This is a genomic window from Polaromonas sp. Polasp52, from assembly GCF_059491565.1.
The window spans coordinates 1686219-1740034 of record NZ_CP168513.1; the positions used below are offsets into that span (position 1 = coordinate 1686219).

The window sequence follows — 53816 nt, forward strand, 5'->3', positions numbered from 1 at the left end:
ATTGGTCTATAAATGCTATTTTTCAGGATAAACCCGAATAAAAGGTGGATTTCTGAAAATATTTTTCATCTTTAGCGACAAACTGAACTTAAAAAGGAGTTTTTCATGCCTCTGGAATATTTAGGAAATCCACCCCTGGCCTCCGACCACCAGCCCCGCCCGTTCTCGCCCGCCGTGCGTGCCGGCGATTTTGTGTATGTCTCGGGCCAGGTGCCGGGTGACGAAAAAGGTGAGATCGTGCAGGGAGGCATCGAGGTGCAGACCCGCCAGGTCATGAAAAACCTCCAGGCCGCGCTGGCTTTGGCCGGCTGCACACTGGACGACGTCTGCAAGACCACGGTCTGGCTGCAGGACGCGCGCGACTTCGGCAGCTTTAACCGGGTCTACATGAGTTACTTCACGGGCGGCAAGCCGGCCCGGTCTACCACCGAGGCTCGCTTGATGGTCGATGCGAAGGTGGAGATTGATGTGGTGGCTTATAAGCCCAAGGGTTGAGGCCGGTCTTGCTCCGGCGGGGCGCGCTCTCCTCCTTCTACCTTCTCCTTCCTCTTCTTAGTCCTGCTGGCCGGGTCTCGCCCCGGCGGGCGACCTACTTTCTTTTGCTTCGCCAAAAGAAAGTGAGTTGCCGCCGGGCAACCCCGGCCAGCCGCTCTCAGCAGAGAAAAGAGAAGGATGAAGAGGATGAGCGCGCAAGGCCGGAGCAAGACCCGGCCAAATCAAACCGGCCAAACCACCCCTTTGTCATTGAGGATGGCGTCCAGCGGGATGTCGTGCGGCTCCGGCTCCATGTCCGGCAGCCAGCCCTGCGCATAGCCCAGCCCCACGGTAAAGGGGCGCGGCTGCAGGGTGGCCAGGGTGCGGTCGTAAAAACCGCCGCCATAACCCAGCCGGTAGCCGCCGGGCCCGTAGCCCACGCAGGGCACGAACAGCAGGGTGGGAATAATCACCTCTGTATCTTTTGGTTTCGGGATGCCGTAGGCGTCTTCTTCCATCGGGCAGCCGGGGTACCAGGCGTGGAAAGTCAGGGTTTTGTGCAGCTTGTTGACCACCGGCAGGCCTATCTTGCGCGGCGACCGGGCCGCAATGCTTTCGGTGGCGAGCTGGGCGGTTTCCACTTCGGCGAGTGCCGGGTTTGACGAAGAATCCTGACTCAGGATTGCGTCTTCCTGCCAGCGGTACAGCGCGGGCAGCGGGTCAAACTCGCCTTTGATGGGCCAATAGGCCCCAATCACCTCATGGGTGGAACCGACCAGCCAGATGCGCATCACACGCTGCAGCAGGTCGGCACGCTCCAGGCGGTCCGGCATGTTCAAACGGGCTTCAACCAGCGCTTTGCGAGTGCTTAATTTGTCCATAATGTCCCAGATGCTATACAAATTTCTTACCAGCCCCCTGCGGACGGCGGCCCTGGCGCCGGTTTTAGGCGCGATGGCCTGCTTCGCGCTGCTTGCCCCGGCCGCGGCCCAGGCGCCCGCCAGCGCGGCCGACAACGTGATCATCGAGATGAACAAGGCCTTCAAGCGCGGCGACAGGGCCCGGCTGGCGCAGCTGCTGCCGCAGGCCAGGGGCCACGCGCTGGAGCCCTGGGCCGCCTACTGGGATCTCAAGCTGCGCCTGGGCGAAGCCGGCGCGCAGGAGGTGCAGGACTTTTTGAGCCGCTACGCCGGCACCTACCAGGAAGACCGGCTGCGCAACGACTGGCTGCTGCTGCTGGGCCAGCGCCGTGACTGGGCCGGCTTTGCCGCCGAGTATCCCAACTACCGCATGAACGACGACAAGGAAGTGCGCTGCTATGCGCTGCTGGTCGAGCACCTGAAGAACCCGGCGCCCGATGCGCGCCTGGCCGAGGAGGTCAAAAAGAACTGGTACGCGCAGCGCGAGGCCGACGACGGCTGCAACTCGGCCGCCGAGCGTCTGGTGGGCACCAAAAACCTCACGCCGCAGGACGCCTGGGTCAAGGCCCGGCTGGCCACCGAGGCGAATCGCCCGCGCTCGGCATTGGCCGCCGTGCAGATCGTCGCCCCCGACGCCGCGGGCATGGTCAACGACCTCAACGCCAGCCCCATCAAGTTCCTGGCCGGCAAACACATCGCGCTGAGCAAGGCGCGGCGCGAGATCATCACGCTGGCGCTGATCAAGATGGCGATCAGCGACATCGAGGGCGCGGCCTTCCAGCTTGAAAACAAATGGGGCATGCAGCTCAACACCGAAGAGCGCAACTGGGTCTGGGGCGTGATAGGCCGGCAGACCGCCACGCGGCTGGGCGCGGCCCCGGCCGGCGACGCGCTGGAGTATTTCGCGAAAGTCACCAAGGACAGCGACCTCAGCGACGACATGCTCGGCTGGAAAGTGCGGGCCGCGCTGCGCGCCGGCAACCAGCCCAACTGGCCGCTGGTGCTGGCGGCCGTCAACGCCATGAGCGAGGACGCGCGCAAGGACCCGACATGGAGTTACTGGAAGGCGCGCGCGCTGCTGGCCACCGCGCCGCCCGACGCGCCGCCCAAGCCCGCCGTCGTGGCCACCACGCCCGGCGTGGTCCAGACCATTCCCACCGGCATCACGATTTCGCCGCAGCGCGCCGAAGCCCTGGCCTTGCTGCAGTCCTTCGCGTCGGTGCGCGGTTTTTACGAGCAGCTCGCGCTCGAGGAGCTCGGCCAGAAAATCACCGCGCCGGCCAAACCCGCGCCGCTGACGCCCGAGGAAAAAGAAGCCGCGCGGATCAACCCGGGCCTGAACCGGGCCGCCTACGCCATCGCCATAGGCCTGCGCCCCGAAGGCGCGCGCGAGTGGAACTACAGCACCAACCTGCACCAGCGCGGCGGCATGGCCGACCGCGAGCTGCTGGCGGCCGCCCAGTTCGCCTGCGACCGCCAGATCTGGGACCGCTGCATCAACACCAGCGACCGCACCAAGGGCGAAATCGATTTTGAGCAGCGTTATCCCATGCCTTTTCGCGAAACCGTGACCAAGCGCGCCCAGTCCATCAACCTGGACCCGGCCTATGTCTACGGCCTGATCCGCCAGGAAAGCCGTTTCATCATGGACGCGCGCTCCGGCGTGGGTGCCTCGGGCCTGATGCAGGTCATGCCCGCCACGGCGCGCTGGACCGCCAAAAAGATAGGCCTGGAAGGCTTCTCGCAGGACCAGCTCAACGACCGCGACACCAATATCGCGATCGGCACGGCCTACCTCAAGTTCGCGCTGGACGACTTCAACGGCTCCATGCCCATGGCCGCGGCCGCCTACAACGCCGGCCCCGGCCGGCCGCGCACCTGGCGCAACGGCCCGGTGCTGGACGCCGCGATCTGGGCCGAGAGCATTCCCTTCAGCGAGACGCGCGACTACGTGAAAAAAGTGCTGTCCAACACCACCAACTACGCGGCCCTCCTGACCGGGCGGCCGCAATCGCTGAAAGCCAGGCTGAGCACCGTGGGGCCGCGCGATGCGGCGCAACCCGAGCCTTACAAGGACTTGCCTTAGACCTCAGGCGGGGTAGACCGCGCCCAGCACCCTCAGGCCGCGCGCGCCCGTCACGCTGGGCAGGTTGCCCGGTTTGCCCAGCACCAGTTGCCGCGCCAGCCAGGCGAAAGCCGCGGCCTCCACCTGCAGCGGCGGCAAGCCGTGCTGGTCGGAGGTGCTGACGCGCAGCGCCGGCAAACCGGCCTGCAGGCGTGCCAGCAGGTAACTGTTAAAGGCACCGCCGCCGCACACGATTAACGAATCGCTGCCCTGCCCATAGCTGTTCACGCCCATGATGCAGGCCCTGGCAGTGAACTCCGTCAAAGTGTTCTGGATGTCCTGAGGCCGCTCGCCGGCAAAAGGCTGGAGTTTGCCGGCCAGCCAGGCCTCGCTGAACAGGTCGCGGCCCGTGCTTTTGGGAATCGGCTGCGAGAAATAAGGTTCATCGAGCAGGCTGTCCAGCAACGCGGGCAGCAGCGTGCCGCTCGCCGCCCATGCGCCGCCGGCGTCGTACGCCTGGCCGGTGTGCTGCCGGCACCAGGCATCCATCAGCGCATTGCCGGGCCCGCAGTCGAAACCCAGCACCGGCGAGGCGCCCGCCTTGGGCAGCACGCTGAGGTTGGAAATGCCGCCCAGGTTGAGCACACAGACCGTGGCATCCTCGCGGCCGAAGACACCCTGGTGAAAAGCCGGCACCAGCGGTGCGCCCTGCCCGCCCGCGGCCACGTCGCGGCTGCGGAAATCGGCCGCCACGCGGATGCCCGTGAGTTCGGCCAGCAAGGCCGGGTTGTTCAACTGCAGTGTGTAGCCCGCGCCCGCGGGTTCGCTTGATGTTCTTTGCGGCTGGTGCCGCACGGTCTGGCCATGCGCGCCTATGGCCTGGATGTCCAGCGGCGAGATGTCTTGCGCCGCGGCCTGGGCCAGCAGCGCGGCCACGACCCTGGCATACACCGCGGCAATCTGGTTGCCGGCCAGGGCGGCGCGGTGCAGTTCGTTGTGAGACGGCGCGTTCAGCGCCAGCAGTTCGGCGTGGAAGGCCGCGCTGAAAGCTTCGGTCGCGGCGGCAAGGACCTTCGGCTTATCGCCCTCAAACGCCACCAGAACGCCGTCGGCACCGTCGAGCGAGGTGCCTGACATCAGGCCTATGTAGTAATCCAGCATGCGGCTATTCTGCCGCAAGCCGGTTATTCAGCGCGCGTTTGGGTGATGCTGGCTGCCGCGAGGAGCTGAGTCCTCACGCCCACCGCAAGCTGCTTGAACAGCGGCATGGAAGCCGCGGCGACCGGGATGGCCTCGCTTTGTTTGGCGATCATCATCGGGTCCTGGTGCACGCCGTTGACGCGGAATTCGAAATGCAGGTGCGGGCCGGTGGCCCAGCCGGTGCTGCCGACCAGGCCTATGGTCTGGCCCTGGCTCACGTTCTGGCCTTTTTGCACCATGAGCTTGCTCAGGTGGGCATAGACGGTTTCATGGCCGTTGCGGTGGCGGACGAAGACTACGTTGCCGTAGCCGTTCTGCACGCCGGAGAACTCGACCACGCCGTCGCCCACGGTACGCGCGGGCGTGCCGGTGGGTGACGCGAAGTCGGTGCCCAGGTGGGCGCGCCACTTTTGCAGGATGGGGTGAAAGCGCATCGAAAAGCCGCTGCTGATGCGCGAGAACTCGACCGGCGAGCTCAGGTAGGCGCGGCGCAGGCTCTGGCCGTCAAGCGTGTAATAGCCGCCTTTCTGGGCGGCGCCGTTGGCGTCCAGGCCCGGGGGCTGGAACCACATGGCCTGGTAAGGCTTGCCGGCGTTGACGAATTCGGCCGACAGCACGCGGCCGGTGCGCAGCGGCTCGCCGTCGGCTTCCAGGGATTCATAGACCACGTTGAAGCGGTCGCCCTTGCGCAGCGCGCGGCGGAAATCGATGTCACTGGAGAAAATTTCGGCGATCTGCACGGCCACGCCGTCGGGGATGCGAGCATCGTCGGTGGCGGCGAACAGCGAGGTCTGGATGCTGCCGCTGGACAGGCGGGCGGTGGCGACGTACGGCGCGGTTTCAACGCGGGAAGTAAAGCCGGTGGCGCCCCGCTCGATGACCAGGCGCTTGAAGGTCGTTTCGTCGTCGGTAGGCCAGCGCATGCTGAGCTTGAGCAACTGCTGGCTGTCGCTGGCTTCGGCCGTCACGTTCTTGCCGGCGCGGCCCGACAGCAGCAGGCGCGCATTGGCGTCGCTGCGCAGGAAGGCGGCGGCCGCGCTGTCGTCGATGTTCAGGCGTTTGAGCAAGGAGTCGGCGGTGTCGCTGCTGCGCGTGCTTTCAGTGCGGAACAGCTTGAAGCGGAAATCGGTCAGGGAATCGGTCTGGGCCTGCGTGGGCAGGGACTCCACCGCTTCGAGCACCTGGCGCACCGGCAGGTCGGCGGCATCGGGCGCCATGGGCGCCACACCGAAGGCCGTGACACCGGTACCCAGCAGCAGGACTGCGAGGCTGGCGGCAACACGTTTGGGGTGGCGGCGAAGGCTGTGGGCGACGGGAAGCAGTATCTGGGAAGGGATTGGCAGTTTCAAGACAAAATTCCCAACAAAAATGCATCGGACGCTGCGAAGCGCCGGACTGCTGTATAAAACATGGAGAGCTTTGATGGCCAGCCCTGGATAAAGGGGTGGGGCCTGAGCCATCCAGACGATGTGGTTCCTGATCAGCAATTTGCAGGCCAACTAAAATGGCGCGCTGGATGCAGGAGAGCCGCCAGTATATCTGTCGGACAATCCCCCGACATGTGAAAAACCCTTATGAATCAAGCGCTTGTTACAAAATACCCCATCACCGACCGTGTAAAGATGGGCCTCGCGACCACCCTGAGAGGCTGCGAAGAACTGATCCCGGAAAACGATTGGATACAAAAACTGGCCAAATCCGAGGCCACCGGGGTTCCGCTGCGCATCAAGCTGGGCCTGGATCCGACCGCGCCTGACATTCATGTCGGCCACACCGTGGTGCTGAACAAAATGCGTCAGCTCCAGGATTTGGGCCATACAGTCATTTTTCTTATAGGCGATTTCACCAGCCTGATCGGCGACCCTTCGGGCCGCAACAGCACGCGCCCGCCGCTCACGCCCGAGCAGATCAAGGCCAATGCCGAGACTTACTACCGCCAGGCCAGCCTGGTGCTGGATCCGGCCAAAACCGAAATCCGCTACAACAGCGAATGGAGCGAGCCGCTGGGCGCCACCGGCATGATCCAGCTGGCCTCGCGCTACACCGTGGCCCGCATGATGGAGCGCAACGACTTCCACGACCGCTTCAAGGCCGGCACGCCCATCAGCGTGCACGAGTTTTTGTACCCGCTGATGCAGGGCTACGACTCGGTGGCGCTCAAGAGCGACCTCGAGCTCGGCGGTACCGACCAGAAGTTCAACCTCCTGATGGGCCGCCACCTGCAGCAGGAATATGGCCAGGAGCCGCAGTGCATCCTGACCATGCCGCTGCTCGAGGGCCTGGACGGCATTGAAAAAATGTCCAAGAGCAAGAACAACTACATCGGCATCAGCGAGGACGCCAACACCATGTTCGCCAAGGTGCTGTCAATCTCCGACGTGCTGATGTGGAAGTGGTACACGCTGCTGTCCTTCAGGAGCGAAGCCGACATCGCGGCCCTGAAGGCCGAAGTGGAAGGCGGGCGCAACCCCAAGGACGCCAAGGTGGCGCTGGCCAAGGAAATCACCGCGCGCTTTCACTCGGCCGCCGCGGCCGACGCCGCCGAGCAGGACTTCATCAACCGCAGCAAGGGCGGCGTGCCCGACGAGATTCCCGAGGTGTCGCTGACCGGCGCGCCGATGGGCATAGGCGCGCTGCTCAAGGCTGCCGGCCTGGCACCTTCGGGCAGCGAAGCCACGCGCCTGATCGACGGCGGCGGCGTGCGCGTGGACTCCAGCGTGGTCAGCGACAAGGCGCTCAAGCTGGCGGCCGGCACCTATGTGCTGCAGGTCGGCAAGCGCAAGTTCGCGCGCGTGACGCTGGGTTAAGCCGCGCGCTCCTGATTTCTTAACGAACCTCGATGGTGACGCGCCGGTTGCGCGGCTCGTCGACCTCATCGGCCGTCGGCACGGCAAGCTCGCGCTCGCCCCGGCCCGCGGCTTCGATGCGGGCTGCCGGGAACTGGCGTTCGGCCAGCATCTGGCGCACCTGCTGCGCGCGCTGGGCCGAGAGGGCGTCGTTGCTGGCGCCCGAGCCCACGGTGTCAGTGTGGCCGGTGATCACCATGTCGCCGCCGCTGCGGGCCAGCGCCGCGGCCAGCACCTGCTCCAGCACCGCTTGCGATTCGGCCGTGAGCACCGTGCCGCCGGCATCGAAATACAGCGTGTAGCGCTGCGGCTTGGGCGGCGCCATCTCGAACAGCGAGCGGTGCTCGGCCTGCACCTTGGCCGGGTCGGCCTGGTCCAGCCGCGGCGCATCGCCGGCACCCGATGCCGCGGTGGCGCGCTGGTAGGGCTGGGACACGGTGGTCTCGGCGCCGGCACCGGCCCTGGCGCGCACCACCACGGCGGACGGCGCACCGCCTTCCTGCGGCAGCAGCACCACGCGGGTACTGGGGACCGAACAGGCCGCCAGCAGCCAGGCCAGCATGACGGGGACCAAAAGGCATGGACGGCAGCTCATGGCTGCTCGTCCGCCTGCACGATGAAGTCCGTCCCGCGCACGCCGACAAAAGCAAATTGCGTTTCGATGCGCACCGCTTCCGGGTGCGACTTGCCGAGCAGGCCGGTGATCATGCGCAGCGAGCCCTTGAGCAGCGAGGCCAGCAAATTGCCTTCATGGGTGGTGGCGTCAAAGCTGAAGGCCTTGAGCTCCATTTGTGAGGACGGCCCGAGCACCAGCGTGCTGCCGTCGCGCAGCACCAGGCTGGCGGCGGAGTCGGGGCCTGTCGTGATGCGCCCGCCGGGCAGCAGCGCATCGCCGGCCTGCGCCGCTCGCGTCGCGGCGCCTGGTGCTTCCTGCAACTGAACGCCGCCTTTGAGGGTCTTGAGGAAGCCGGCTTGCCGGGTGGCGGCTTCAACAGGGGCGGCCGGCGCGGCCGCAATGCCTGGGGCTTCGGGGACGGGAGGTGGGGTGTTGGTCGACGGGGCCTGCGCGTGCGCGCCGGCCGCAGCCAGCGCCAGCGCGGTGGCTGCGATCAGATGCGGATAGGACATTGTTGTTTTTACTCCGGCGGCTATTGTCGCATCGGCGACCGGAGCTTGCAGCGCGCAGGCGGCGCGGCCTGCCGCGCGGGTTCAGGGTGCCGGCGAGGCCAGCGGCTTGCCTTTTTCGACAACGTAAACGCCGACCAGTTTGATGGGCGCATTGGTGGTGTTGTGGGCATCGTGCACCACGCCGGCCGGAATGACGAAGGACTCGCCCGCCTTGACCTGGCGCGGCGGCTGGCCGTCGATCAGCAAGGTGGCCTCGCCTTCGAGCACATAGCTGATTTCATCGCCGGGATGGGTGTGGCGGCCGGCCTTGGCGCCGGGCGCCACGTCGACGCGGGCCACCACGGCCTCGCGCCCGGGCACGGACACGTCCGCCTTGCCGACAAGCGTGCGCGTCAGGCCCGAGGCCTGCGCGAACAGGGCGCCGGCCGACACGGCCAGCACGGTGCCCAGCACCAGGGCGACTTTGCGTTTCTGGAGTTTCATGGGTGTTTCCTCAGGAGCGGTTGATTGTGTTTGTGATCACGCGCAGCGATTGCGGCGCGCACCCATGCTAGCGGCCGCGCCGGGCGCCGGCCTTGGGAACAACCCTTGGCGCCATCACCGTCGTACACAATAGCGCCATGAACGCAACCACCTTCCAGGCCCTGACGCCGCAGCGCATGCTGCTGGCCTCGGTGGCCGTCGCGGTGCTCACCATCGCGCTGAAGACCACGGCCTGGTACATCACCGGCTCGGTGGGGCTGCTGTCGGATGCGATGGAGTCTTTCGTCAACCTGGCCAGCGCGCTGTTCGGCCTGGCCATGGTCACCATCGCGCAGCGGCCCGCCGACGACGACCACCCCTACGGCCACCACAAGGCCGAGTATTTTTCCTCCGGCTTTGAAGGCGCGCTGATCATAGGCGCGGCGGCGGCCATCATCTGGGCCGCGGCCCATCGCATCCTGAACCCGCAGCCGCTCGAAAAAATGGGCTGGGGCCTGGCGCTGGCGGTGGGCAGCTCGGCCCTCAACGGCCTGCTGGCCTGGGTCATGTTCCGCGTGGCCAGGGCGCACCGCTCGATCGCGCTGGAGGCCGACGCCAAACACCTGGTGACCGACGTCTGGACCTCGGCGGGCGTGGTGGTCGGCATAGGCGCGGTGATCGCGACGGGCTGGCTCTGGCTGGACGCCGTGGTGGCCATAGGGGTAGCCCTCAACATCCTGTGGGAAGGCTGCCAGCTGGTGTGGCGCTCCTCGCAAGGCCTGATGGACGAGGCCGTGGAGCCTGAGGTGATGGCCGAGATCCAGAAAGTGCTGCAAGACTTCGGCCATCCCACCATCCGCTTTGACCACCTCAGCACGCGCCGCGCCGGCCAGCGGCGCTTTGTCGACCTGCACATGCACATGCCGGCCAGCTGGTCGCTGGGGCGGGCCGCGGCGGTGCGCGCCAGCGTCGAGCAGGCCCTGATGAGCGCCGTGCCCGGCCTGCGCGCCAGCATCCAGCTGCTGCCCAGCGACGTGGAAGCCCACTTTGACGACGAGGCCGACCTCATCTGAAGGCCGACCTCTTTTTTCGATACTCCCCCGATAATTTCCCAGCCCTTTTTCGCCCAGGAGCTTCCATGAAACGCATCTTGCTTCCCGTCCAGGCCCTTGCCTCCACACTGTTGGCCTTCACGGCGCATGCGGCGGACATCGCGGTCCTCAGCGCCGGCGCCATCGAGCCGGGCCTGAAGGCCGCGGCCGCGGCGTTTGAAAAACAGACCGGCCACGGCGTGAAAATCAGCTTCAACACCGCGCCCGAGCTGAAAAAGCGCATGGAGTCCAACCCGGCTTTCGACGTGGTGATCGCGCCGCCCGCCGTGATCGGCGAATTCGCGTCGGCCAGCAAGCTGGCCGAAACACGCGCCAACGTCGGCCGTGTCGGCATGGGCGTGGCCGTGCGTGAAGGCGCGGCCGCGCCTGACATCAGCAGCGCCGAGGCGCTCAAGCGCTCGGTGCTGGCCGCCGACTCGCTGGTGTTCAACCGCGCCTCCACCGGCCTGTACCTTGAAGGCCTGCTCAAGAAGATGGACGTCTATGCGCAGGTAGAGGGCAAAACCACGCGCTACCCCGACGGCGCCGCCGTGATGGAACACGTCATCAAGGGCAAGGGCCAGGAAATCGGCTTCGGCGCGATCACCGAAATCCTGCTCTACCGGGGCAAGGGCCTGAAATTCGTCGGTCCGGTGCCGGCCGAGGTGCAGAACTACACCGCTTACACCGCCGCGCCGCTGGCCTCCGGCAAGCAGCAGGAACTGGCCCAGCAGTTCGTGAGTTTTCTCGCGGGGCCGGTGGGCAAGCCGCTGTTCGTCGCCGCCGGCGTGACCGACTGATGAAGGCGCTGCTGCAGCGTGTGGCCGAGGCCCGCGTGGTGATCGAGGGCGAGACCGCCGGGCAGATCGGGCCCGGGCTGCTGGTGCTGGTGTGCGCCGAGCGCGGCGATAGCGAAGCGCAGGCCGACAAGCTGCTGGCCAAGATACTCAAGCTGCGCATCTTTTCCGACGAGGCGGGCAAGATGAACCTGTCGGTGCAGGACGTCCAGGGCGGCCTGCTCGTCGTCAGCCAGTTCACGCTGGCCGCCGATACCTCGGGCGGCAACCGGCCCAGCTTCACCGGCGCGGCGGCGCCCGACGAAGGCCGCCGGCTCTACGACTATTTTGTGGCCCAGGCGCGAGCACTGCATCCGCAGGTGCAAACCGGGCGGTTTGCCGCCGACATGAAGGTGCATCTGGTCAATGACGGGCCGGTGACCATCCCGCTACGTATTGACCCGCCAGCCTGACCAGGACAGGCTGGGGTATAAATCGCAGATAAATGGGCGGCAAGCGCTTCCCCGCAGCCGGCCCAACACCGCAAATTCTTTAGGTTGCCCATGATCCGTTTTGTCGTTGCCACTCGTAGCAGTTTTGAAAATTTTTTCACCGATACGGCCACAGGCCGGACACTGGCTTTGTACTATCGCCTGGGCGGCATGCAAGTACGTGTGTTTGAAAAAAATACCGCCGGCCTTCCTTCGGTGTACAACCAGGCCATTGAAGAGTCGCGGGAAAAACCGGCACTGCTGGTTTTTTGCCATGACGACATATGTCTGAGCGACTTTTTCTGGGCCGACCGTCTGCGTGAAGGTATCCAGCACTATGACATCGTGGGCCTGGTTGGCAACCAGCGCCGCGTACCGCGCCAGCCGAGCTGGGCCTTTGTCGATGACCAGAACACCTGGGACGCCCCCGAAAACCTGAGCGGTGTGGTGGGCCACGGCAATAGCTTTCCGCCGCGCAAACTACACATCTTTGGCCCGTCGGGCGTACCTGTCAAGCTGCTGGACGGCATGCTGATGGCCTGTGACAGCGAGCTGTTGATCAAAAACAACCTGCGCTTTGACGAGCGCTTTGATTTCCATTTTTACGATCTCGATTTTTGCCGCCAGGCTGAACAACTGGGTCTCAGCATGGGCACCTGGCCGATTTCCGCGATGCACGAAAGCGCCGGCAACTATGGGCCCTCCTGGGAAGCTGCTTATGCGGTTTATCTGGAGAAATGGCAATCTTGAAGAGTTTCAGGCCTCAAGACCTGAAATTCAGCGATAGGGATTAGCGAATCCCAGATCCGCCAGGATGCGGACCTCTTCCGCCTCCATGGCTTCAGCGTCCTGCTCGCCGGTTTCATGGTCCCAGCCCTGGGCATGCAAGGTGCCGTGCACCAGCATATGGGCGTAGTGGGCCTGCAGCGTCTTTTTGTTGTCTTTGGCTTCCTGGGCCACCACGGGCGCGCACAGCACCAGGTCGGCAGTGACCACAGGCTCCTGCGTGTAGTCGAAGGTCAGCACATTGGTGGCGTAGTCGCGCCGGCGGTAGTCGCGGTTCAGCGCCCGGCCTTCCTCGGCATCGACGATGCGCACGGTGATCTCGCCGTCATGCGCGAGCGCGTGGCGTATCCAGCGGGCCACGCTGTGGCGCGGCAGGGCCGCGCGGTGGCGCGCGGCGTTCTGCAGGTCGCCAAACTGCAGCGACAGGCTGAGTTGCTTAAGAGCCATTGCGGCTCCTTGCGCTGGCGCGGCGGGCCGGCGCGGCGGCCGGTTCGGCGGCCTCCTCAACCGGTGCAACCAGGCTGGGGGATTTGTCATACGCGTCAACGATGCGCGCCACCAACGGGTGGCGTACCACGTCGGAACTGGTCAAGCGGGTAATGGCAATGCCCTTGACGCGCTTGAGCACGCGCTCGGCGTCCACCAGGCCGCTGAGCTGCGTGCGCGGCAAGTCCACCTGGCTCACGTCGCCCGTCACCACCGCTTTGCTGCCGAAGCCTATGCGTGTGAGGAACATCTTCATCTGCTCGGGCGTGGTGTTTTGCGCCTCGTCGAGAATGACAAAGGCGTGGTTCAGCGTGCGGCCGCGCATGAAGGCCAGCGGCGCGATCTCGATCTGCTGGCGCTCAAAAGCCTTTTGCACGCGCTCAAAACCCATCAGCTCGTGCAGCGCGTCGTACAGCGGGCGCAGGTAAGGGTCCACCTTCTGGCTCAGGTCGCCCGGCAAGAACCCCAGTCGCTCGCCGGCTTCAACCGCGGGACGCGTCAGCACGATGCGCTGCACGGTGCTGCGCTCCAGCGCATCGACCGCACAGGCCACGGCCAGGTAGGTCTTGCCGGTGCCGGCCGGTCCTATGCCGAAGGTGATGTCGTGCGTGGCGATGTTTTCCAGGTAGGTGCCCTGGTTGTTGGTGCGGGCGCGCAGGTCGGCGCGCCGGGTCGACAGCGTGATGCCGCCGTCGGGCGCGGTGCTCAGGGCCGTGTCGCCGGCCAGCATCAGCTGCACGGTTTCGGGTTCTATGGGCCGCTGGGCGATTTCGTACAGGGCCTGCAGCACTTCCAGGGCCAAGGTCGCCTTGACCTTGGTGCCGTCGATCTTGAACTGCTCAAAGCGGTGCGCGATCGTGACGTCCAGCGCCGCCTCTATGGTGCGGATATGGCTGTCCATGGGCCCGCACAAATGGCCCATGCGGGTGTTGTTGGGCGGCGTGAAGGTGTGGCGAAGGATCAAGGGCGGGCTTTCCGGGAGGGTTGCACCTAGCCTGGCCGGCTGGATACAGGCAGATGGGTGATTGTCTCTCCAATATCAAGGCCGCGGGGCCCGCCGGGTTTGCCCCCCGGACGGGCGGCGCGGGGCTGCCTTTACGGCACCCACCAATAGCGCAGCGCGTGGAAGTAGATGGGCGCCGCGAACACCACCGAATCCAGCCTGTCCAGCATGCCGCCATGGCCTTCGATCATGGTGCCCCAGTCTTTCACGCCGCGGTCGCGTTTGATGGCCGACATCACCAGGCCGCCGAAAAATCCCATCATGCAGATGGTGAGCGCCATCAGCGCCGCCTGCCCGGGGTTAAAAGGCGTCGTCCAGTAAAGCGCCGCCCCCAGGGCGGTGGCGCTGGCAACACCTCCGACCAGGCCCTCCCAGGTTTTTGACGGCGACAGCTCGGGCGCCACCTTGCGCTTGCCGAAAAGTTTGCCCCAGACGTACTGCAGCACGTCGCTGCCCTGGACCACGATCACCAGAAAGGCGATCAGGAGCAGGTTGCGCCCTTCAAACCCCGGGATTTGCAGCGTGAGCAGCGCCGGCACATGGCTGATGCAGAACACGCAGACCATCAGGCCCCACTGCACTTTCGAGGTGCGTTCCAGAAAACGCTTGGTGTCGCCACCCACCGCGGCAAGAATGGGCAGCACCAGGAAGGCATAGACCGGGATGAAGATGGAGTACAGCCCGTACCAGTCGATCCAGATCAGGAAGTACTGCACGGGCAGCGCGATGAAGAACGCGACCGCGATCGCATGGTGGTCGCCGCGCCGCGTGTAGGCCAGGCTCATGAATTCGCGCAGCGCGTAGAAGGAGATCAGGTAGAACAGCACGATCACGCCGTTCCTGCCGCAGGCGAAAGACAGGCCGATGACACCTATCATCACCCACCAGGCGTTCACGCGCGAGTTGAGGTTGTCGATCACCGGGTGCGGCTGGCCGCGCGCGACGCGCCACTTGAGCAGCGCGCCTATGCCGGAAGCCAGCAGCAGCACGCCGAAGACACCGCCGAAAAGCATCAGCGTGGTTTGGGTAGAGGGGGAGATGTTCATGGCGCCGCGTCCTCCGCCCGGTCGTATTCCGGCCGCAGGTCCAGCATGGCCTTGCGCGCACGCGCGATAAAGGTATTTTTATCCTCACCCTCGGCGAGCGCTATGGGCGCGCCGTAGCGCACGGTGCAAGCCAGCGGAATGGGCACCAGGGTGCCCTTGGGCAGCACGCGCTTCAAGTTTTCTATCCAGACCGGCACCAGCCGCACCTGCGGGCAGGCGCGCGTCAGGTGGTAGAGCCCGCTTTTGAGCGGCAGCAGCACATCGTCACCGGTGTTGCGCGTGCCTTCGGGAAACATGATCAGCGAGTCCCCGGCGAGCAGCGCTTCGGTCATCTGCCCGACGGGGTCGGAGCCGGGCTGGCCGGCGGCGCCATCGCGCCGGATCATCAGCGCGTTGAACACGTCATTGCCGATAAAGCGCCGCAGCGACGAGGCCTCCCAGTAATCCTGGCCCGCCACCGGCCGCGTGATGGCGCGCAGGTCCGCCGGAAGCGTGGCCCACAGCAGCACGAAGTCGCCATGGCTGGTGTGGTTGGCAAAATAAAGCGTCTGTTCAGCCTTGGGCGTCGTGCCGCTCCAGATGCCGCGCACGCCGGTCAGCAGCCGGGCAGCCAGCACAATCAGCCAGGCGGATGCGGCCGCTGCCAGGCCCAGGCCGCTTTGAGGGGATCTACTCATGAAAACAAGTCCTTTCAAAGGAGATGCGCGTTCAGCGCAGGTCCTGCGTCAGCAACGCCAGCAGGAACAGGCCGCTCTGGCAGGCCACGGCGATGCCGTGGCTTCGCAGCAGCCGGCGCGCGCCCGCCACACGGCTCTCCAGCGCACGCGGCTGGCCGGTGGCCGGGCGCAAGCCCAGCCGTTGCAGCGCGCCGTCCAGATCGCCCAGCGAGGCAACGGCGCCGCCGGCCAGGTCTTTGAACAAACCCGCGTCGAAATGCAGGCGGAAAGCGAAATAACGTTCCAGCACGCCGGCCATGGCCACAGCGCCAAAGGCCAGCGCGGACAGCATGGGCAGGGAGCGCCCGGTGAGGGCCAGAACGGCGATCGCCACCACGCTCAGGGCCAGCCCCCATGCGGCCGGCACGCGGGCGGCCTGCAGCAGCCTGGCCGTGGCGGCGCAAAGGGCGCGGTCGATATCGTTCATGGCGCCCTCCGGCGGGTGGCGTGGTCGAGTGCCTGCTGCCATGCCGCGCCCAGCACGATTTGCGGCCGCGCCTGGCGCACCAAGCCTTCGGCCTGGACCAGGCTTGCGGCCGTGCCGTGCAGGCGCAGCCAGGTGATGACCGCGGCGGCGCTGCGCGAGAACCCGAGCGCGCAGCACACCCACACCGCCTTGCCGGTGCGGCGCTGGCCGTCTATCACGCCGGCCGCGCGTCGCAGGGCCGGCGGCGCCGGCACAGCCAGGTCCAGCAAGGGCACGCAGCGCGCGCCCTCCACGAGCGGCAGCTGCAATTCGGCGCTGAGGCTGACCAGCCGGGGCCGCCCCGCGGCCTCCCATTCGGCGAGGGTCGGAATGCGCCCCAAGCGCAAGCCCGGCGCGACCTCGACCGATGCCGGCAGCCGGCGCGTCCACAGCCGCGCATTGACCGCGGCGCCCAGCCGGTAGGGCGCCAGCAGCCAGCGCGCGGCCCAGCGCATGCGCCCGCGCCTGTCCATCTGGAAGCCGCGTGCGCCCAGGCCCGCATAGTTCAATGCCACCAGCGCCAGCGACGTGGCCGGCCAGGTGAGCCACAAGCCCATGCCGCCAAGGGCAAGCGCCGCAGCCAGGAAAGCCAGCGCCCCCACGGCATAAAGCCCCACCAGCTTCCAGCGCCGCCCCTCGCGCGCCAGGCGCCAGCCCTGCGGCACCGACGCCACCCGTTCAAGCGGCCACAGCCACACGCAGACCAGCCCGAGCAGCGCGCCGGTCGGAATGTCGATGAAATGGTGCTGCCAGGTCGTGAGCACCGACGCGCAGATCGCAAAGGCCCACAGGTGCAGCACGGCGCGCGCCCAGGCAGCAGTTATCAGGCGGCGGTACCAGTCCCACAGGATGACGGCCAGCGCAATGTGCAGCGAAGGGGCCTGGTTAAAAGGCTGGTCGAAACTGCGCAGCGCATTGAACAGAAAGGCCGGCGCGCCGCTGACCTCCGGCTGGCCGAAGCTGAAACGCAGCGGCCACAACACAAAACAGGCCACCGCCAGGCAGGTCGCGGTCAGCAGCCGCGCGCCGTGCCGGTCCAGGGTGTGGCGATCGCGCGCCAGGAACGGCGACAGCGCGTAAAAGACGTTGATCGTCCAGTAGGGAAAAATGGTCCACGGCCAGAACGGCAGCGAGCGCTCCCAGTCGAAGGCCAGCGTCGGCACCACCGCGCGGGAGGCGGCCCACCAGTTGGCAAAACCGTAGGCGGCGTAAAACAGCGGCCCCAGCAGCGCCAGCCACGCGGCCGCGCGCTTCCAGGGCCGTCGCGCGAACCAGCTTGTCATGCGCCGCGACGTACCGCGAGGGAAACCGTGAAGATGCCCCATTCGTCGATGCGCTGGGCGATCTTGCGAAAACCCGCCTCTTCCACCAGCTGGTCCATCTCGGCCTGGGTGCGGCGGCGCATGACCCAGGCTTCGCCCTGGCGGTGGCTGGTGAGCGCGCGCGCGATCATTTCCAGCTGCGGATGCCAGGGCTGGCCCGTGTAGACCAGGTAACCCCCCTCTTGCACCGCGTCGCCGACACCGGCGAGCGAGCGGCGCACCATGGCGTTGTCGGGAAAGAGCTCATAAAGCCCGGAAACCACCGCCAGCGTCGGCCGCGGCACGACGCCCGCCAGGCTGTCGCGGTCGAAGGCGTCGGCCTGCACGAACTGCGCGACGCCGGCAAGTCCTTTTTCCGCGATCAGGGCGCGGCCGTCGCGCACGTTGATGTCGCTGTAATCGCGCAGCAGGATGGAAGCCGGCTTTACCGGGCTGGACAACACGGCATCCAGCACATAACGGCCGTGGCCTGCGGCGATGTCCATCAGCCGCACCTCGCGGTGCTGCGCGGCCAGGCGCTCCATGGCCTCGCGCAGCAACTCCTCGACATGAATCTTGCGCTGGCGGATGCCGCGCCAGCCTATTGAATTGAGGTAGGTCTTGTCGATGTTGCGGCCCAGCGGGCCCGCGCCTTCGGGCTGGTTGCGGTAGACATAGTCCAGCGTGCTGCCGGAATCAAAACCCGTGTCATGGCCCAGCTTGACGCCGCGCGAAAGCAGGCCGCCCAGACGCAGGCCGGCGCGGGTCAGTGCCCAGTAAGCGCCGCGCGGCGACAAGGGTGAGAGCGGCTCTGCCAGCGCGCGCGATTCGTCGGCCGTTTCACCGCGCAGGTGGGCTTCGCGCAGGTCGACAGCCGGTGTGGGGGCGCCAAAGCGCTCCAGGATGAAGCTGCGTATGCCCAGCACCGCCGGTGCGCGGTCCTTTTCGCCGAGCGTGTCGTGAAAAAACCCGGGCAACTCGGTCCTGGTCTTCACAGCGCTGCCCAGGCGCTCGAAGAAGCGGTGCTGGGGCTTGTGGTGCACGACCCAGTCGGCGCCGGAGATCAGCAGCTGCACCGGCTGCGTGATGGCGTTGGCGTCCGCCACGATGCGGTCCGAGGTGGCGTACAGGTCCAGCAGGATGTTGACCGCGATGGGGCGCGAAATCAGGGGGTCGCTTTCGTAGCTCGCGATGCGCGCGGGATCGTGCGTGAGGAACTTCGCCTTGACGTAGCTGTTGACAAAAAACAGGCCGCGCAGCTTGTGCATCAATGCCAGCCCGGCGCGCGCGAAAGGCACGTACAGCTTGACCTTGAAAGCCGGCGAAGCCAGCGTCAGGCCGCGAACCTTGGGCGCGTAATCGTGCGCCCAGGTCGCGATCAGCACCGCCCCCACGCTTTGGGCGATGACGTGGATATCGCGCTCCGGCACGCCGTGCGCCTCGCCGATGTGGTCGATAAAGGTCTGCACGTCGCGCACCGAGGTCGCGAAGCTGGGGCTGTAGCCGCGCTGGCCCGGTGAGCGGCCGTGGCCGCGCGCATCCCAGGCGAAAAAGTCGAAATCGGGCAGATTGAGTTCATCCACCAGGTGCGCCATGCGCGCCCCATGCTCGTGGCCGCGGTGGAACAGCACAACGGCGCCGCGCCTCGGGCCTTGCATGGCGGGCCAGTGCCGGTAAAACAGGGATTGCCCGTCGTACGTGCTGAAGTGGCGTTCGTCGGGGGTGCGGGAAATGCTCATTCAGTCCTTGGAGGTGTTGTGGGTGTGAATTGCAGGCGCCTTGGCCTCGGCCACGGCCAGGCGCGCCCGGTTGACGATGGTCCATGCGATGAGGGCCGCAAGCAGCGGCATCAGCCAGGCGGCCCATGCGGGCAAGGGCCAGCCCGCCGCGACATACAGCGCCAGCGCGCCGAAGACAAAAGCCCGGTCGCTTTTGCCAAGGGGACCGTCATAGCGGCGCGATGCGCCTATGGTGGGCCCGAGCGCACCCGCAAATTCGCTGAGGCCGGCCAGCACGATCACCGCGCCAAGCCAGAAAGGACTGAAGGGCGCCACCAGGGAAAAAGGCAGGTACAGCGCGGCATCCGACACCACGTCGGTCAGTTCGTTGAGAAAAGCGCCCAGGGGGCTTTGCTGGCCGTGCTCGCGCGCCAGCATGCCGTCAATGGCATTGAAGCCCATGCGCACAAGCATCCACAGGGCAATCAGGGCGAAAGCGGCTGCTGAAGGCTGCGCGAAGAACAGCCACAGGCCCAGGGCCGTTGAGATCACGCAAGCGGCCAGCGTGACCTGGTTCGCCGTCACGCCCAAGGCGTACAGCCGGCCCACCAGCGGCCTGAGCAGGGCCTGGAAACGCGGCTTCAATCGATAGATCGACATTTCTTTTGACTCCCCCTCTTTCGTCGGATTCTATAGAGGGCCGCGTTTTCACGGGAATCCTGAAATTCCGGCCCGATCCTGGGCCCTCTGCCTTCGCCTACTCGCTGGTGAAGCGCCGCCTGGTACGGCGCCAGGCTCGACTGATAAGATTTGCCCATGATTGGAAGACTCTCAGGCCAGCTGGCCGAAAAAAATCCCCCGGAAATCCTGGTGGACTGCAACGGCGTCGGCTATGAGGTGCTGGTGCCCATGAGCACCTTCTACAACCTGCCCGGCCTGGGCGAAAAAGTCAGCCTGCTGACGCACTTCGTGGTGCGCGAAGACGCGCAAATCCTCTACGGTTTCGGCAGCGCCACCGAGCGCGCGGCCTTTCGCCAGCTCATCAAGATTTCCGGCGTGGGCCCGCGCACCGCACTCAGCGTGCTCAGCGGCATGAGCGTCGAGGAACTCTCGCAGGCGGTGACCCAGCAGGAGGCCGGCCGCATCATCAAGGTGCCCGGCATCGGCAAAAAAACCGCCGAACGCCTGCTGCTCGAATTGAAAGGCAAGCTGGGCGCCGACATCGGCGTGCAGGTCAGCGTCGCCAACGACGCCCAGTCCGACATCCTGCAGGCCCTGGTGGCGCTGGGCTACAGCGACCGTGACGCGGCGCTGGCGCTCAAAGCCCTGCCTAAGGACATAGGCGTAAGCGACGGCATCAAGCTGGCGCTGAAGGCATTGGCGAAATGATGCGGTTCTTGTCGACTCTTGGTTCGACGTTGCTGGCAGCGAATTTGTTTTTATCGTCGACCGGGGTTTTTGCTCAATCGCCCGATGGCATCCTTCTTCGTGAAATTGCCTCCTGTCAGGTGCTTCTTGGTGGATACACCTCACCGCCTGAGGCAGAGCATGAACAACCTTGCAGACAGCCTGCAATCAACCAGTTGTTGATTCGAAGGTTTGGCGATCAAACCTATGGCGTATCTCTGGAATACACGGACTATTCGCGGTCTTGGGCGCGACTTCTGGAATGTGGCTTTACCGGCATGGGTGTTCGAAAAGGTTCAGCAATCGTTGTATCCCCGGTGGAAGGGGAAAGCGCAAAAGCGCCGCCGGGCAAGGCATGTCAAATATTGGTAAAGACAATGCCCCCACTTGACGCCAAAAATGAAGCCTATACGCTGGAAATTGGTCCTGATTGCAGTACTGTTTGCAGTCACCCCGAGGATATCAATTCAGTTTCGATAGAGTCGCGCAAAGGAAAACCGTTCTCGCCATCCTTCGATTGTCGAAAAGCATCTACGCTCGTTGAAAAATCCATATGCCTGGATTGGAACTTGTCGGAGCTTGATTTCAAGGTGGCTGAACTTTGGTACGAGAAATATGGGGCGGGAGAAGACATTCCAGGCGAGGCCAGGTCGACCCATGCTAAATGGCTGTTGAGCAGAAACCAATGCCGGTCCGACGTCTCCTGCATTCGAGAGAAGTATCAGCAAAGAGTTAAAGCGTTATGCAATGCGTTAAGTCGAAAAATTGACAAGAGCGGCTCTTGCCCAATTTAAAACCATGAGCATTCAAACTGACGACTTCTCCCCCGGCGACTTCCCGCCCGCCAAGCGCGTGATGTCCGCCGCGCCGGCCTCGCCCGGCGAGGAGGCCATTGAACGCGCCCTGCGCCCCAAGCTGTTTGACGAGTACGTGGGCCAGACCAAGGTGCGCGACCAGCTCGAAATCTTCATAGGCGCGGCCAAGAAGCGCCAGGAAGCGCTGGACCACGTATTGCTGTTCGGCCCGCCCGGCCTGGGCAAGACCACGCTGTCCCACATCATCGCGCACGAGCTCGGCGTGAACCTGCGGCAGACCTCGGGCCCGGTGCTTGAAAAACCCAAGGACCTCGCGGCGCTGCTGACCAACCTCGAAAAAAACGACGTCCTGTTCATCGACGAAATCCACCGCCTGAGCCCGGTGGTGGAGGAAATCCTCTATCCCGCGCTCGAGGACTACCAGATCGACATCATGATCGGCGAAGGCCCGGCGGCGCGCAGCATCAAGCTGGACCTGCAGCCCTTCACCCTGGTGGGCGCCACCACGCGCGCCGGCATGCTGACCAACCCGCTGCGCGACCGCTTCGGCATCGTCGCGCGGCTGGAGTTTTACACGCCCGACGAACTGGCCCGCATCGTGCGGCGCAGCGCCAAGCTGCTCAACGCCCCCATCGACGAGGACGGCGGCTTTGAGATCGCCCGCCGCTCGCGCGGCACGCCGCGTATCGCCAACCGCCTGCTGCGCCGCGTGCGCGACTATGCCGACGTCAAGGGCAGCGGCCACATATCGCTGGACATCGCCAACAAGGCGCTGGCCATGCTGGACGTGGACCCGCAGGGTTTTGACGTGATGGACAGAAAACTGCTCGAAGCCGTGATCCACCGCTTCGACGGCGGGCCTGTGGGCCTGGACAACATCGCCGCCAGCATAGGCGAGGAGCGCGACACGATTGAAGACGTGATCGAGCCCTATTTGATCCAGCAGGGCTATCTGCAGCGCACACCGCGCGGGCGCATCGCCACGCTGGCCGCCTACCGCCACCTGGGCGTGGCGCCACCGGCCAGCGGCAACGACATGTTTAACGCCTGAACATGGGGCGGTGGGTGGCCTTGTCGGCGGCGGCGGACCCCAAGGCGGCCTGGACGAAGGCCAGCGTCCAGCAGCGCTTCTTCAATTCAACGGGGCTGGGCGTGACAGTGGCGGTCCTGCTGGCCTATGCCTTGAGCGGCGTGGTGTTCGGCTACCTGCCGGTGTTTGTGCTGGAGGGCTTCGCCATGCTGCGGGGAGCGGCCGCATGGCTGGGCGCGGTCGGGACCACTCTCCTGGCACTGGGATGGGCTACGCACCTGGTGCAGCGCCACTGGTCGAGCGCCTCGGCGGCCGCCTGCAAGACGTTTCGCCATGTCTGCTACGTTGCCGTGGCCACCTGCTTGTGCCTCATTGTCCTGGCGGAGGTGTCCGGCGGCGCCCTCGCCAGGCTGCGATGGAGCGGGCTGGCGCCCACGTCCGAATGGCTGTTCGCGCCCCTGCCCTGGATATGGCAACAACTGCTGCCGCTGGGATCGCCCAAGGTGACGGGAAAGCTTTTTTTCGCGGGTGGCGTAAGTCTTGCGCTGGTATTTTTCTTCCTCAAAATCGAGTGGCGAAGGGCCTTTATATTTTTCCTTGGCGTGGTCGCCTGCATTGCGGGGTTTTACTTTCTGGGCGATGCCGCGCTTGACTACAGCGCGGCACGTGGCCTGCCCGGCGCGTCACCGGACTATGCCAAAGAGCTGAAAACCAATCCGGGCCACTACAACGCCTGGAATTTTTTGTCCTGGCTGGGGGCGCTTGCCTGCCTGGCCTATGGAGTACTCATGGTGTCTACATCCCTGGTCATCCACGAACATGACACTGAAGCAATGGCCGCGAGATCATGACGCAACGGTTTAACTTCAGGCTTTTTTCTGCATTTGCGGGCCGGATGTCTGCCGTCCCCCTGGGCCTGACCTGCATGCTGGCGGCTTGCGCGGCCACCGGCAACCCGCCCACGCCGCGCACACCCAACCCGGTCGTGCCGCTGGCGGCCAGTTCCAGCCTGCCGGAATTCCCCGAGCTGTTCAAGCAAATGGGCAAGCTCTACGCCGACCACCCGCAGGCACCGAAGATGCAGGACGGCGACGGCATGGGGCAGAAGATTTCCATCGCGCGCGTGCGCAAGCCCGGCGCGCTGGACGCGCTGCAGGCGTATCGCGCGCAGGGTATTCACGGCCGCGTTGTAGTAATCGCGCTGCTGGATGCCGAAGGCAAGCTGCTCGATGCGCGCGTGCTGTCGTCCACGCATGCCGAGCTCAATGAGGCGGTGCTGCAGTCGGCGCGCGAGGCCGAGTACCGCGGCGGGCGCATCAACGGCGCGGCTGCGCCCATGTATGCCGTTTACGGCGTGAACTTCTAGCGCCCGGCGGGCGGCTCAGGTCAGCGCGCCGCGCGCGTCGACCCGGAAGATGCGCTGCACGGTGCCGCTGCGCAGGCCGCCCGTCACGCCAATCATGAAGTCGTGCAGGTTCACGGTCGGGTCGCAGTGCCCCGGGATCAGCCACAGCATGCGGCCCAGGCCGGGCAGGCGCTTGCTCTCGCCGGCGGGCCGCAGGATCCCGTGCTCGTCGCCGCCGTTGAAAAACTCAAGCTCGCTTTCGGTGTCGAAGGCATGCACCAGCGGCAGGCCTGAATCGATCGCATGGCTCTTGTGGCCGGCGTCGCACACCGCGTGGCCGCCGTGCGTGCTGATGACCTGGGTCTTGATGAAAAGCGCGTGCTCGAACTGCGGCTGGGCCGGGTCGCGCTCGTTTTTGGCGTAGTCGGCGTCCATGAACATGAAGGAGCCGGCCTGCAGCTCGCCGTAGACGCCGCTGGCCGCCTCCAGCATCAGGCTGCCGGTGCCGGCGCCGGTCACCAGGTCCACCGTGATGCCCTGGGCCTCGACCAGCTTGCGCGTGAGCACCACGGCCTCGACGGCCTTGGCGATGGCGTCGCGCCTTTCATGGGCGCTGCGCATGTGCTGGGCCTTGCCATGGTAGGCCTGCAGGCCGGCAAAACGCAGGGCCGGGTGCTTGCGGATTTCCAGCACCAGCGTGACGGCGGCGGCGCCGGGCTCGACACCGCAGCGGCCCTGGCCGACGTCGATTTCGACAAACACGTCGATCACGGTGGCCACGCCGGTGGCGCTGCGCGCCTCGGTCATGGCCTGCGCCAGCCGGATCACGCCCTCGGTGCTGTCGACCGCGATGGCCAGGTGGCCTCCCTGGGCCGCGAGTTTTTGCGCGAGCGCGGCCACGCGCGCCAGCTTGGCCGGGGCGATGACTTCATTGCTGATGTAGATGTCGGTGACGCCGCCGGCCGCCATGATTTCGGCCTCGGAGGTCTTCTGCACGCAGACGCCGACCGCGCCGGCGCGCACCTGCATCTTGGCCAGCGAGGCGCTTTTGTGCAGCTTGGCATGCGGGCGCCAGCGGACGTTGTGTTTTTTCGCGAATTCGGCCATGCGCGCGAGATTGCGTTTCATCGCGTCCATGTCGATGACCAGGGCGGGAGTGTCGATATCGTTGACCGGCTTGCCTATCAGTTCGGCCAGGCGGGAAGGCATGGTACTCATGAGGTGCGTCTTATCTCTTCTGGTATTTGTGATGGCGCACCCAGCGGGTCTGGCGAGCCGCCGGAAATTGCGCTGTCGTCCAGTGTGCCATCGTCCAGGTGCTGGGTGTCGGCCCAGCCGACGAGCGTAAAGCCTTCGGGCGTCCAAAGGAGGCGGTTGATGGCCGCATTGCCGAGTTCCCAGGTGCGCGGCGCCTGGATGTCCAGCCGCGTCGCGGCGCGGTAGAGCACGTCCATCACGCCGCCGTGGCCGACCAGCGCGATCAGCTCGCCCGGATGCGCGGCCGCCAGGCGTTCGGCCGTGGCGACCACGCGGCTGCGCAGGGCGATCAGCGATTCACCGCCGGCCGGCGCGAATTCGGGATCGCGCTTGCGCCAGCGCATGGACTGGTCGGGCAGCAAGGCCTCGATCTCCGCGAAAGTCTTGCCTTCGAAATCGCCAAAGCCGCGCTCGCGCAGGCCTTCCTCGCGCGTCACTTCAATGCACTGGACGCGGGCCAGGTACTGCGCGGTTTCCCATGCGCGGGTCAGGTCGCTCGCGTAGATGGCGCTGATGGGCTCGTCGGCCAGCGCCCGCGCCATGCGCTCGGCCTGCCTGCGACCGGTTTCGTTGAGCGGGATGTCCAGGTGGCCCTGGATGCGGGTATCGACGTTCCAGGTGGTCTCGCCATGGCGAATGGCAATGATGCGCGTTGGTTCCATACTCACCTGGGTATTTCCACGTTGATGCGGCGTGTGCCGGCGGGCGGTTGCGGGAAACCGCGCAGGGCCGAGTCCAGCATGGCGGGCAGCACGGCCAGCGTGTCGCCCCAGACGCCGTCGTGCAGGGCGCGTGTTTCAAAGCTGACCTGGTTGGTGCGCAAATCGCGCATCACGATGCTCAGCTCGCGCTTGAAATAAGGCGGCTCGGCAATCCCGCCGCCAATCGGAAACGACAGGCCGACCGAGGCGCCGCGGCTGCCGCCGCCCACAAACACGCCGCTTCCGAAGCCAAAGCCACCGTAGGGGCTGTAGCCATAAGGCCCGCGGTCGATGATCTGGGTGTTGGCCGTGATTTGCACGCTGTAGCGCGCGGCGGGCGGGTTGAGCTCCATCCCCACTTTGGCCAGGGCGGTGCGCGCCAGGCCTTCCACATGGTCCTGCTGGCTGCCCGCGGCCTGCTGCGAGGGCAGGCGTTCAAAACGATAAGGCGTGGCCGGCGCGGGGGGCGGGCCGTTCCAGTTGTAGAAGGCGGTGACGTCGCTGTCGACCACGCGCACGGTGGAGCAGCCCGCCATCAGCAAGGCCATGGCGGCGACGGAAAGAATCACTGCGAATGCGCGTTTCATAAGCTCCCCGGAGTCAGCTGTTGAAGAAAGGCTTCCTCAGCGCGAAGTGATGTCCACGACGGACAGCCCCGGCAGCGCCGGCTCGCGGAACTCCTCGGGGTCGAAGGCCTTGTCGCCGTCGGCATCGGCCACGCCAGTGGCCTTGATGGCCTTGAAGTCGTGGCGTTTGTTGTCCATCAGGTGCGAGGGCACGATGTTCTGCAGCGAGGCGAACATGTTCTCGAGCCGGCCGGGGAATTTTTTCTCCCATTCGCGCAGCATGTTGCCGACCTGCTTGCGCTGCAGGTTTTCCTGGCTGCCGCACAGCGTGCACGGGATGATCGGAAATTCGCGCACCTGGGCCCAGCGCGTGAGGTCTTTTTCGGTGACGTAGGCCATGGGGCGTATCACCACGTTCTTGCCGTCGTCGCTGACCAGCTTGGGCGGCATGCCCTTGAGCTTGGCCGCGAAGAACATGTTGAGGAAAAAAGTCTGCAGCATGTCGTCGCGGTGGTGGCCCAGCGCGACCTTGGTGCAACCGAGCTCGCCGGCCACGCGGTACAGGATGCCGCGGCGCAGGCGCGAGCACAGCGAACACAGCGTCTTGCCTTCGGGGATCACGCGCTTGACGATGCTGTAGGTGTCCTGGTTTTCGATGTGGAAGGGCACACCCAGCTTGCTCAGATACTCGGGCAGCACATGCTCGGGGAAACCGGGCTGCTTCTGGTCGAGGTTGACGGCCACCAGCTCGAAGTTGATGGGCGCGCGCTTTTGCAGCTTGAGCAGGATGTCGAGCATGGCATAGCTGTCCTTGCCGCCCGAAACGCAGACCATGACCTTGTCGCCCTCTTCAATCATGTTGAAGTCGACAATCGCGCGGCCGACTTCGCGGCACAGGCGTTTTTCGAGCTTGTGGTCTTCCCGCTCTATCTTCATGCTGTTTTGCACGCGCGCCGAGCTTTCCTGCTGCTCGTACTGCGCCACGGCTTCTTCCCAGACTGCGCTCATATCATTCGCTCCCATAGCTTCACCACTGCCCCGTCTCGATGCGAATGGCCACTTCGCAGTCGTCAAAAATTTCAAGTTTCGCGATCTTCACGCGCACGCCCAGCACGCCGGGCAGCTGCATCAACCGGTGCGCCAGCTTGCCGATTAGGCTTTCCAGCAGGTTCATGTGCTCGGCCGTGCACTCGCTGATGATGATCTGGCGCACCTTGCGGTAGTCCAGCACATGGTGGATGTCGTCGTCGTGCGGCAGCAGCGGCTGCGTGCCCAGGTTCAGCTCGGCATCGACCTGGATGGGCTGCGGCGCGGTTTTTTCATGGTCCAGAATGCCCAGGTTGGCGTCAAAACGCAAGCCGCTGAGGTTCAGGGTCTGGGTTCCGCGGGTGTTGTACATGGCGCCAGTCTGTGGTGTGTGGGTGGGGGCAAGCGGCGGTTGCGGCTTACATCAGCGAAAAATCGCGCTCGAACTTCATCAGGTGCTGGCCGCCGTCCACCAGCAGCGTGGTGCCGGTGATGGAGCGGTTTTCCAGCGCAAATTTGACCGTGGCCGCGACGTCGGCGGGCGTGGAGGAACGGCCCAGCGGCGACAGCTTGTGCCGGGCCTGGAACTGCTCGTCGCTCAGCAAATGGCTGGTCAGTGTCAGGCCTGGCGCCACGCCGACAACGCGCACCCGGGGCGCGAGCGCCAGCGCCAGCATGGTGCCGGCCGCTTCGAGCGCGGCTTTGGAGAGGGTGTAGCTGAAAAAATCGGGGTTCTGGTTCCACAGCTTCTGGTCCAGCAGGTTGACCACGACGCCTTGGGCGCCCTGCTCACCTTCCGCGCCCTCGCCACGCGCCACGATGTGGGCGTGCAGCGCCTGCGCCAGCAGCACGGCGGCGCCGGTGTTGCTGTGCAGGTGCTTGTCCAGGGCCGCAAAACCGAAGCTGGCGGCACTGTCCTCCTCAAAGGTGGAGGCGTTGTTGACCACCGCATCGACCCGGCCCATGCGCGCCACCACGGCCGGCAGCAGGCCGCGCACCGCGGCCTCGTCGCCCAGCTCGGCCTGGAAAGCCGCCGAGACGCCCGCCAGCCTGGCGCAGTCGGCAACGGTTGCCATGGCCTCGGCTTCGGAGGCGCGGTAATGCACCGCCACCTGCCAGCCGCCGGCCGCCAGCGCCAGCGCGATCTCGCGCCCCAGCCGCCGCGAGGCGCCGGTCACGAGGACCACGGGTGGGGAGGACGGAGTTGGGTTCATGGGCGGGCGTTGAGGCTCAAAAAGGGGGCAAAAAAGGTGGCGGGGCGCGGGCTGAAGAGGCCGTGGGGATCGCCGACAATGGCGGGTGGTGACCCCATGACCCCGACGACCGATACCCCCATTTTAACGACCGGCCTTGCTGCCCACATTGCCAAGGCCATTGAGGCCGCTGGCGGTTGGCTGGGTTTTGACGAATTCATGGCCCTGGCCCTCTACACCCCAGGCCTGGGTTATTACGCCAACGATTCACGCAAATTCGGCCTGATGCCGGGCGCCGGCAGCGATTTTGTCACCGCGCCCGAGCTCTCGCCGCGTTTTGGCCAGGCCCTGGCGCGCCAGGCGGCCCAGGCGCTTGAGGCCACCGGCACGGCCGAGGTCTGGGAATTCGGCGCGGGCTCGGGGGCGCTGGCGCAGCAGGTGCTGCAGGCGCTGGGGCCCAAGCTGGAGCGCTACACCATCGTGGATCTTTCGGGCAGCCTGCAGGCGCGCCAGCGCGAACGGCTGGCCGCCTATGGCGACAAGGTGCAGTGGGCGGCGGAACTGCCGCCCAGGATGCGCGGCGTGGTGCTGGGCAACGAGGTGCTGGACGCCATGCCGGTCAAGCTGCTGGCGCGCCTGCAGGGTGTCTGGCATGAACGCGGCGTGGTGCTGCACGGGGGCGGCTTTGCCTATGCCGACCAGCGCACGGACTTGCGGCCGCCTTTCGACGTGGAAGGTGCGCATGACTACCTCACCGAGATCCATCCCCAGGCAGAGGGTTTTGTCGCCACCCTGGCCGATCGGCTGGAGGCCGGCGCAGTTTTCCTGCTCGACTACGGCTTTCCGGAGCACGAGTACTACCATCCGCAGCGCAGCATGGGCACGGTGATGTGCCATCGCGGCCACCTGGCGGACGCCGATGCGCTGGCCGATGTGGGCGGCAAGGACATCACAGCGCATGTCAACTTCACCGGCATCGCGCTGGCCGGCCAGGAGGCCGGGCTGCAAGTGCTGGGCTACACCAGCCAGGGGCGCTTTTTGCTGAACTGCGGCCTGGTCGACGGCATGGAGGGCGCGCCGCTGGAGCAGCGCGCCATGGTGCAAAAACTGGTCGCCGAGCACGAGATGGGCGAGTTGTTCAAGGTGATCGCCTTTGGGGCCAAAGGCCGTCCGGTCTGGGAGCCTATGGGCTTTGCCGCCGGCGACCGCATGCATACGCTCTAAACTGGCCACCATGATCCGCTGGTTTATCGTCATCTTCCTGGCCCTGATGCTGATCAGCTGGTTCAGCCCGCTGCTGCAGAAGCTGGGTTTCGGCAAGCTGCCCGGGGATTTGCGTTTTCGCCTGTTCGGGCGCGAATGGTTCATCCCGCTGACCACCACCATCCTGCTGAGTTTTATCGCCAGCCTGCTTGCCAAAATTCTTTAAGGAAAACATCTCGCCATGAAAGCCTGCGTCGACCTGGGAGGTACCAAGATCGCGGTCAGCCTGATAGAAGCCGGGCAGGAGCTCAGCCTGGCCCAGGCCTCCCGGGTCCTGCAGTCCCGCCGCGTGGAGCCCACCGAAAAATCCGGCCCGACGGACGCCGTGGCACGCCAGGTGCTGCGCATGCTGGGCCAGGCCTGCGAGGCCGCCGGCATCGCCGAGCAGGACATCACGGCCGTCGGCGTGTCGTCCTGCGGCCCTTTTGTGATGGCGGGCGGCATGCTGGAGATCTCCAATCCCAATATCTGCGGCGGCATGGCCGGCCCGGCGCGCGGCCTGCCCAACGACTGGGTCAGCGTGCCGCTGGAAGCCCCGTTGCGGGCCCGTTTTGGCGAAAAACTCCAACTGGAGAACGACGGTGTGGGCGCCCTGCAGGCCGAGCGCCGCTGGGGTGCGCTACAGGGTTACAGCCACTGCGCCTACGTGACCTGGAGCACCGGCATAGGCTTCGGCCTCTGCGTGGACGGCCGCATCCTGCGCGGCAAACACGGCAACGCCGGCCACGCGGGCCACACCTTTGTCAGCGACCACAGCGACGCGCTGTGCGGCTGCGGCAACAGGGGTGACCTCGAAGGCGTGGTCGCCGGCAACGCGATCGCAAGGCGCTTCGCCGGCGCGGGCTATCCCGGCGCCTCCGCGCTTTTTAGCGCCGCACAGTCCGGCGACGCGGCCGCCCAGGCCATCGTCGACGAACTGTGCCGCGTCATGGGACGCGGCCTCTACAACATGGTCGCCACCCTGGACCTGGAACGCATCAGCCTGGGCGGCGGCGTATTCTGGAACCACCGCGAGTACCTGCTGCCCCGCCTGAGCGCAGAGATCCACGGCAAGCTGCCCGCGTTGACGGATGCGTTTGAGCTGGTGGAGGCGGGTTTGGGGGAGAGGGTTGGGGATTTTGGGGCTTTGGCGCTAGTTAGTTGAGTTGGCCGGGTCTTGCTCCGGCCTTGCGCGCTCTTCCTCCTCACCCTCCTCCTTCCTCTTCTTGGTTCAGCTGGCCGGGTCTCGCCCCGGCGGGCGAGGCACTTTTCTTTGCTTCGCCAAAGAAAAGTACCCAAAAGAAAGGCGACCCGCAGTCTGGGTCCCTCCGCTTCGCTACGGGCAACCTGCGGTGCTCGAGCCAAGCGGGGTCCGGCTAAACTCGCTTCGCTCAGACAACGCCGGCCCTGATCCGCTTGTCTCTGCGCTCCTCGGCCCAGCCAGGACGGGGCAATCGGGAGCGGGGACAGAAGACAAATACCAAAGAAAAAATCAATCCCACAAGGACTCGCCATGGCGAGTCCTTGTGGTTTTCGGTATTGGTATTTTTTTCCCCACCCCCTTGTGTATGCGCCGAGGAGCGGAGGGCCAGACGGATAAGGGCTGGCGTTGTCTGAGCGAAGCGCAGCGTAGCGAGTTTAGCCAGACCCCGGCTGGACCGAGCACCGCAGGTTGCCCGTAGCGAAGCGAAGGGACGCAGACACCAGGGTCGCCCTTTCTTTTGCTTACTTTTCTTTTGGCGAAGCAAAAGAAAAGTGAGTTGCCGCCGGGCAACCCCCGGCCAGCAGCTCTCAGTAGAGGAAAGAGGAGGAAGAGCGCGCAAGGCCGGAGCAAGACCCGGCCAACCTACCCCTGACCCGAAGCCTCGGAAGCTTCAGCCTTCTTCACCACCCTCACCTCCGGCGAGAGCTGCCAGAAGATTCCCGCCGAGGCCAGCGTGATCAGCCCCATCGCGGCAAAGGTCGCCTGGAAGGCGTGCAGGGTTTGCTGCGCTTCGCCGGTGCCGAAAAAGCCCGTGAAAGCGGCCAGCACCGCGCCGGCGGCGGCCACGCCCATGCTCATGGCCAGCATCTGCACCATGGACAGCAGGCTGTTGCCGCTGCTGGCCATGGTGGTGTCGAGGTCGCGCAGGGTCACGGTGTTCATCGCGGTGAACTGCATGGAGTTGACCGCGCCGAAGCAGGCCAGCTGCATGATGTGCAGCCACAGCGGCTGGGCCGGCGTGACGAGCGCGAAACTCGCCATGGTGAAACCCACCAGCGCGGTGTTGGTCACCAGTACCCGGCGGTAGCCGTAGCGCGTGATCAGCGGCGTGGTGACGCGCTTGACCAGCATGCTGGCCACGGCGACGGGCACCATCATCATGCCGGCCTGCAGCGGCGAATAGTCGAGGCTGACCTGCAGCAGCAGCGGCACCAAAAAGGGCATGCATGAGCTGCCCAGGCGCGAGAACAGATTGCCCAGCAGGCCTATGCTGAGCGTGGGGACGGAAAACAGCTTGGGCGAAAACAGCGGGTCGGGGCGCCTGGCGGCGTGCAGCCAGTAGGCGGTGAGGCTGGCCAGGCCGAACACCAGCAGCACCAGCACACCGGCCTGCTTCAGGCCCAGGCCCGACAGCCCGTCGACCGCGAGCGAGACGGCAACCATGCCGAAGGCCAGGAACAGGTAACCCGGCAGGTCAAAGCGCGGCACCTGCGGCCGCGGGTTGTCCTGCATATAGAACACCGTCGCCACCGCGCCCAGCAGCCCCACCGGGATATTGATCAGGAACACCCAGTGCCAGGTGGCCACCTCGACCAGCCAGCCGCCCAGGGTGGGGCCTATCAGCGGGCCGACCAAGCCGGGTATCGCGATAAAACTCATGGCCTGCAAAAAACGCTCGCGCGGAAAAGCGCGCAGCACGGCCAGCCGGCCCACCGGCAGCAGCAGCGCCCCGCCCATGCCCTGCACCACACGCGCCGCCACCAGCTGCACCAGGTTGCCTGACATTGCGCAGGCAATGGAGCCGATGACGAACAAGGAAATCGCGCCTACGTACACACGCCGCGTGCCGAAGCGGTCGGCGATCCAGCCCGAAGCGGGAATCAGCATGGCCATGGTGAGGGAATAAGCCACCACCACCGACTGCATGCGCAAGGGGCTTTCGCCAAAGCCGCGGGCCATGGCCGGCAGGGTGGTGTTGACGATGGTGGCGTCCAGCGTCTGCATGAAGAAGCCTATGGCCACCAGCCAGAGCAGCACACGCAATGATTTTTCTTCTGCTTGCATGGATGAGAGAGGGGAAATAGCGGACTTGGTTCACCGCCTTGAACAGAGGAAGGAAATCGCCGGGCAGCAAAAAGCCGCCTCAAGGGCGGCTTTGAAAGCGGGAGCGTTGGGGAGCGCCTCAGGCCGAGAAGCTGGAGCCGCAGCCGCAGGTGCTGGTGGCGTTGGGGTTCTTGATGACGAACTGGGCGCCTTCAAGGTCGTCCTTGTAGTCGATCTCTGCGCCCACCAGGTACTGGTAGCTCATGGCGTCGATCAGCAGGGACACACCGTTCTTGGTCATGGTGGTGTCGTCTTCGTTGGTGATTTCATCGAAGGTGAAACCGTACTGGAAACCGGAGCAGCCGCCGCCCTGCACAAACACACGCAGCTTCAGGTCGGGATTGCCTTCCTCGGCGATCAGCTCGGCCACCTTGGACGCGGCGCTGTCGGTGAAGACAAAAGGCGCGGGCATGTCGGTCTGGATATTTTCGGCTACGGCACTCATGGGGAACTCCAATTGATCATCAAGGCGAACAGCGTCCGCGATTCAGGGCTCAGGCTCTGGCGGCGCTGATGGGCAAATAGTACAGCAATTCAATCAACCATAACGCCCATGCGTGTTAGGCCGCGTCGCCCTACTTGTGAGCGCTTACTCGCCAAATTGAGCCCGTTAGCTCAGATATTGTTGGCCGCCAGCTTGAGCGTGGGTTTTTCTTCCAGCTCGGGGTGCGTGGTGGGGCGCAACTGTCCAAAGATGACGGCGCCCTGGTGCATTTCAAGCGCCTTGTAGGAAACGTCGCCCTCTATCTTGGCCTTGGGCTGCAGCTCCAGCAGCTCGGAAGCATGCACCGGCCCCATGACACGGCCGTTGATGATGACATGGTCGGCGTGGATGTAGCCGGTCACGGTGGCGGATTCGCTGATCACCAGGATGCTGGAGCCGCCTTCGGCAGCACGGATGTCGCCTATGACCTCGCCGTCTATGCGCAGGCCGTCGGTGAATTTGAGGTTGCCTTCAATACAGCTGCCCTGGGCAATCAGGCTTTTGATGGGCGGCTGTTTCTTTTTTCCAAACATACAAGATTCCTGTGCTGGGTCGGTGTGGCGGTGGGCGGGATGGCGGGGGGAATTCAAAGCTTAAAGGTCTGGGCGGATCTGACCGTTGTTCCTTCAATGACCTTAGCTGTAACAGTTTGTACCACGGCTTGGGGGGGCAAGTCGAGGACACCTTCCACACGCCGGTACTGTTTGAACTGTAAAGTTTGCGGACCTCCGGGCAAAGTCATGCTCCAGGGCTTGCCGGCCTGGGTCCCATGGACGGTCAGGTCCAGTTTCCCGTTGAAATTCGGGGCGGCTTTTTCGGCCTGGATGACCAGCACCTGCCACCTGAGCTGGGTGTCGGACAGTTTTTCGGCCTGCAGGCTGCGAATGGTGGCGACTTCGGCGCTGCCGGCCGGCAGCAGTTTTTCGAAAAAGCCGAGGTCGTCGCGCAAGCCGCGGTTGTCGGCCTCCAGTTGCCGGATCTGGCTCATCATTTTTTCCTGGGCGGCTTTTTCGGCGGTCAGCAGACTGCCCGAGGTGTTGGCAATGGACTGGGCCTTGTCGCGGTCCGCGCGCAAGTTGGCCACTTCCTGCCGCAGCAGGACCAGTTCCTCCTTGCTGCCGCTGTCCGTGCCGGTGATGCCCTTGCCGAATTCAAAGGCCCACAGCGCGATGGCGCCCGAAAATCCCAGCATCAGGGCGCCGGCGATCCAGCGCAGAGGCCAGGGGAGCGAGCTGCGCACCGACATGCGCGGGGAACTGATGGTCAGGCGGCGGCGGAACAGGCGAAATTTCAAGGAAGGCCCTGCGGTTTTCGGTTCGGGAATGCATTGTGCACGCAGACGGGGCCCGCATCGAGTATTAACCCGGCAAACCGAGGTAAGGGTTTGCATCCGGGTGTTTTGCCCGTCCCACACCCTTAACGGCAAGCAGGCAGCCGAAACAGCCGAAAAAACGCATCGGCCATGAAAAAAGCCGCCTGGCGCAAACCAGGCGGCTTTTTTGGGAGCGAAGCGGATTAGCGCTTGCTGAACTGCTTGCGACGGCGGGCAGAACGGAAACCGACTTTTTTACGTTCGACTTCACGTGCATCGCGCGTCACAAAGCCGGCCTGGCTCAGGGCCGGCTTCAGCGTTGCGTCGTAATCGATCAGCGCACGGGTGATACCGTGGCGCACCGCGCCGGCCTGACCGGACTCGCCGCCGCCGTGGACGTTGACCATGATGTCAAACGTCTCGACGTGGTTCGTCAGAAACAGGGGCTGGCGGCAGATCATGATCGAGGTTTCACGACCGAAGAACACCTGGATGTCACGGTCATTGATCGTGATCTTGCCGGTGCCTTTTTTGATAAACACACGGGCGACGCTGGATTTGCGACGGCCGGTGCCATTGTTCCATTCACCAATCATCAATGGCTCCTTAGATGTCCAGCACTTTGGGCTGTTGGGCGGTATGCGGGTGCTCTGCACCACCGTACACCTTGAGTTTCTTGATCATGGCGTAGCCGAGCGGGCCCTTGGGCAGCATGCCCTTGACGGCTTTTTCCAAAGCGCGGCCGGGGTGCTTGGCTTGCATGTCGCGGAAGTTGGTGGCAGTGATGCCGCCTGGATATCCGGAATGGCGATAGTAGATCTTGTCGGTCGACTTGGCGCCGGTGACGCGCAGCTGGGCTGCGTTGATGATGACGATGAAGTCACCGGTATCGACGTGAGGCGTGTAAATGGCCTTGTGTTTGCCGCGCAAACGGAGAGCAACTTCGCTGGCTACTCGTCCGAGGACCTTGTCGGTCGCGTCAATCACAAACCACTCGTGCGTCACGTCAGCGGGTTTTGCGCTGAACGTTTTCATGAGTTTTCTTTCGAAAAAATGGTTTGTCGGGTTCTTTTCTGCGGTCGGTGTTCTTCTGATGAGAACCTCTTAGGCAGTGATATCTAGCTCCGCCGCGGAACCACTAGGCGCTGCAGAGCCCTCGATTATATGAAAAATCAAGGACTTGCGTCAATATTCGGCCGTTTTTGAGGCATTTCCCCCCGGCAAGAAGGTAGGATAGGCCATGTTTTCCTATCGCCACGCCTTTCACGCAGGCAACCACGCCGACGTGCTCAAGCACACCACGCTGATCGCGTTGATGAAGTACCTGACCCAGAAGGACACGGCGCTGACCGTGATCGACACCCACGCGGGCGCGGGCCTGTACCGGCTGGACGGCGATTACACCGAAACCAGCGGCGAAGCCCAGGAAGGCATTTTCCGCCTGCTGTCCGAGCCCAAAGCGGCTCCGGCCCCCGCCAAAAAGGCACCAGCCGCTCCTAAAACCGTAGCGCCAGCGGCCTTGACGCCCCTGCTGCAGGACTATATCGACCTGCTGCGCGGCCTGAACCCGCAGTTCGCCGAAAGCGGCGACATCGCCCACCTCAAGATTTACCCGGGCTCGCCGTTTATCGAGCAGCAATTCCTCAGCGGGCGCGACAAGCTCAAGCTGTTCGAGCTGCACCCCACTGATTTCAAGTCGCTTTCCGGCAACATCGAGCAGCTGGGCGTGGGCCGCCAGGTCGCCGTGGCCCGCGAGGACGGCTTTGAAGCCCTGAAAACCTTTTTGCCGCCGCCGGCCCGCCGCGCCATGGTGCTGTGCGACCCCAGCTACGAAATGAAAAGCGACTACGGGCGCGTGGCGGCCTGCATGGCCGATGCCCTCAAGCGTTTTGCCACCGGCACCTATGTGGTCTGGTACCCCATCATTCCGCGGCCCGAAGCGCACGATTTGCCGCGCAAACTCAAAACCCTGGCCGTCAAAAGCAGCCGCAGCTGGCTGAATGCCACTTTAACGGTCAAATCGAGCAAATTAACGACAGATACAAGCGGCGAGGTCGTTCGCCCCGGGCTTCCCGCGAGCGGCATGTTTGTCATCAACCCGCCGCACACGCTCAAGGCCGGGCTGCAGGCGGCCCTGCCGCAAATGGTCGCCTTGCTGGGCCAGGACCGCAACGCGGGCTTCACGCTCGAGCACGGCGGCTGAAGCATCGCGGGAAAGCAGCCTGCGCGCGCCGCCTAGCCGGTTTGCGCCGCGCGGCGCGCATGTTTTCCTGTCTTTACCGCCGCAATGAGTTGTGGCAAGGTTGCCCGTACCCCCTGCCCCGCATTCCACCCATCTCTTTTCCCACCGGCGCTTCACGATCTTCCATGCCCGCCCAGGCCCATCCAAGCTCTTCCGCCACCACGGCCGCACCTGGCCGCGGGCGAGGCGCGGCCCAAGAAGATACCGTGGAAGCCGAAATCGAGCGCCGGGTCGCGCTGCGCACACGCGAGCTGAGCGCCTCGCTGGCGCGCTACCAGACCATGGTCGACCTGGCGACCGAAAACATCTGCGTCGGCCAGGACGGCCTGCTGCGCTTTGCCAACCCGCCCTGCCTGGCCCTGCTGGGCACGCAGGCCGAGACCATGGCCGACCGGCCCATGATCGAGTTCATCCATCCGCAAGACCGCGATTTTGTTTCCGGCAAGCACAAGCTGCGCGCCGCCGGCAATGTCGTTCCGGCCTTTGAGGCGCGCTTCCAGCGCGACGACGGTACCGTCTCCTGGGTGGAAATCAACGGCGTGCTGGTGGACTGGGAGGGCGCGCCGGCGGATCTCTTTTTCCTGAAGGACGTGACCGAACGCAAAAGGCTGGAGGCCCTGACCCGCTCGGCCGCCGAGCGCTACCGCGCCGTGGTCGAAAACGTCAACGACACCATCCTGGTGGTGCAAAAAGGCATAGTCCGCTTCGCCAACGCGAGCGCGCAGTCGCTGTTCGGCGGCGTGCTCATAGGCCTGCCCTCCATGCACCTGATCCATCCCGACGACCGCCTGATGGTGCAGCAGCGGCGCGAACTTATGCAGTCGGGCACCATGGTCAATGCCTACGAGGCCCGCTTCATCACGCCGCCGCGCGAGGCCATGGCGCCCTCGCTGCGCACCGGCTGGGCGAGCATCTACGGCACGCGCATCGAATGGGACGGCGAGCCGGCCCTGCTGGTGCTGATGTCCGACATCAGCGAACGCCGCCGCCTCGACGAAGAACTCAAAAGCGCGCTGGTGCAGCGCGAGGCCATCCTGGAAACCACCGCCGTCGGCGTCACCTTCCTGAAGGAGCGGCGCCACCAGTGGCTCAACCGCACGCTGGCCGCCATGCTGGGCTACAGCCCGGCCGAGCTGTTGGGCCAGGAAACCCGCGTGCACTACCCGAGCGACGAGGACTTCGAACGCCTGGGCGCGCTGGCCTACACGCAGATCATGCAAACCGGCCTGTTCTCGGCGGAGGCGCGCATGCGCCGCAAGAACGGCGAGCTGATCTGGGTGCAGCTGGACGGCTCTGCGCTGGACCGCAGCCGGCCCGAGGACGGTTCGGTCTGGACCTATGTGGACATCACGCGCCGCAAGGAGGCCGACGAGGAAACGCGGCGCGCGCTGGTGCGCGAGCGCGAGCTGGGCGAGCTCAAGACCCGCTTCGTCTCCATGGCCTCGCATGAATTCCGCACGCCGCTGGCCACGATTCTTTCCTCGGCCGAACTGATTGAGCACTACGGCGAAAAAATCACGCACCGCGAGCGCCAGGACATCATGGCCGACCTGGTGGTCGCAGTGAAACGCATGCAGGGCATGCTCGAAGACATGCTGACCGTCGGCCAGGCCGATGCCGGCAAGCTCAGGCTCAACCTGCGGCCGCTGGACATCGCGGCGCTGTGCCGCAAGCTCGTGACCGAGGTGCACACCAGCGACGCCGGCCAGCACGCCATCGAATTCGAGGCGCCGGTGGGCCACGACGCGTTTTCGCAACTGGTCATGCTCGACGAGCGGCTGGTGCGCCACATCTGCACCAATCTGCTGACCAATGCCTGCAAGTATTCGGCCCCCGGCAGCGTGGTGGTGCTGACGCTGGATCGCCGGCAAAACCCGTCCGGCGACGAGCTGATCCTGCAGGTCGGCGACGAAGGCATAGGCATACCGGCGTCGGACCTGCCGCGCCTGTTCGAAAGCTTTCACCGGGGCTCCAATGTGGGCAACCGGCAGGGCTCCGGGCTGGGCCTGGCCATCGTGAAACATGCGGTCGACCTGCACCACGGCAAAATCGAGGTGGCGAGTACGCCAGGCGCGGGCACCCGGTTCACGGTCAGCCTGCCCATCTCCTGAGGATAGACATGACCCTGATCCTGATCGTTGAAGACGACGACGCCATCCGCAGCAACATCGTGCGCCTGCTCAAGCTCGAAGGCTTTGAGACCGCCGCCGCGCCCGACGGCCTGCAAGGCCTGGCGCTGGCCCGCGCCAGCCGGCCTGACCTGATCATCTCCGACGTCGGCATGCCCGGCATGAACGGCTTCGAGCTGCTGGCCACCGTGCGCGGCGACCGCGAGCTGGCCAACACCCCCTTCATGCTGCTCACCGCGCTCGACGACCGCGACAGCATGCGCCGCGGCATGACGGCCGGCGCCGACGACTACCTGTCCAAGCCCTTCAGCCGCGCCGAGCTGCTGGACGCGGTGAACGCCCAGCTCAAGAAAAAAGCGCGGGTGCGCGAGGCCATAGATTCCGAGGTGGCTGCCGGCGAACAGCGGCTGCGCGCGGCCTTTTCACACCGCATCAGCGGCGATCAGCCCGACTCCATCCCCATGGACATCCCTGCCACGGCGCAGACCGAGGAGCTCTCCAGCGCCACCGTGCTGGTCGCCAGCATACGCAACTTCACCTCCATCGCCGAAAAGCTCAGCGCCGCCGAAGTCTCGCAGCTGCTCACCGAATACTTCGAGCGTGCCTCCGAGCCCGTGCTCAAGAACAGCGGCCGCCACATCAAGTTCATAGGTGACGGCCTGATGGCCGTGTTTTCCGACACCATGACCGGCTCGCCGCTGCCGGCCCCGCGGCGCGCGATTTCCGCCGCCCTGGCCATGGCGCTGGCCACGCATGAATTCCGCGACTGGCTCGATGAACGCTTCGGCGCGCGCGCCCTGCCGCCCTTCGCCATGGGCGTGGGCATTCACAGTGGCGCCGTCACGCTGTGCCAGCTCGGCACGCAGCAGAACAAGGAAGTCACGCCCGTGGGCGAAACCGTGACCCTGGCCGCGCGCCTGGAAAGCGCCTCCGAGGAAATGGGCTGGACGGTGATGGCCAGCGAAGAGGCCCTGGCGCTGGCCGGCACCGGCATACAGACCGGCACCCACACCTCGCTGGTGGTGCCGGGCAAAAACCTGGCCATCGACGTGGCCGAGGTCACCGGCCTGGTCACCACCATGGAAGACAAGATCCACGGCATGGCCAGCCTGACCGAGCGCGCGCGCGAAATCAGCGACGCGGTGCGCGCCAATTCCGACATCACCGCGCGCGCCGTCAAGGGCGCGCTGGACTCCAAGCTCTCGGCGCTCAAGGATTTGCGTTTCGACGCCGGCAGCGAGCCGGTGCGGCTCAAGGGCTACCGCATCACGCGCAAGATAGGCGCGGGCGGCATGACCGAGGTCTACCTGAGCGAGCGCGAGTCCGACGGCCTGCCCATTGTGCTCAAGGTGCTGGATTCGCGCGGCAAGGAGGCTTCCGAACACCTGGTGCGCTTCATCCAGGAATACGCCCTGCTCTGCAAGATAGACCATCCGCACGTCATCAAAATTTATGACCAGGGCTTTACCGACGAGCATGCCTACATCGCGATGGAGTACTTCGAGCGCGGCGACCTGCGCAGCCTGTTCGGCCCCAGCCTGACGCGCCCGCAGGCGCTGACGGTCGCGCGCGAGGTCGCCCAGGCGCTATCGGCCATCCATGCGCACGGCATCGTGCACCGCGACATCAAGCCCGAAAACGTGATGCTGCGCGCCGACGGCAGCGTGGCGCTGGCCGATTTCGGCATCGCCAAGTCCATCATGCAGTCGCAAAACATGGGCCTGACGCAAACCCACCACGGCGATGTGGTGGGCACACCCTATTACATGAGCCCCGAGCAGGCCACCGGCCGCAAGGTGACGGCCAAGTCCGACCTCTACAGCCTGGGCGTGATGCTGTTCGAAATGCTGGCCCATCGCAGGCCCTACATCGCCGAGTCGCTCGAGTTGCTGCTGGCCAAACACCTGAACGCCGAAACGCCACCGCTGCCGGCCGCCCATGCCGACCTGCAGGGCGTCGTCAACAAGCTGATGGCCAAAGACCCCGAGCAGCGCTATGAATCGGCCGAGGCTTTCCTGCTGGAACTCGAGGCCGTGGCGCCCGCGCCTGAGATCAGCCTCTAAGCGCTAGTACTTCAGGGCCGTACTTTTCCCCCAGAAGACCCGATACGCAAAGACGGTGTAGCCGATGATCATCGGCAGCACCACCGCCGCCCCGGCCAGGATCACGCCCATGGCTTCGGGCGCGGCGGCCGCTTTCCAGATGTCCAGGCTGTCTATCACCAGCCACGGGAACAGGCTGTAGGCCAGGCCGTAAAAGGCCAGCAAAAACACGCCCACCGTGGCACCGAAAGGCACCCAGGCGCCGTACTCATTGCCCTGCGCCAGGCGCACCGGCAGGCGCTGCAGGCTGCGGTAGATCACGCCGAACAGCACCAGCGTGGCGGCGGGAATGGGCAGCAGCAGCACGATGTTGGGGAAAGAGAACCACTTGTTAAAAATGCTGTGGCTGACCAGCGGCGTGGCGATGGAGATCGCCGCCACCCCGGCCATGGTGAACCACAGGCTGGCGCGCGCCCAGCGCACGGCCTGCAGCTGCAGCGCCCCTTCGGACTTGATAATGAGCCAGCCCGAACCCAGCAGGCAATAGGCCGCCACCAGTGCGGCGCCGATAACGGCGTTGAACACAATGGTCCACCAGGTGGCAGCGAAGCCGGTGATCAGCGAGCCCAGCATATAGCCCTGCGACCAGCTCGCCAGCAGCGAGCCGGTGTAGAACATGCGGTTCCACAGCGGCTTGTGGCTGGCGCGCGCCTTCACGCGGAAGTCAAAGGCCACGCCGCGCAGCGTGAGGCCTATCAGCATGAAGGCCACCGGCAGGTAGAGCGCGCCCAGAATGACGCCGTGCGCCAGTGGGAACACCGTGAGCAGAATGCCCACGCCCAGCACCAGCCAGGTTTCGTTGGCATCCCAGAAGGGGCCTATGCTGGCGATCATGGTGTCCTTGTCGTCGTCGCTGGCGCGGTGCATCAGCACGCCCACGCCCAGGTCGTAGCCGTCCAGGATCACATAGGCCAGCATCGCCAGCCCCATCACCACCAGGAAGACGATGGGCATCCAGCCGGCGGCTTGCGTCAGGTCGGGGGCCAGGTCAAGCATGGGGAGCTCCTTCCTTTTCGGGGTAGTTCACGACATTGAGTTCCTTCTCCGTCTCGCCGGCGGTGTTGTCGTCGCCGAAAGGTTTGTCCGCATGCTTTTTGTGGCGTGCGAGGTAAAACACCACCGACACATACGACGCCAGCAGCACCGCGTACAGCGCCAGGTACAGCGACAGCGTCAGCGCGATGCGCGGCGCCGGCACCTTGGAGGCCGCGTCGGCCGCCGTCAGCACGCCCGTCACCAGCCAGGGCTGGCGGCCGATTTCGGTCACATACCAGCCGGCGACCAGGGCAATCCAGCCCGCGAAGGTCATGGCCACCAGCACGCGCGCGTGCCAGACCGTCAGCGTGCGCGCCGGGTCTTTCTTCCACGGCGCCAGCTGCAGCACGCTGGCCCAGCTGACCAGCAGCATCAGCACACCCACACCGACCATGATGCGGAAGGCCCAGAACACCGGCGCCACCGGCGGGTGTTTGCCCTCGAACTGGTCCAGGCCCTTGACCTCACCGTCCAGCGAATGCGTGAGGTAGAGCGAGGCCAGCTTGGGGATCGCGATCTCATAGCGGTTTTCCCTGGCCTTTTCGTCGGGCAGCGCGAACAGGATCGCGGGCACGCCTTTTTCGGTTTTCCAGATGCCCTCCATCGCGGCCAGCTTGGCCGGCTGGTGCTCCAGGGTGTTCAGGCCGTGCTGGTCGCCCGCGACGATTTGCAGCGGGATCAGCAGCGCGGCCATGTAGATGCCGGTCTTCAGCCCGGCCATCACCTCGGCCCCGCGGTCCTCGCGCAGCCAGCGGTAGGCCGATACACCCGCCACCAGGAAGGCGACCGTGAGCCCCGAGGCCAGCAGCATGTGCACGAGGCGATAGGGGAAGGACGGGTTGAAGATGACTTGCAGCCAGCTCACGACATGCGCCTGGCCGTTGATCATTTCAAAGCCCGCGGGCGTCTGCATCCAGGAGTTGAGCGCCAGGATCCAGAAGGCCGACAGCGTGGTGCCGCCCGCCACCAGCAGGGTGGCCACGGTGTGCATGGTTTCGCTGACGCGTTCGCGCGCAAACAGCATCACGCCCAGCATGGTGGCCTCCAGGAAGAAGGCCGTCAGCACCTCATAGGCCAGCAGCGGCCCGGCGATGTTGCCGACCTTCTGCATATAGCCCGGCCAGTTGGTGCCGAACTGGAAGCTCATGGTGATGCCGCTGACCACGCCCAGCGCGAAGGTGAGCGCGAAGATCTTCACCCAGAACTGGTAGGCGTCCATCCAGAATTGGTCCTGGCTTTTGACGAAACGCAGCTTGAAGTACAGCAGCACCCAGCCCAGCGAGATGCTGATGGTCGGGAACAGGATGTGGAAAGTGATGTTGGCCGCGAACTGGATACGGGCCAACAGGAATGCGTCAAGTCCGTCCATCGTCAACTCCTGGTGTCATCGGGAAGGTTGGCAGGCGCCGCCGCGGGTTCGGGCGCATCGGAAGGCGTGGCTGCCACTGTGGGGGATGCCGCGCGGCCTGTCAAACCGGCCTTCATGCTGCCGGCGACCTTGTTTTTCATCTCCAGCAGCTTCTGCACCTTGGCGCCCATCTTCATGAGGCTCACCAGCGTGGCCGAATCCATTTTCTGCACGTCGGCCAGCCAGCCGGTCATGAGCTCGATCAGGTCGTGCATCTGCTTCATGCGCGCCTGGGCGTGGATGTCGTCCGCGTGCGAAGGGTGCTCCATCAGCGCATCGCGCAACATGGACAGCGTCGGGTCTATCTCGCGCTTGCGGCGCTCCTCGGCCAGGGTACGGAAGATGGCCCAGACGTCTTCGGGCGCCTGGAAATACTCGCGCCTGTCGCCCGGCAGGTGCTGCAGGCGCACCAGGTTCCACGATTGCAACTCCTTGAGCCCCATGCTGACGTTGGAGCGCGAGAACGCCAGCGCCTCGCCGATTTCGTCGGCATTCAAGGCCCGGGGGGACACATACAGCAGGGCATAAATCTGCCCCACGGTGCGGTTGATGCCCCAGCGGCTGCCCATTTCACCGAAATGCAGGACAAAACGCTGGGTCAGGGGAGGAAGATTCATGGCGCTGGGCCTCTTTGACTTATTGAATTTTCAGGAATTACTGAAATTCTAATAAATTGAGGCAATTTCCGCCTATGGGTTTTATTGACCCTACAGGCCAGTGGGATGCGCCGGGCACAATGTGGACTGAAATCTTGCGGAGCGGGACCTGCGACGCACAGCCTCCCACAATGGTGGCCACACCTAACAGAGATCGGGGAAACATCTCATATGTACTGCCCAAACTGCGCCGCCCAGCTCACAGGCACCGACGACCTGGCCTGCTGGAACTGCGAGGCCACCTTCACCCATCCCGACGGCTGGAAGCCCACCGAAAAACCTGACGGAGAGTTCCGGCCGTTTGCGAAAACCAGGCAAAAGGAAGCCCCGGCGGAGGTGGTGCCACCCAAGGAGCCCTCGTCACTGGGAGTCAAAATCCTGAAGGCCTGTGTCGCCATTCCCCTTTTTGTGGTCGGGGGAGCTTGCGTACTGCTGCTTCCCGTGACCGGGGGCTTTACCGCCCTTCCCGCCCTGCTGTTTCTGGGCATCGGCATTGGCGTGGTTGTTTCCAGCAACACGTCGGCAAAAATCATGTCTATCGGAATTGGTGGCGTGATGCTGTTCCTGGTTTTTCTCGTCCTGAAAGTCATCAGCGCCGCCGCCTTTTCCCGTTAAGCGGGCTATGCGCCTTGCCGCAACGCCTGGCTAGCGCTGGGTGGTGGGCGGCCTGCGACGCGGCTTGCGCGCCGATTTTCGGGCCGGCGGCGGCGCCACGTCCACCTCGGGCGTGGACTCCGGCACCAGCAGCACCACTTCCTTGAAACCCATGCCCAGCATGCCCAGTTCTTCGGCCGCGGCGCGGCTCAGATCGATGATGCGGTTGCCGGCGTAGGGGCCGCGGTCGGTGATGCGCACGTCCACGTCGCGGCCGTTGACCAGGCTGTGCACGCGCACCAGGGTGCCGAAGGGCAGCGTGCGGTGGGCGGCGGTGAACTCGCGCATGTCAAAACGCTCGCCGCTGGCGGTGCGCCTGCCGTTAAAGCGCGAGCCGTACCAGGAGGCGGTGCCGCGCTGGAACTCGCGCGGCACTTCACCGCCCAGCAGTTCGGGGCGGGGCCGCTCGGTCAGGGAAACGGGCGCCGGCGCTTCATCGACGGCCTGGCCGGGCGCGTCATGCTGCGGCGCCGGTGTGGGCCGGGATGTTGTCGTGCGGGGGCCGATGGGCGCGGTCGGCGCCGTCGTGCAGGCCGCCAGCCAGGCGATCAAGGCTGCCGCACCAGCGGCACGAAGACTGCGAACCACACCCTCGCGCATGGGTGGCCGGGCTCAGGCCCGCTGCAGCCGCCCGATGATTTCGGTCGTCGCCGCGGCCTGGTTCATCGTGTAGAAGTGGATGCCGGGCACGCCCGCGGCGTAGAGCTGCTCGCACAGGCCGGTGACCACATCCAGGCCGAAGCTCTTGATGGAGGCGGTGTCGTCGCCAAAGCCCTGCAGGCGCAGGCGCACCCAGCGCGGAATCTCGGCGCCGCAGGCGTCGGAAAAGCGCATGAGCTGCGTGGAACTGATGATGGGCATGATGCCCGGCACGATGGGCAGGTCCACGCCCAGAGCCTGCGCATCGTCGACAAAGCGGAAATAAGCGTCGGCATTGAAAAAATACTGCGTGATCGCCGAATCGGCGCCAGCCTTGACCTTTTTGACAAAGGCCTGCAGGTCGGCGTCAGCCGACCGGGCCTGGGGGTGGACTTCGGGATAGGCCGCCACTTCGATGTGGAAAGCGTCGCCGGTTTCCTCGCGGATAAAGGCCACCAGGTCGCTCGCGTAATGGAACTCGCCGCCGGCGCCGTAGCCGCTGGGCAGGTCGCCGCGTAGCGCCACCAGGCGTTTGACGCCCATGGCCCGCAGCTCGGCCAGCTGTTTGCGCACCGTGGCCTTGGTCGCGCCCACGCAGGAGAAATGGCAGGCCGCGGCCACGCCTTCGTCCAGGATTTCCTTCACGGTGCCGAAGGTGCCCTCTTGCGTGGAGCCACCGGCGCCGAAGGTGACCGAGCAGAACTCGGGCTTGTGCGCATACAGCGCCTGGCGCGCCGCACGCAGCTTGGCCGCGCCTTCGGGCGTCTTGGGCGGGAAAAATTCAAAGCTCAAAGGCAGGTTCATCTCGGATCTCACTCGTCGTTATCGGTTTTTTTGTCACGCCGCTTGCCGCGCGCCGGCCCGGGCTGGCCGGCATGCGCGAGTTCGGAGTCTTCGTGCGGTGCGCGCGATGCACGCAGTTCAGCGCGCGGCACGCGCTTGGCGACCTTGCGCTGCGGCGCGGCCGGCAGCGGTTGGTCTTCGCCGGCCACGTCGCGGCCCTTGACGGCCTGGATAAAAAATTCGCGGTTGCCGTCGCCGCCTTCAATCGGCGAGTCCAGCCAGGCCTTGACCTCCAGCCCCAGGGCCGCGCAGGCATCGCGCAAACGCTTTTCCACAAACGCGAAGTGCGCGGGGTCGCGCACGATGCCACCCTTGCCAATCTGGCCGGGCTGCAACTCGAACTGAGGCTTGACCAGCATCAGCAAATCGCCGCCGGGCTTGAGCAGGCGCACCACGGCGGGCAGCACCAGCGTGAGCGAGATAAAAGACAGGTCGCCGGTCAGGAAGTCGAAGTTGGCTTCCATCGCCGGGCCGGCCTCTTCATCGTCCTCGGCGTCGCCATCAAAGTCGTCCGCGAAATCCATGTCGCCGCTGTCGCCCGCATGGCCGGCCACCAGGTCGGCGGCCGTCATGGAGCGCGCATTGAGGCCTTCGATGCAGACCACACGCGGGTCGCCCCGCAGGCTGGCATGCAGCTGGCCGTGGCCCACGTCCACGCCCACCACCTGCGCGGCGCCGTGCTGCAGCAGGCAGTCGGTAAAACCGCCGGTGGACTGGCCTATGTCCAGGCAGCGCAGGCCGGCCACCTTCAGGCCCGTGGCCTTGAGCGCGCCTTCGAGCTTGAGCCCGCCGCGCGAGATGTACTTGGCTTCGGTGGTGTCCAGCAGCTGCAGCTCGGCGCCTTCAGGAATCTCGTCGCCGTTCTTGGCGACCTTTTTCCAGGGGGCGTCCGCTTCCGCGCGCCACTGCACGCCCGAGGCAATCAGGCGCTGGGCCTGGGAGCGGGTGGCGGCATGGCCGTGGTCGACGAGGAAGAGGTCAGCGCGCATGTGGTGGTTCTCGGTATTCCGTCGGCCTCAAGGGTGTAGCGAGCGGCCCGAGAGCAAGGCGCGGGTGTCAGGCAACCGGAATGCACTTGAGGTGCATGAGGATTGCCTGATCGGGACCCGCAACGCCGCTATCGGGTCGCGCAGTAGCCACGAAAAATCAATAGCGGTAGGTATTGGCTTTGTACGGGCCGGCCTTCGACACCCCGATGTAAGCAGCCTGCTCATCGCTCAACTCGGTCAGCACAGCACCGACCTTCTTGAGGTGCAGGCGAGCGACCTTTTCGTCGAGGTGCTTGGGCAGCACATAGACCTTGCCGACTTCGTAAGCGTCCTTCTTGGTGAAGAGCTCGATCTGGGCGATGGTCTGGTTGGCGAAGCTGGACGACATCACAAAGCTCGGGTGGCCGGTGCCGCAGCCGAGGTTCACGAGGCGGCCCTTGGCCAGCAGGATGATGCGCTTGCCGTCCGGGAAGATCACGTGGTCGACTTGCGGCTTGATCTCTTCCCAGGTGCATTTCTCGAGCGAGGCGACGTCGATTTCGTTGTCGAAGTGGCCGATGTTGCAGACAATGGCCTGGTCTTTCATCGCGGCCATGTGGGCGTAGGTGATGACGTTCTTGTTGCCGGTAGCGGACACAAAGATGTCGGCCTTGTCGGCGGCGTATTCCATGGTCACGACCTTGTAGCCTTCCATCGCGGCCTGCAGGGCGTTGATCGGGTCGATCTCGGTCACCCACACCTGGGCGCTCAGTGCGCGCAGGGCCTGGGCCGAGCCCTTGCCCACGTCGCCGTAGCCGGCCACCACGGCAACCTTGCCGGCCACCATCACGTCGGTGGCGCGCTTGATCGCGTCGACCAGGGATTCGCGGCAGCCGTAGAGGTTGTCGAACTTGGACTTGGTGACGGAATCGTTGACGTTGATGGCGCGCAGGGCCAGCGTGCCCTTGGCCGACATTTCATTGAGGCGCAGCACGCCGGTGGTGGTTTCCTCGGTCACGCCGATGATGTTCTTCAGGCGGCGGCTGTACCAGGTCGGGTCTTGCGCGAGCTTGGCCTTGATCGAGTTGAACAGGCAGGTTTCTTCTTCGCTGGTGGGCTTGGAGATCAGGCTGGCGTCTTTCTCGGCCTTGGTGCCCAGGTGCATCAGCAGCGTTGCGTCGCCGCCGTCGTCCAGGATCATGTTGGGGCCTTCTTCAGGCGTGCCCTTGGCGCCGTTGAATTCGAAGATGCGGTGTGTGTAGTCCCAGTAGTCGGCCAGGGTTTCGCCCTTGATGGCGAACACCGGCGTGCCGGCGGCGGCGATCGCGGCGGCGGCGTGGTCCTGCGTGGAAAAGATGTTGCACGAAGCCCAGCGCACGTCGGCGCCCAGGGCCTGCAGGGTCTCGATCAGCACGCCGGTCTGGATGGTCATGTGCAGCGAGCCGGTGATGCGCGCGCCCTTCAGCGGCTGCGCCTTCGCGAACTCTTCGCGGATGGCCATCAGGCCGGGCATCTCGGTCTGGGCGATGTTCAGTTCCTTACGGCCCCAGGCGGCAAGCGAAATGTCGGCAATGATGTGGTCGGTGGAAGGCTTCAAGACGGCGCTCATACGGTTCTCCAAAAATCAAACGTAACTGGGCAAAATCGCCACGGGCATGCGGCATTCAAGGAAGGGGGAATTCAGTCATTCACCCGGCTTGAGAGACAGCGCATGCGGGTGAGCGTGGTTGCAATGAAGTCCTGAGCCTGGTCCACGTGGTGTGGCTTGCAACGCTCCTCAGGAAGCCATGATTATACCGAACTCCCCCGTTCAGGCTCACTTCGTGTAGCCTGCTCCCCCCTCAAGGGGGCGGCGCCTGGGGCCGGCAAAGCCGAAAAATTGGCACACCCCTATCGGGCTCACTTCGTGTAGCCCTTTTCCCCTTGCAGGGGACGGCGCCTGCGGCCCGGCAAAGCCGGTTCCGCGGCACCCACTGATGACTTGCATCCCCGTGAGAAAATTTCATCATGCAAGAACTCTCCCGCTGGCCTATGGCGCAACGCCAAGCCATCACCGGCCTCTTCACCGATATTGACGACACTTTGACCACCGAGGGGGAAATCACCCCCGATGCGCTGCAGGCTTTGGGTGCCTTGAAGGCCGCAGGACTCAGGGTGGTGGCCATCACCGGCCGGCCCGTGGGCTGGAGTGAGCCTTTCGCGGCGCGTTGGCCCGTCGATGCCATTGTGGCCGAGAACGGCGCCGTGGCGCTGCTGCCGGATGCCACAAGCGCCGCGCCGCGGCCGCTGTCCAAGATCTACCAGCAAGATGCGGCGACGCGCAGCAACAACTTCGCCCGCATGCAGGCCGTGCTGGCGCGCATAGAGCGCGAGCTGCCCGGCGTGGCCCGCGCCACCGACTCACCGGGCCGCGAGACCGACATCGCCATAGACCACAGCGAGTTCACCCGGCTCACGGATGCGCAGATTGCCGCGGTGGTCGCGCTGATGAAAAGCGAGGGCATGCACGCCACCGTGAGCAGCATCCACATCAACGGCTGGTACGGTGAGCACAACAAGCTTGAGGGCGCGCGCTGGATAGTGCGCGAACGCTGGCAGCGCGACCTGGACGCCGAGATGGACCAATGGGCCTACATCGGCGATTCAACCAACGACCAGCTGATGTTCAAGACTTTTGCCAACAGCGTGGGCGTGGCGAATATTGCGCGCTTTGTGCCGCAGCTCGCACACCTGCCGCGTTATGTGACGCGTGGCGAGCGCGGCGCGGGCTTTACCGAAGTAGCCCGCGCCCTTCTGGGTTAGGGTTAAGCCGCGCGGCGCAGCGAAGTCCACCGCAGCCAGGCGCCCAGCGCGGCCACCGCCAGCACCAGCGTGGCATAACCCTCCACCGTGGCCGGCAGGCCCAGCGGTGCGATCAGCCGGCCGGCCAGCATGGCCGGCACGCTGAACGCCAGGTAGCTCGTGGCATACAGCGCGGCGAACAGTTCGGCGCGCTGATGCGGTTGCGCCAGCGGGGCCAGCGTCTGCACCTGGGCCGAAAAGGCCGAGCCGCCGCCGAAACCGGCCAGCGCTGTTCCCGCAAAAAACAAGGCCACGGAATGGACGGCCAGCGACACGGCCACCAGGCCCGCGCCCACGGCTAGCAGGCTCATGCCGACGGCGCTCATGCGCACAGGTGAGAGGCTCCTGAGCAAGGTCGGCGAGGCGGCCCCCAGGCCGAAGAAGATGGAGATTGCCAGCCCATTCACGATGCCGTCGTGGATGCCGAAGATTTGCTGCAGCATGGAGGGCACCAGCGAAAGGTACAGGCCCGCCAGCGACCAGACCGCCAGCATGGTCGGCACACCGCGCACAAACTCGCCGCGCGCCTGCACCGGCACCGAAATGCGCGGCACCAGTGAGGCCAGCGCACCGGGCCGCGGCGTCACACTTTCAGGCAGGAACAGGGTGGCCAGCGCACCCGCCACGCAAATGGCGGCCAGCACGCCAAACACCAGCGGCACCGGGTGCAACGCAAACTTGACCGCAACGCCCGTCAGCAGCGCGCCCACGGCCAGGCCCGCCAGCGGCGAAACGCTGCCTATCATTGCGCCCAGGCGTTTTTGCGCGGCCGGGGCCGCTTCCACCACCGCCGCCGTCAGCGCGCCGCTGACCATGCCGGTCGCGATGCCCTGGACAATGCGCGCGGCGATGATGCCGTTGATGCCCTCGGCCAGCAGAAAAGTCAGCATCGCACCGGCCTGCAGCAGCAAGGCGGTAAACACCACGGGCCGCCGGCCGATGTGGTCAGAGAGCGAACCCGCTACCAGCAGCGAGGCCAGCAGCGCAATCGCATAAATCGCAAACGCCACCGTCAGCAGTGCCGGCGAAAAGCCCCATTGCTGCTGGAACACCACAAACAGGGGCGAGGGCGCGCTGCCCGCCACAAAAAATGCGAACAACAGGACGGCCAGCAGCGGGAAGGCGGCCGCGGGCGGCAATTGCCAGCGGGATGCCTTGGTCACGGAAGAAGCTTGCAAAGAGGGGGCGGCGGGTGTGCTCATGGGAAACGCTCGACTTTCTTAAAGCGAATTTATTTGCGTTTGCGAATTCTATACTGGTTTGAAAATTAACGCAAAGATCATTGCTTTTAGGCTAAAATCGGCCCTGATGAGCATTCCACAAACACCCCAGAACAAGCGCCCAGGCGGCCGCAGCGCCCAGGTGCAGGCCGTGGTGCGCAAGGCGCTCGAAGAACTGATTGCCCAGGAAGGCCGCGACAAGGTGACCGTGCCGGCCGTGGCCGAGCGCGCCGGCGTCAGCGCCTCCAGCATTTACCGGCGCTGGGGCGACGTGAACGGCCTGCTCGGCGAAACCGCGACCCAGCGGCTGGACCCGAACCGCCCCCTGCCCGAGACCGGCGACCTGAAGGCTGAACTTGCGGCCTGGGCCCGGGAGTTGATCACCCACCTCAACAAGCCCGGATGCACCTCCATGCTGAAGGCGGCGGCCGCGCTGGCCGGCCCGGAAGACACCAACTGCCTGAAAAACCGCCGCGCCGAAGCCACGCTGCTGGTGAGCCGGGCCCAGGCGCGCGGCGACGCCACACCCACGGTGCAGCAGGTGCTGGACCACATGATGGCCCCCATTGTTTACCGGTTGATTTTTGGCTCGGGCGTGGAAGCAGCTCTTGCCGACCAGTTGGCCGACGAGCTGTTCGTACTGGCCGGCATCGAGCCCGCTAGTTTGGTTTAGCCAAGCCGAGCTTGTCGATCAAGACTTTTTCGCGGACTACCGTGTCCTGCGCAAACTTCGTGTAGTCGGCCGAACTCAGGTAGTTGGGCAGCATGTCATAGCGGCCCAGCGCCGCCACGTAGCTGGGCTCTTCCATGGCCTTCTTGAAGGCATCGTGCAGGCGCTTGACCACCTCGGGCGGCGTGCCCTTGGGCGCGCCTATGCCGAAGGGCGAGTTCTGCACGATGTCATAGCCCAGCTCTTTGAGCGTGGGCGCGTTCGGGAATTTGTCGAGGCGCTTCTCGCCCCAGGTATTGAGCACACGCAGCTTGCCGGCCTCCACCTGCGGCGCAAAGCCGGTGCTGTCGGCGCCGGCCATCAACTGGCCGCTGACGAGTGCCAGCATCAAATCGGCGCTGCCTTTGTAAGGCACGTGCTGCAGTTCAATGCCGGCTTTCTGCGCAACGAGTTCCGTCGTCAGGTGCGGGCTGGTCAGCGTGCCGGTGGAGCCGTAGGTCAGCTTGCCCGGGTTGGCCTTGGCATAGGCGACAAAGTCGGCCCAGGTCTTGAACGGGCTGTCGGCCGGCACCACGATGCCGAAGGCATAGCCGGTCACATTGATCACATAGCTGATGTCCTTGACCGGGTCCCAGTTGATCCTGGTCGTGTAGCCCAGGCGGAACACACCCAGCGGAATCTGCGCCAGCGTGTAGCCGTCGGCCGCCGCGCTTTGCATCTGCTGCGCCGGCAAGGTGCCGCCCGCGCCGGGCTTGTTCTCCACAATCACCGGCTGGCCCAGGATCTTGCCGGCGTTGTCGGCCAGTGAGCGCATGGTGATGTCCGTCGGCCCACCGGCCGGAAACGCGATCACCAGCTTGATCGGCTTGGCCGGAAAGGTCTGCGCCTGGGCCGGCATGGCGCCCGCGGCGATCAGGGCCAGGGCGGCGGCGGTGTGCAGAAAGGGGCGGCGTTGCATGGGGTGTCTCCTGGTCGGTTGGCGGGCAGCCCACATCATGCGTGCCGCCCGCCATCGCCGCATCAGGGCAACACCTGAAGGGCTGTCACCTTGGTTGCAGGACCCACAGCAAGCCAACAGGGGCCGCGGAACTGGCTTAGCCAGGCCGCAGGCGCCGCCCCCTCGAGGGGGGAACAGCTACACGCAGTGAGCCTGGACGGGGGGTGTTCAAGCTCGCGCCAGAACGCCTTCCAAGGCCTTCCCGGTATGCGTCCCCAGCTTGACCACCGCCTCGGGCGGCGCGGAGGCCACCACACGCCCGCCGGCGTTGCCGCCGTCCGGGCCCAGGTCAATCACCCAGTCGGCTTCGGCGATCACGTCCAGGTCGTGTTCAATGACCACCACGCTGTGGCCGGCGTTGACCAGGCGGTGCAGCACATGGATCAGCTTTTCGACGTCGGCCATGTGCAGGCCCACCGTGGGTTCGTCCAACACATAAAGCGTGTGCGGCGCCTTCTGGCCGCGGCGCGTGATGTCGTCGCGCACCTTGCTCAGCTCGGTCACCAGCTTGATGCGCTGCGCCTCGCCGCCCGACAGCGTGGGCGAAGGCTGGCCCAGCGTGAGGTAGCCCAGGCCCACGTCTTTCAAGAGCTGCAGCGGGTGGCTGATGTTGGGCATGGACGCGAAGAAGTCCACCGCCTCGTCCACTTCCATTTTCAGCACGTCGCCGATGTTCTTGCCGCGCCAGGTCACGGCCTGGGTCTCGGGATTGAAGCGCGCGCCATGGCAGGTTTCGCAGAGCACCTTCACGT

57 protein-coding genes and 1 riboswitch (1 of these 58 only partly in view) are annotated in these 53816 nt (G+C 65.2%); of the genes, 21 read left to right on the forward strand and 36 right to left on the reverse strand.

Annotated elements, in window-relative coordinates; all coding sequences use genetic code 11:
* Nucleotides 1–105: 105 nt before the first annotated feature.
* Complete coding sequence (locus ACEN9P_RS07870) at nucleotides 106–495, forward strand: RidA family protein (RefSeq protein WP_477662853.1); 390 nt, start codon at nucleotides 106–108, stop codon at nucleotides 493–495.
* 221 nt (nucleotides 496–716) lie between these two features.
* Here the strand turns inward: ACEN9P_RS07870 and ACEN9P_RS07875 are convergent, their stop codons facing one another.
* Complete coding sequence (locus ACEN9P_RS07875) at nucleotides 717–1355, reverse strand: 5-formyltetrahydrofolate cyclo-ligase (RefSeq protein WP_477701224.1); 639 nt, start codon at nucleotides 1353–1355, stop codon at nucleotides 717–719.
* A 10-nt stretch (nucleotides 1356–1365) separates the two neighbouring features.
* On the opposite strand from ACEN9P_RS07875, the gene ACEN9P_RS07880 reads away from it, so the two are divergent.
* Entirely contained in the window at nucleotides 1366–3480 is a 2115-nt protein-coding gene (locus ACEN9P_RS07880) for a lytic transglycosylase domain-containing protein (protein ID WP_495621625.1), read from the forward strand.
* Between the two features lie 3 nt (nucleotides 3481–3483).
* Here the strand turns inward: ACEN9P_RS07880 and ACEN9P_RS07885 are convergent, their stop codons facing one another.
* Nucleotides 3484–4620, reverse strand: a complete 1137-nt coding sequence (locus tag ACEN9P_RS07885) for an anhydro-N-acetylmuramic acid kinase (protein ID WP_495621626.1) — start codon at nucleotides 4618–4620, stop codon at nucleotides 3484–3486.
* 23 nt (nucleotides 4621–4643) lie between these two features.
* Nucleotides 4644–6008 (reverse strand): M23 family metallopeptidase, encoded by a 1365-nt coding sequence (locus tag ACEN9P_RS07890; RefSeq protein ID WP_495621627.1) that lies wholly within the window; start codon nucleotides 6006–6008, stop codon nucleotides 4644–4646.
* Between the two features lie 225 nt (nucleotides 6009–6233).
* Between ACEN9P_RS07890 and tyrS the strand changes: the two genes are divergently transcribed.
* Nucleotides 6234–7466: a tyrosine--tRNA ligase gene (gene tyrS / locus ACEN9P_RS07895; RefSeq protein ID WP_477662384.1), complete on the forward strand. Its 1233-nt coding sequence runs from the start codon at nucleotides 6234–6236 to the stop codon at nucleotides 7464–7466.
* 19 nt (nucleotides 7467–7485) lie between these two features.
* Here the strand turns inward: tyrS and ACEN9P_RS07900 are convergent, their stop codons facing one another.
* The 3 genes from ACEN9P_RS07900 to ACEN9P_RS07910 form a co-directional block, all read right to left on the reverse strand.
* Nucleotides 7486–8100, reverse strand: a complete 615-nt coding sequence (locus tag ACEN9P_RS07900; protein ID WP_495621628.1) for an OmpA family protein — start codon at nucleotides 8098–8100, stop codon at nucleotides 7486–7488.
* On the reverse strand, nucleotides 8097–8633 hold the full coding sequence (locus ACEN9P_RS07905) for a FecR family protein (RefSeq protein ID WP_477662386.1): 537 nt from the start codon (nucleotides 8631–8633) through the stop codon (nucleotides 8097–8099). The genes ACEN9P_RS07900 and ACEN9P_RS07905 overlap by 4 nt, the downstream gene beginning before the upstream one ends.
* Before the next feature lie 81 nt (nucleotides 8634–8714).
* Nucleotides 8715–9116: a cupin domain-containing protein gene (locus tag ACEN9P_RS07910; RefSeq protein ID WP_477662387.1), complete on the reverse strand. Its 402-nt coding sequence runs from the start codon at nucleotides 9114–9116 to the stop codon at nucleotides 8715–8717.
* A 137-nt stretch (nucleotides 9117–9253) separates the two neighbouring features.
* Here ACEN9P_RS07910 and ACEN9P_RS07915 point away from each other — a divergent pair, with 137 nt between their 5' ends.
* From ACEN9P_RS07915 to ACEN9P_RS07930, 4 genes are all read left to right on the forward strand, one after another.
* Nucleotides 9254–10168, forward strand: coding sequence for a cation diffusion facilitator family transporter (locus ACEN9P_RS07915; RefSeq protein ID WP_495621629.1), 915 nt, complete (start codon nucleotides 9254–9256; stop codon nucleotides 10166–10168).
* Between the two features lie 65 nt (nucleotides 10169–10233).
* Entirely contained in the window at nucleotides 10234–10986 is a 753-nt protein-coding gene (locus tag ACEN9P_RS07920) for a molybdate ABC transporter substrate-binding protein (RefSeq protein WP_495621630.1), read from the forward strand.
* Nucleotides 10986–11435 (forward strand): D-aminoacyl-tRNA deacylase, encoded by a 450-nt coding sequence (gene dtd / locus ACEN9P_RS07925; RefSeq protein WP_495621631.1) that lies wholly within the window; start codon nucleotides 10986–10988, stop codon nucleotides 11433–11435. The genes ACEN9P_RS07920 and dtd overlap by 1 nt, the downstream gene beginning before the upstream one ends.
* A 90-nt stretch (nucleotides 11436–11525) precedes the next feature.
* Nucleotides 11526–12203 (forward strand): glycosyltransferase, encoded by a 678-nt coding sequence (locus tag ACEN9P_RS07930; protein WP_495621632.1) that lies wholly within the window; start codon nucleotides 11526–11528, stop codon nucleotides 12201–12203.
* Nucleotides 12204–12230: 27 nt separating this feature from the next.
* Here the strand turns inward: ACEN9P_RS07930 and ybeY are convergent, their stop codons facing one another.
* The 8 genes from ybeY to ACEN9P_RS07970 form a co-directional block, all read right to left on the reverse strand.
* A complete protein-coding gene (gene ybeY / locus ACEN9P_RS07935) occupies nucleotides 12231–12686 on the reverse strand; it encodes an rRNA maturation RNase YbeY (RefSeq protein ID WP_495621633.1) in 456 nt (151 codons plus the stop codon).
* Nucleotides 12676–13689 (reverse strand): PhoH family protein, encoded by a 1014-nt coding sequence (locus ACEN9P_RS07940; protein ID WP_495621634.1) that lies wholly within the window; start codon nucleotides 13687–13689, stop codon nucleotides 12676–12678. The genes ybeY and ACEN9P_RS07940 overlap by 11 nt, the downstream gene beginning before the upstream one ends.
* 131 nt (nucleotides 13690–13820) lie before the next feature.
* The gene (locus ACEN9P_RS07945) at nucleotides 13821–14774 is read right to left on the reverse strand and encodes a phosphatidate cytidylyltransferase (protein ID WP_477662393.1); all 954 of its coding nucleotides are present in this window, start codon (nucleotides 14772–14774) and stop codon (nucleotides 13821–13823) included.
* Nucleotides 14771–15451, reverse strand: coding sequence for a lysophospholipid acyltransferase family protein (locus tag ACEN9P_RS07950; protein ID WP_477662394.1), 681 nt, complete (start codon nucleotides 15449–15451; stop codon nucleotides 14771–14773). The genes ACEN9P_RS07945 and ACEN9P_RS07950 overlap by 4 nt, the downstream gene beginning before the upstream one ends.
* A 31-nt stretch (nucleotides 15452–15482) precedes the next feature.
* On the reverse strand, nucleotides 15483–15917 hold the full coding sequence (locus tag ACEN9P_RS07955; protein WP_477662395.1) for a hypothetical protein: 435 nt from the start codon (nucleotides 15915–15917) through the stop codon (nucleotides 15483–15485).
* On the reverse strand, nucleotides 15914–17239 hold the full coding sequence (locus ACEN9P_RS07960; RefSeq protein WP_495621635.1) for a phosphatase PAP2/dual specificity phosphatase family protein: 1326 nt from the start codon (nucleotides 17237–17239) through the stop codon (nucleotides 15914–15916). The genes ACEN9P_RS07955 and ACEN9P_RS07960 overlap by 4 nt, the downstream gene beginning before the upstream one ends.
* Entirely contained in the window at nucleotides 17236–18996 is a 1761-nt protein-coding gene (locus ACEN9P_RS07965; RefSeq protein WP_495621636.1) for a bifunctional alpha/beta hydrolase/class I SAM-dependent methyltransferase, read from the reverse strand. Before ACEN9P_RS07965 ends, ACEN9P_RS07960 begins: the two co-directional genes overlap by 4 nt.
* The gene (locus ACEN9P_RS07970) at nucleotides 18997–19635 is read right to left on the reverse strand and encodes a CDP-alcohol phosphatidyltransferase family protein (protein WP_495621637.1); all 639 of its coding nucleotides are present in this window, start codon (nucleotides 19633–19635) and stop codon (nucleotides 18997–18999) included.
* Between the two features lie 156 nt (nucleotides 19636–19791).
* Between ACEN9P_RS07970 and ruvA the strand changes: the two genes are divergently transcribed.
* Genes ruvA through ACEN9P_RS07995 form a run of 5 tightly spaced genes read left to right on the forward strand, consistent with a single transcriptional unit; the run spans nucleotide 19792 to nucleotide 23593 of the window.
* Nucleotides 19792–20364, forward strand: coding sequence for a Holliday junction branch migration protein RuvA (gene ruvA, locus ACEN9P_RS07975; protein WP_007867616.1), 573 nt, complete (start codon nucleotides 19792–19794; stop codon nucleotides 20362–20364).
* On the forward strand, nucleotides 20361–21176 hold the full coding sequence (locus tag ACEN9P_RS07980; RefSeq protein ID WP_495621638.1) for a lysozyme inhibitor LprI family protein: 816 nt from the start codon (nucleotides 20361–20363) through the stop codon (nucleotides 21174–21176). Before ruvA ends, ACEN9P_RS07980 begins: the two co-directional genes overlap by 4 nt.
* Before the next feature lie 4 nt (nucleotides 21177–21180).
* Nucleotides 21181–22248, forward strand: coding sequence for a Holliday junction branch migration DNA helicase RuvB (gene ruvB, locus ACEN9P_RS07985; protein WP_477662400.1), 1068 nt, complete (start codon nucleotides 21181–21183; stop codon nucleotides 22246–22248).
* A gap of 2 nt (nucleotides 22249–22250) precedes the next feature.
* Complete coding sequence (locus ACEN9P_RS07990) at nucleotides 22251–23078, forward strand: hypothetical protein (protein ID WP_495621639.1); 828 nt, start codon at nucleotides 22251–22253, stop codon at nucleotides 23076–23078.
* 44 nt (nucleotides 23079–23122) lie between these two features.
* On the forward strand, nucleotides 23123–23593 hold the full coding sequence (locus ACEN9P_RS07995; RefSeq protein ID WP_495621640.1) for an energy transducer TonB family protein: 471 nt from the start codon (nucleotides 23123–23125) through the stop codon (nucleotides 23591–23593).
* 15 nt (nucleotides 23594–23608) lie between these two features.
* On the opposite strand, the gene ACEN9P_RS08000 is transcribed toward ACEN9P_RS07995, so the two are convergent.
* The 6 genes from ACEN9P_RS08000 to ACEN9P_RS08025 are packed head-to-tail and all read right to left on the reverse strand — an operon-like array spanning nucleotide 23609 to nucleotide 28336.
* A complete protein-coding gene (locus ACEN9P_RS08000) occupies nucleotides 23609–24790 on the reverse strand; it encodes a DSD1 family PLP-dependent enzyme (protein WP_477662403.1) in 1182 nt (393 codons plus the stop codon).
* Complete coding sequence (locus ACEN9P_RS08005) at nucleotides 24787–25491, reverse strand: histidine phosphatase family protein (RefSeq protein ID WP_495622150.1); 705 nt, start codon at nucleotides 25489–25491, stop codon at nucleotides 24787–24789. The genes ACEN9P_RS08000 and ACEN9P_RS08005 overlap by 4 nt, the downstream gene beginning before the upstream one ends.
* Before the next feature lie 2 nt (nucleotides 25492–25493).
* On the reverse strand, nucleotides 25494–26117 hold the full coding sequence (locus ACEN9P_RS08010) for a DUF4136 domain-containing protein (protein ID WP_477712599.1): 624 nt from the start codon (nucleotides 26115–26117) through the stop codon (nucleotides 25494–25496).
* Nucleotides 26118–26153: 36 nt separating this feature from the next.
* Nucleotides 26154–27104 carry a tRNA 2-thiocytidine(32) synthetase TtcA gene (gene ttcA / locus ACEN9P_RS08015; RefSeq protein ID WP_495621641.1) on the reverse strand — a complete coding sequence of 317 codons (951 nt, stop codon included), beginning with the start codon at nucleotides 27102–27104 and terminating at the stop codon, nucleotides 26154–26156.
* Nucleotides 27105–27123: 19 nt separating this feature from the next.
* Nucleotides 27124–27495 (reverse strand): dihydroneopterin aldolase, encoded by a 372-nt coding sequence (locus ACEN9P_RS08020; protein WP_007867594.1) that lies wholly within the window; start codon nucleotides 27493–27495, stop codon nucleotides 27124–27126.
* Between the two features lie 46 nt (nucleotides 27496–27541).
* Complete coding sequence (locus tag ACEN9P_RS08025; protein ID WP_495621642.1) at nucleotides 27542–28336, reverse strand: SDR family oxidoreductase; 795 nt, start codon at nucleotides 28334–28336, stop codon at nucleotides 27542–27544.
* A gap of 96 nt (nucleotides 28337–28432) precedes the next feature.
* Between ACEN9P_RS08025 and ACEN9P_RS08030 the strand changes: the two genes are divergently transcribed.
* The 3 genes from ACEN9P_RS08030 to ACEN9P_RS08040 are packed head-to-tail and all read left to right on the forward strand — an operon-like array spanning nucleotide 28433 to nucleotide 30722.
* Nucleotides 28433–29539, forward strand: a complete 1107-nt coding sequence (locus tag ACEN9P_RS08030) for a class I SAM-dependent methyltransferase (RefSeq protein WP_477662407.1) — start codon at nucleotides 28433–28435, stop codon at nucleotides 29537–29539.
* Nucleotides 29540–29549: 10 nt separating this feature from the next.
* Nucleotides 29550–29744 carry a DUF2905 domain-containing protein gene (locus tag ACEN9P_RS08035; protein WP_477662408.1) on the forward strand — a complete coding sequence of 65 codons (195 nt, stop codon included), beginning with the start codon at nucleotides 29550–29552 and terminating at the stop codon, nucleotides 29742–29744.
* 15 nt (nucleotides 29745–29759) lie between these two features.
* Nucleotides 29760–30722, forward strand: coding sequence for an ROK family protein (locus ACEN9P_RS08040; RefSeq protein ID WP_495621643.1), 963 nt, complete (start codon nucleotides 29760–29762; stop codon nucleotides 30720–30722).
* A 681-nt stretch (nucleotides 30723–31403) separates the two neighbouring features.
* On the opposite strand, the gene mdtD is transcribed toward ACEN9P_RS08040, so the two are convergent.
* The 6 genes from mdtD to rplM all read right to left on the reverse strand — a co-directional run bounded on the left by mdtD (nucleotide 31404) and on the right by rplM (nucleotide 35695).
* The gene (gene mdtD / locus ACEN9P_RS08045; protein WP_477662410.1) at nucleotides 31404–32825 is read right to left on the reverse strand and encodes a multidrug transporter subunit MdtD; all 1422 of its coding nucleotides are present in this window, start codon (nucleotides 32823–32825) and stop codon (nucleotides 31404–31406) included.
* Between the two features lie 118 nt (nucleotides 32826–32943).
* Nucleotides 32944–33309, reverse strand: a complete 366-nt coding sequence (gene erpA / locus ACEN9P_RS08050; RefSeq protein ID WP_007867577.1) for an iron-sulfur cluster insertion protein ErpA — start codon at nucleotides 33307–33309, stop codon at nucleotides 32944–32946.
* Between the two features lie 170 nt (nucleotides 33310–33479).
* A complete protein-coding gene (locus tag ACEN9P_RS08055; RefSeq protein WP_074579766.1) occupies nucleotides 33480–33881 on the reverse strand; it encodes a bactofilin family protein in 402 nt (133 codons plus the stop codon).
* 53 nt (nucleotides 33882–33934) lie between these two features.
* Entirely contained in the window at nucleotides 33935–34642 is a 708-nt protein-coding gene (locus ACEN9P_RS08060; RefSeq protein WP_074579768.1) for a DUF6776 family protein, read from the reverse strand.
* Nucleotides 34643–34863: 221 nt separating this feature from the next.
* Complete coding sequence (gene rpsI, locus ACEN9P_RS08065; protein ID WP_007867568.1) at nucleotides 34864–35256, reverse strand: 30S ribosomal protein S9; 393 nt, start codon at nucleotides 35254–35256, stop codon at nucleotides 34864–34866.
* Between the two features lie 10 nt (nucleotides 35257–35266).
* Nucleotides 35267–35695, reverse strand: a complete 429-nt coding sequence (gene rplM / locus ACEN9P_RS08070) for a 50S ribosomal protein L13 (protein WP_007867557.1) — start codon at nucleotides 35693–35695, stop codon at nucleotides 35267–35269.
* Nucleotides 35696–35900: 205 nt separating this feature from the next.
* Between rplM and ACEN9P_RS08075 the strand changes: the two genes are divergently transcribed.
* The 3 genes from ACEN9P_RS08075 to ACEN9P_RS08085 all read left to right on the forward strand — a co-directional run bounded on the left by ACEN9P_RS08075 (nucleotide 35901) and on the right by ACEN9P_RS08085 (nucleotide 41094).
* Nucleotides 35901–36863 (forward strand): 23S rRNA (adenine(2030)-N(6))-methyltransferase RlmJ, encoded by a 963-nt coding sequence (locus tag ACEN9P_RS08075; protein WP_477662411.1) that lies wholly within the window; start codon nucleotides 35901–35903, stop codon nucleotides 36861–36863.
* A gap of 245 nt (nucleotides 36864–37108) precedes the next feature.
* Nucleotides 37109–39013, forward strand: coding sequence for a sensor histidine kinase (locus tag ACEN9P_RS08080; RefSeq protein ID WP_495621644.1), 1905 nt, complete (start codon nucleotides 37109–37111; stop codon nucleotides 39011–39013).
* A gap of 8 nt (nucleotides 39014–39021) precedes the next feature.
* A complete protein-coding gene (locus ACEN9P_RS08085) occupies nucleotides 39022–41094 on the forward strand; it encodes a protein kinase domain-containing protein (RefSeq protein ID WP_495621645.1) in 2073 nt (690 codons plus the stop codon).
* 3 nt (nucleotides 41095–41097) lie between these two features.
* Here ACEN9P_RS08085 and ACEN9P_RS08090 read toward each other — a convergent pair whose 3' ends face one another.
* The 3 genes from ACEN9P_RS08090 to ACEN9P_RS08100 are packed head-to-tail and all read right to left on the reverse strand — an operon-like array spanning nucleotide 41098 to nucleotide 44193.
* On the reverse strand, nucleotides 41098–42129 hold the full coding sequence (locus ACEN9P_RS08090; protein WP_495621646.1) for a cytochrome d ubiquinol oxidase subunit II: 1032 nt from the start codon (nucleotides 42127–42129) through the stop codon (nucleotides 41098–41100).
* The gene (locus ACEN9P_RS08095; protein WP_495621647.1) at nucleotides 42122–43537 is read right to left on the reverse strand and encodes a cytochrome ubiquinol oxidase subunit I; all 1416 of its coding nucleotides are present in this window, start codon (nucleotides 43535–43537) and stop codon (nucleotides 42122–42124) included. Before ACEN9P_RS08095 ends, ACEN9P_RS08090 begins: the two co-directional genes overlap by 8 nt.
* Nucleotides 43538–43539: 2 nt before the next feature.
* Nucleotides 43540–44193: a GbsR/MarR family transcriptional regulator gene (locus tag ACEN9P_RS08100; protein WP_477662416.1), complete on the reverse strand. Its 654-nt coding sequence runs from the start codon at nucleotides 44191–44193 to the stop codon at nucleotides 43540–43542.
* A 105-nt stretch (nucleotides 44194–44298) separates the two neighbouring features.
* On the opposite strand from ACEN9P_RS08100, the gene ACEN9P_RS08105 reads away from it, so the two are divergent.
* Nucleotides 44299–44847, forward strand: coding sequence for a hypothetical protein (locus tag ACEN9P_RS08105; protein WP_495621648.1), 549 nt, complete (start codon nucleotides 44299–44301; stop codon nucleotides 44845–44847).
* A gap of 30 nt (nucleotides 44848–44877) precedes the next feature.
* Here ACEN9P_RS08105 and ACEN9P_RS08110 read toward each other — a convergent pair whose 3' ends face one another.
* From ACEN9P_RS08110 to ahcY, 4 genes are all read right to left on the reverse strand, one after another.
* Nucleotides 44878–45438: a septal ring lytic transglycosylase RlpA family protein gene (locus tag ACEN9P_RS08110; protein ID WP_495621649.1), complete on the reverse strand. Its 561-nt coding sequence runs from the start codon at nucleotides 45436–45438 to the stop codon at nucleotides 44878–44880.
* Nucleotides 45439–45498: 60 nt separating this feature from the next.
* Nucleotides 45499–46329, reverse strand: coding sequence for a methylenetetrahydrofolate reductase [NAD(P)H] (gene metF / locus ACEN9P_RS08115; protein ID WP_477662419.1), 831 nt, complete (start codon nucleotides 46327–46329; stop codon nucleotides 45499–45501).
* Between the two features lie 8 nt (nucleotides 46330–46337).
* Complete coding sequence (locus ACEN9P_RS08120) at nucleotides 46338–47357, reverse strand: TlyA family RNA methyltransferase (protein ID WP_477662420.1); 1020 nt, start codon at nucleotides 47355–47357, stop codon at nucleotides 46338–46340.
* A gap of 157 nt (nucleotides 47358–47514) precedes the next feature.
* Complete coding sequence (gene ahcY / locus ACEN9P_RS08125) at nucleotides 47515–48945, reverse strand: adenosylhomocysteinase (RefSeq protein WP_495621650.1); 1431 nt, start codon at nucleotides 48943–48945, stop codon at nucleotides 47515–47517.
* Nucleotides 48946–49048: 103 nt separating this feature from the next.
* Nucleotides 49049–49121, reverse strand: a riboswitch (S-adenosyl-L-homocysteine riboswitch).
* A 222-nt stretch (nucleotides 49122–49343) separates the two neighbouring features.
* On the opposite strand from ahcY, the gene ACEN9P_RS08130 reads away from it, so the two are divergent.
* Nucleotides 49344–50138 carry an HAD-IIB family hydrolase gene (locus ACEN9P_RS08130; RefSeq protein ID WP_495621651.1) on the forward strand — a complete coding sequence of 265 codons (795 nt, stop codon included), beginning with the start codon at nucleotides 49344–49346 and terminating at the stop codon, nucleotides 50136–50138.
* A gap of 2 nt (nucleotides 50139–50140) precedes the next feature.
* Here ACEN9P_RS08130 and ACEN9P_RS08135 read toward each other — a convergent pair whose 3' ends face one another.
* On the reverse strand, nucleotides 50141–51379 hold the full coding sequence (locus ACEN9P_RS08135) for an MFS transporter (RefSeq protein WP_495621652.1): 1239 nt from the start codon (nucleotides 51377–51379) through the stop codon (nucleotides 50141–50143).
* A 106-nt stretch (nucleotides 51380–51485) separates the two neighbouring features.
* Between ACEN9P_RS08135 and ACEN9P_RS08140 the strand changes: the two genes are divergently transcribed.
* Entirely contained in the window at nucleotides 51486–52070 is a 585-nt protein-coding gene (locus ACEN9P_RS08140) for a TetR/AcrR family transcriptional regulator (RefSeq protein ID WP_477662424.1), read from the forward strand.
* On the opposite strand, the gene ACEN9P_RS08145 is transcribed toward ACEN9P_RS08140, so the two are convergent.
* Both ACEN9P_RS08145 and uvrA read right to left on the reverse strand, forming a co-directional pair.
* Complete coding sequence (locus ACEN9P_RS08145) at nucleotides 52057–53025, reverse strand: tripartite tricarboxylate transporter substrate binding protein (protein WP_477662425.1); 969 nt, start codon at nucleotides 53023–53025, stop codon at nucleotides 52057–52059. The two genes, ACEN9P_RS08140 and ACEN9P_RS08145, sit on opposite strands and share 14 nt — an antisense overlap.
* Before the next feature lie 207 nt (nucleotides 53026–53232).
* Nucleotides 53233–53816, reverse strand: the 3' end of a protein-coding gene (gene uvrA, locus ACEN9P_RS08150; RefSeq protein ID WP_495621653.1) for an excinuclease ABC subunit UvrA. Its footprint extends 5290 nt past the window's final position; the window shows 584 of its 5874 coding nt (coding positions 5291–5874); its start codon lies off the right edge, out of view; it ends in the stop codon at nucleotides 53233–53235.

Excerpts from the sequence above, each read along its gene's own strand:
- ACEN9P_RS07870 (WP_477662853.1), top strand. The coding sequence starts at position 106 with ATGCCTCTGGAATATTTAGGAAATCCACCCCTGGCCTCCGACCACCAG.
- ACEN9P_RS07875 (WP_477701224.1), bottom strand. The coding sequence starts at position 1,355 with ATGGACAAATTAAGCACTCGCAAAGCGCTGGTTGAAGCCCGTTTGAAC.
- ACEN9P_RS07880 (WP_495621625.1), top strand. The coding sequence starts at position 1,366 with ATGCTATACAAATTTCTTACCAGCCCCCTGCGGACGGCGGCCCTGGCG.
- ACEN9P_RS07885 (WP_495621626.1), bottom strand. The coding sequence starts at position 4,620 with ATGCTGGATTACTACATAGGCCTGATGTCAGGCACCTCGCTCGACGGT.
- tyrS (WP_477662384.1), top strand. The coding sequence starts at position 6,234 with ATGAATCAAGCGCTTGTTACAAAATACCCCATCACCGACCGTGTAAAG.
- ACEN9P_RS07900 (WP_495621628.1), bottom strand. The coding sequence starts at position 8,100 with ATGAGCTGCCGTCCATGCCTTTTGGTCCCCGTCATGCTGGCCTGGCTG.
- ACEN9P_RS07905 (WP_477662386.1), bottom strand. The coding sequence starts at position 8,633 with ATGTCCTATCCGCATCTGATCGCAGCCACCGCGCTGGCGCTGGCTGCG.
- ACEN9P_RS07910 (WP_477662387.1), bottom strand. The coding sequence starts at position 9,116 with ATGAAACTCCAGAAACGCAAAGTCGCCCTGGTGCTGGGCACCGTGCTG.
- ACEN9P_RS07915 (WP_495621629.1), top strand. The coding sequence starts at position 9,254 with ATGAACGCAACCACCTTCCAGGCCCTGACGCCGCAGCGCATGCTGCTG.
- ACEN9P_RS07920 (WP_495621630.1), top strand. The coding sequence starts at position 10,234 with ATGAAACGCATCTTGCTTCCCGTCCAGGCCCTTGCCTCCACACTGTTG.
- dtd (WP_495621631.1), top strand. The coding sequence starts at position 10,986 with ATGAAGGCGCTGCTGCAGCGTGTGGCCGAGGCCCGCGTGGTGATCGAG.
- ACEN9P_RS07930 (WP_495621632.1), top strand. The coding sequence starts at position 11,526 with ATGATCCGTTTTGTCGTTGCCACTCGTAGCAGTTTTGAAAATTTTTTC.
- ybeY (WP_495621633.1), bottom strand. The coding sequence starts at position 12,686 with ATGGCTCTTAAGCAACTCAGCCTGTCGCTGCAGTTTGGCGACCTGCAG.
- ACEN9P_RS07945 (WP_477662393.1), bottom strand. The coding sequence starts at position 14,774 with ATGAACATCTCCCCCTCTACCCAAACCACGCTGATGCTTTTCGGCGGT.
- ACEN9P_RS07950 (WP_477662394.1), bottom strand. The coding sequence starts at position 15,451 with ATGAGTAGATCCCCTCAAAGCGGCCTGGGCCTGGCAGCGGCCGCATCC.
- ACEN9P_RS07955 (WP_477662395.1), bottom strand. The coding sequence starts at position 15,917 with ATGAACGATATCGACCGCGCCCTTTGCGCCGCCACGGCCAGGCTGCTG.
- ACEN9P_RS07960 (WP_495621635.1), bottom strand. The coding sequence starts at position 17,239 with ATGACAAGCTGGTTCGCGCGACGGCCCTGGAAGCGCGCGGCCGCGTGG.
- ACEN9P_RS07965 (WP_495621636.1), bottom strand. The coding sequence starts at position 18,996 with ATGAGCATTTCCCGCACCCCCGACGAACGCCACTTCAGCACGTACGAC.
- ACEN9P_RS07970 (WP_495621637.1), bottom strand. The coding sequence starts at position 19,635 with ATGTCGATCTATCGATTGAAGCCGCGTTTCCAGGCCCTGCTCAGGCCG.
- ruvA (WP_007867616.1), top strand. The coding sequence starts at position 19,792 with ATGATTGGAAGACTCTCAGGCCAGCTGGCCGAAAAAAATCCCCCGGAA.
- ACEN9P_RS07980 (WP_495621638.1), top strand. The coding sequence starts at position 20,361 with ATGATGCGGTTCTTGTCGACTCTTGGTTCGACGTTGCTGGCAGCGAAT.
- ruvB (WP_477662400.1), top strand. The coding sequence starts at position 21,181 with ATGAGCATTCAAACTGACGACTTCTCCCCCGGCGACTTCCCGCCCGCC.
- ACEN9P_RS07990 (WP_495621639.1), top strand. The coding sequence starts at position 22,251 with ATGGGGCGGTGGGTGGCCTTGTCGGCGGCGGCGGACCCCAAGGCGGCC.
- ACEN9P_RS07995 (WP_495621640.1), top strand. The coding sequence starts at position 23,123 with ATGTCTGCCGTCCCCCTGGGCCTGACCTGCATGCTGGCGGCTTGCGCG.
- ACEN9P_RS08000 (WP_477662403.1), bottom strand. The coding sequence starts at position 24,790 with ATGAGTACCATGCCTTCCCGCCTGGCCGAACTGATAGGCAAGCCGGTC.
- ACEN9P_RS08005 (WP_495622150.1), bottom strand. The coding sequence starts at position 25,491 with ATGGAACCAACGCGCATCATTGCCATTCGCCATGGCGAGACCACCTGG.
- ACEN9P_RS08010 (WP_477712599.1), bottom strand. The coding sequence starts at position 26,117 with ATGAAACGCGCATTCGCAGTGATTCTTTCCGTCGCCGCCATGGCCTTG.
- ttcA (WP_495621641.1), bottom strand. The coding sequence starts at position 27,104 with ATGAGCGCAGTCTGGGAAGAAGCCGTGGCGCAGTACGAGCAGCAGGAA.
- ACEN9P_RS08020 (WP_007867594.1), bottom strand. The coding sequence starts at position 27,495 with ATGTACAACACCCGCGGAACCCAGACCCTGAACCTCAGCGGCTTGCGT.
- ACEN9P_RS08025 (WP_495621642.1), bottom strand. The coding sequence starts at position 28,336 with ATGAACCCAACTCCGTCCTCCCCACCCGTGGTCCTCGTGACCGGCGCC.
- ACEN9P_RS08030 (WP_477662407.1), top strand. The coding sequence starts at position 28,433 with ATGACCCCGACGACCGATACCCCCATTTTAACGACCGGCCTTGCTGCC.
- ACEN9P_RS08035 (WP_477662408.1), top strand. The coding sequence starts at position 29,550 with ATGATCCGCTGGTTTATCGTCATCTTCCTGGCCCTGATGCTGATCAGC.
- ACEN9P_RS08040 (WP_495621643.1), top strand. The coding sequence starts at position 29,760 with ATGAAAGCCTGCGTCGACCTGGGAGGTACCAAGATCGCGGTCAGCCTG.
- mdtD (WP_477662410.1), bottom strand. The coding sequence starts at position 32,825 with ATGCAAGCAGAAGAAAAATCATTGCGTGTGCTGCTCTGGCTGGTGGCC.
- erpA (WP_007867577.1), bottom strand. The coding sequence starts at position 33,309 with ATGAGTGCCGTAGCCGAAAATATCCAGACCGACATGCCCGCGCCTTTT.
- ACEN9P_RS08055 (WP_074579766.1), bottom strand. The coding sequence starts at position 33,881 with ATGTTTGGAAAAAAGAAACAGCCGCCCATCAAAAGCCTGATTGCCCAG.
- rpsI (WP_007867568.1), bottom strand. The coding sequence starts at position 35,256 with ATGATTGGTGAATGGAACAATGGCACCGGCCGTCGCAAATCCAGCGTC.
- rplM (WP_007867557.1), bottom strand. The coding sequence starts at position 35,695 with ATGAAAACGTTCAGCGCAAAACCCGCTGACGTGACGCACGAGTGGTTT.
- ACEN9P_RS08075 (WP_477662411.1), top strand. The coding sequence starts at position 35,901 with ATGTTTTCCTATCGCCACGCCTTTCACGCAGGCAACCACGCCGACGTG.
- ACEN9P_RS08085 (WP_495621645.1), top strand. The coding sequence starts at position 39,022 with ATGACCCTGATCCTGATCGTTGAAGACGACGACGCCATCCGCAGCAAC.
- ACEN9P_RS08090 (WP_495621646.1), bottom strand. The coding sequence starts at position 42,129 with ATGCTTGACCTGGCCCCCGACCTGACGCAAGCCGCCGGCTGGATGCCC.
- ACEN9P_RS08095 (WP_495621647.1), bottom strand. The coding sequence starts at position 43,537 with ATGGACGGACTTGACGCATTCCTGTTGGCCCGTATCCAGTTCGCGGCC.
- ACEN9P_RS08100 (WP_477662416.1), bottom strand. The coding sequence starts at position 44,193 with ATGAATCTTCCTCCCCTGACCCAGCGTTTTGTCCTGCATTTCGGTGAA.
- ACEN9P_RS08105 (WP_495621648.1), top strand. The coding sequence starts at position 44,299 with ATGCGCCGGGCACAATGTGGACTGAAATCTTGCGGAGCGGGACCTGCG.
- metF (WP_477662419.1), bottom strand. The coding sequence starts at position 46,329 with ATGAACCTGCCTTTGAGCTTTGAATTTTTCCCGCCCAAGACGCCCGAA.
- ACEN9P_RS08120 (WP_477662420.1), bottom strand. The coding sequence starts at position 47,357 with ATGCGCGCTGACCTCTTCCTCGTCGACCACGGCCATGCCGCCACCCGC.
- ahcY (WP_495621650.1), bottom strand. The coding sequence starts at position 48,945 with ATGAGCGCCGTCTTGAAGCCTTCCACCGACCACATCATTGCCGACATT.
- ACEN9P_RS08130 (WP_495621651.1), top strand. The coding sequence starts at position 49,344 with ATGCAAGAACTCTCCCGCTGGCCTATGGCGCAACGCCAAGCCATCACC.
- ACEN9P_RS08135 (WP_495621652.1), bottom strand. The coding sequence starts at position 51,379 with ATGAGCACACCCGCCGCCCCCTCTTTGCAAGCTTCTTCCGTGACCAAG.
- ACEN9P_RS08140 (WP_477662424.1), top strand. The coding sequence starts at position 51,486 with ATGAGCATTCCACAAACACCCCAGAACAAGCGCCCAGGCGGCCGCAGC.
- ACEN9P_RS08145 (WP_477662425.1), bottom strand. The coding sequence starts at position 53,025 with ATGCAACGCCGCCCCTTTCTGCACACCGCCGCCGCCCTGGCCCTGATC.